Annotated in this window: 46 protein-coding genes, 1 tRNA gene and 1 pseudogene (1 of these 48 cut by a window edge); 27 read left to right on the forward strand and 21 right to left on the reverse strand. The window is 71.7% G+C overall.

The genetic code is table 11. The features are described 5' to 3' along the window. The first annotated feature begins 343 nt into the window (after nt 1-343). The 3 genes from AC6EUL_RS18260 to AC6EUL_RS18270 all read left to right on the forward strand — a co-directional run bounded on the left by AC6EUL_RS18260 (nt 344) and on the right by AC6EUL_RS18270 (nt 1377). Nucleotides 344-658, forward strand: a complete 315-nt coding sequence (locus AC6EUL_RS18260) for a hypothetical protein (RefSeq protein WP_499871796.1) — start codon at nt 344-346, stop codon at nt 656-658. A 174-nt stretch (nt 659-832) separates the two neighbouring features. Beyond that, nucleotides 833-1009: a hypothetical protein gene (locus AC6EUL_RS18265; RefSeq protein WP_200917502.1), complete on the forward strand. Its 177-nt coding sequence runs from the start codon at nt 833-835 to the stop codon at nt 1007-1009. 164 nt (nt 1010-1173) lie between these two features. After that, on the forward strand, nt 1174-1377 hold the full coding sequence (locus AC6EUL_RS18270; protein WP_055953942.1) for a hypothetical protein: 204 nt from the start codon (nt 1174-1176) through the stop codon (nt 1375-1377). Between the two features lie 132 nt (nt 1378-1509). Here the strand turns inward: AC6EUL_RS18270 and AC6EUL_RS18275 are convergent, their stop codons facing one another. Both AC6EUL_RS18275 and AC6EUL_RS18280 read right to left on the reverse strand, forming a co-directional pair. Next, entirely contained in the window at nt 1510-1653 is a 144-nt protein-coding gene (locus AC6EUL_RS18275; protein ID WP_200917504.1) for a hypothetical protein, read from the reverse strand. A 117-nt stretch (nt 1654-1770) separates the two neighbouring features. Then, nucleotides 1771-2727 carry an alpha/beta hydrolase gene (locus AC6EUL_RS18280; RefSeq protein ID WP_499871799.1) on the reverse strand — a complete coding sequence of 319 codons (957 nt, stop codon included), beginning with the start codon at nt 2725-2727 and terminating at the stop codon, nt 1771-1773. Nucleotides 2728-2824: 97 nt separating this feature from the next. Here AC6EUL_RS18280 and AC6EUL_RS18285 point away from each other — a divergent pair, with 97 nt between their 5' ends. Together AC6EUL_RS18285 and AC6EUL_RS18290 are read left to right on the forward strand one after the other, a co-directional pair. Continuing rightward, complete coding sequence (locus tag AC6EUL_RS18285) at nt 2825-3712, forward strand: LysR family transcriptional regulator (protein ID WP_056349697.1); 888 nt, start codon at nt 2825-2827, stop codon at nt 3710-3712. A gap of 83 nt (nt 3713-3795) precedes the next feature. Next, nucleotides 3796-4710 (forward strand): annotated as a pseudogene (locus AC6EUL_RS18290) (transposase). A gap of 43 nt (nt 4711-4753) precedes the next feature. Here the strand turns inward: AC6EUL_RS18290 and AC6EUL_RS18295 are convergent. From AC6EUL_RS18295 to AC6EUL_RS18305, 3 genes are all read right to left on the reverse strand, one after another. After that, nucleotides 4754-4843 (reverse strand) — tRNA-Ser (locus AC6EUL_RS18295). Nucleotides 4844-5324: 481 nt separating this feature from the next. Further along, nucleotides 5325-7466: a glucans biosynthesis glucosyltransferase MdoH gene (mdoH, locus tag AC6EUL_RS18300; protein ID WP_280136503.1), complete on the reverse strand. Its 2142-nt coding sequence runs from the start codon at nt 7464-7466 to the stop codon at nt 5325-5327. Nucleotides 7467-7519: 53 nt separating this feature from the next. Next, nucleotides 7520-9115, reverse strand: a complete 1596-nt coding sequence (locus tag AC6EUL_RS18305) for an OpgD/OpgG family glucan biosynthesis protein (protein WP_499871801.1) — start codon at nt 9113-9115, stop codon at nt 7520-7522. A gap of 398 nt (nt 9116-9513) precedes the next feature. Here AC6EUL_RS18305 and glmU point away from each other — a divergent pair, with 398 nt between their 5' ends. From glmU to AC6EUL_RS18325, 4 genes are all read left to right on the forward strand, one after another. After that, entirely contained in the window at nt 9514-10893 is a 1380-nt protein-coding gene (gene glmU / locus AC6EUL_RS18310) for a bifunctional UDP-N-acetylglucosamine diphosphorylase/glucosamine-1-phosphate N-acetyltransferase GlmU (protein WP_499871803.1), read from the forward strand. A gap of 303 nt (nt 10894-11196) precedes the next feature. Continuing rightward, the gene (glmS, locus tag AC6EUL_RS18315) at nt 11197-13023 is read left to right on the forward strand and encodes a glutamine--fructose-6-phosphate transaminase (isomerizing) (RefSeq protein ID WP_056221892.1); all 1827 of its coding nucleotides are present in this window, start codon (nt 11197-11199) and stop codon (nt 13021-13023) included. Between the two features lie 170 nt (nt 13024-13193). After that, entirely contained in the window at nt 13194-13433 is a 240-nt protein-coding gene (locus AC6EUL_RS18320) for an antitoxin (protein ID WP_056221894.1), read from the forward strand. Beyond that, nucleotides 13430-13867: a type II toxin-antitoxin system VapC family toxin gene (locus tag AC6EUL_RS18325; protein WP_056221897.1), complete on the forward strand. Its 438-nt coding sequence runs from the start codon at nt 13430-13432 to the stop codon at nt 13865-13867. Before AC6EUL_RS18320 ends, AC6EUL_RS18325 begins: the two co-directional genes overlap by 4 nt. A 106-nt stretch (nt 13868-13973) precedes the next feature. Here the strand turns inward: AC6EUL_RS18325 and AC6EUL_RS18330 are convergent, their stop codons facing one another. Next, a complete protein-coding gene (locus tag AC6EUL_RS18330; RefSeq protein ID WP_056221902.1) occupies nt 13974-15317 on the reverse strand; it encodes a dicarboxylate/amino acid:cation symporter in 1344 nt (447 codons plus the stop codon). Between the two features lie 359 nt (nt 15318-15676). Here AC6EUL_RS18330 and AC6EUL_RS18335 point away from each other — a divergent pair, with 359 nt between their 5' ends. Together AC6EUL_RS18335 and AC6EUL_RS18340 are read left to right on the forward strand one after the other, a co-directional pair. Continuing rightward, nucleotides 15677-17590 carry a sensor histidine kinase gene (locus AC6EUL_RS18335; RefSeq protein ID WP_499871806.1) on the forward strand — a complete coding sequence of 638 codons (1914 nt, stop codon included), beginning with the start codon at nt 15677-15679 and terminating at the stop codon, nt 17588-17590. 8 nt (nt 17591-17598) lie between these two features. Next, a complete protein-coding gene (locus AC6EUL_RS18340; RefSeq protein ID WP_056275093.1) occupies nt 17599-18945 on the forward strand; it encodes a sigma-54-dependent transcriptional regulator in 1347 nt (448 codons plus the stop codon). A 48-nt stretch (nt 18946-18993) separates the two neighbouring features. On the opposite strand, the gene AC6EUL_RS18345 is transcribed toward AC6EUL_RS18340, so the two are convergent. The 3 genes from AC6EUL_RS18345 to AC6EUL_RS18355 all read right to left on the reverse strand — a co-directional run bounded on the left by AC6EUL_RS18345 (nt 18994) and on the right by AC6EUL_RS18355 (nt 23581). Further along, on the reverse strand, nt 18994-19548 hold the full coding sequence (locus AC6EUL_RS18345) for a PepSY domain-containing protein (protein WP_056221905.1): 555 nt from the start codon (nt 19546-19548) through the stop codon (nt 18994-18996). 96 nt (nt 19549-19644) lie between these two features. Further along, nucleotides 19645-21279, reverse strand: coding sequence for a PepSY-associated TM helix domain-containing protein (locus AC6EUL_RS18350; protein WP_056493522.1), 1635 nt, complete (start codon nt 21277-21279; stop codon nt 19645-19647). A gap of 37 nt (nt 21280-21316) precedes the next feature. Then, a complete protein-coding gene (locus AC6EUL_RS18355; RefSeq protein WP_244472581.1) occupies nt 21317-23581 on the reverse strand; it encodes a TonB-dependent siderophore receptor in 2265 nt (754 codons plus the stop codon). 561 nt (nt 23582-24142) lie between these two features. Here AC6EUL_RS18355 and AC6EUL_RS18360 point away from each other — a divergent pair. Further along, complete coding sequence (locus tag AC6EUL_RS18360) at nt 24143-24889, forward strand: Crp/Fnr family transcriptional regulator (protein ID WP_056221913.1); 747 nt, start codon at nt 24143-24145, stop codon at nt 24887-24889. A gap of 194 nt (nt 24890-25083) precedes the next feature. Here AC6EUL_RS18360 and AC6EUL_RS18365 read toward each other — a convergent pair whose 3' ends face one another. Next, nucleotides 25084-25347 (reverse strand): hypothetical protein, encoded by a 264-nt coding sequence (locus AC6EUL_RS18365; protein ID WP_056221917.1) that lies wholly within the window; start codon nt 25345-25347, stop codon nt 25084-25086. A 35-nt stretch (nt 25348-25382) separates the two neighbouring features. On the opposite strand from AC6EUL_RS18365, the gene AC6EUL_RS18370 reads away from it, so the two are divergent. After that, nucleotides 25383-26054 carry a DUF502 domain-containing protein gene (locus tag AC6EUL_RS18370; RefSeq protein ID WP_499871866.1) on the forward strand — a complete coding sequence of 224 codons (672 nt, stop codon included), beginning with the start codon at nt 25383-25385 and terminating at the stop codon, nt 26052-26054. 139 nt (nt 26055-26193) lie between these two features. Here the strand turns inward: AC6EUL_RS18370 and AC6EUL_RS18375 are convergent, their stop codons facing one another. Then, nucleotides 26194-27192, reverse strand: a complete 999-nt coding sequence (locus tag AC6EUL_RS18375; RefSeq protein WP_499871810.1) for an AraC family transcriptional regulator — start codon at nt 27190-27192, stop codon at nt 26194-26196. A gap of 127 nt (nt 27193-27319) precedes the next feature. Here AC6EUL_RS18375 and AC6EUL_RS18380 point away from each other — a divergent pair, with 127 nt between their 5' ends. Then, on the forward strand, nt 27320-27859 hold the full coding sequence (locus tag AC6EUL_RS18380) for a DUF2380 domain-containing protein (protein WP_244480224.1): 540 nt from the start codon (nt 27320-27322) through the stop codon (nt 27857-27859). A 217-nt stretch (nt 27860-28076) separates the two neighbouring features. Here AC6EUL_RS18380 and recG read toward each other — a convergent pair whose 3' ends face one another. Continuing rightward, nucleotides 28077-30224: an ATP-dependent DNA helicase RecG gene (gene recG, locus AC6EUL_RS18385; RefSeq protein WP_499871815.1), complete on the reverse strand. Its 2148-nt coding sequence runs from the start codon at nt 30222-30224 to the stop codon at nt 28077-28079. 236 nt (nt 30225-30460) lie between these two features. Between recG and AC6EUL_RS18390 the strand changes: the two genes are divergently transcribed. Then, nucleotides 30461-30754: an FAD assembly factor SdhE gene (locus tag AC6EUL_RS18390; protein ID WP_056221932.1), complete on the forward strand. Its 294-nt coding sequence runs from the start codon at nt 30461-30463 to the stop codon at nt 30752-30754. Nucleotides 30755-31149: 395 nt separating this feature from the next. Further along, nucleotides 31150-31488, forward strand: a complete 339-nt coding sequence (locus tag AC6EUL_RS18395; protein WP_499871818.1) for a cupredoxin domain-containing protein — start codon at nt 31150-31152, stop codon at nt 31486-31488. 76 nt (nt 31489-31564) lie between these two features. Here AC6EUL_RS18395 and AC6EUL_RS18400 read toward each other — a convergent pair whose 3' ends face one another. Then, on the reverse strand, nt 31565-33514 hold the full coding sequence (locus tag AC6EUL_RS18400; RefSeq protein ID WP_056222210.1) for a methyl-accepting chemotaxis protein: 1950 nt from the start codon (nt 33512-33514) through the stop codon (nt 31565-31567). A gap of 1182 nt (nt 33515-34696) precedes the next feature. On the opposite strand from AC6EUL_RS18400, the gene mfd reads away from it, so the two are divergent. Then, the gene (gene mfd / locus AC6EUL_RS18405) at nt 34697-38290 is read left to right on the forward strand and encodes a transcription-repair coupling factor (protein WP_056221939.1); all 3594 of its coding nucleotides are present in this window, start codon (nt 34697-34699) and stop codon (nt 38288-38290) included. An 84-nt stretch (nt 38291-38374) separates the two neighbouring features. Here the strand turns inward: mfd and AC6EUL_RS18410 are convergent, their stop codons facing one another. Together AC6EUL_RS18410 and AC6EUL_RS18415 are read right to left on the reverse strand one after the other, a co-directional pair. Further along, the gene (locus AC6EUL_RS18410; RefSeq protein ID WP_056222214.1) at nt 38375-38719 is read right to left on the reverse strand and encodes a hypothetical protein; all 345 of its coding nucleotides are present in this window, start codon (nt 38717-38719) and stop codon (nt 38375-38377) included. Nucleotides 38720-39025: 306 nt separating this feature from the next. Then, a complete protein-coding gene (locus tag AC6EUL_RS18415; RefSeq protein ID WP_244476435.1) occupies nt 39026-40426 on the reverse strand; it encodes an AMP-binding protein in 1401 nt (466 codons plus the stop codon). A gap of 459 nt (nt 40427-40885) precedes the next feature. Between AC6EUL_RS18415 and AC6EUL_RS18420 the strand changes: the two genes are divergently transcribed. Further along, nucleotides 40886-41680, forward strand: a complete 795-nt coding sequence (locus AC6EUL_RS18420; RefSeq protein WP_499871821.1) for an invasion associated locus B family protein — start codon at nt 40886-40888, stop codon at nt 41678-41680. Between the two features lie 124 nt (nt 41681-41804). On the opposite strand, the gene hspQ is transcribed toward AC6EUL_RS18420, so the two are convergent. Beyond that, nucleotides 41805-42131, reverse strand: a complete 327-nt coding sequence (gene hspQ / locus AC6EUL_RS18425; RefSeq protein ID WP_244480222.1) for a heat shock protein HspQ — start codon at nt 42129-42131, stop codon at nt 41805-41807. Nucleotides 42132-42238: 107 nt separating this feature from the next. Continuing rightward, nucleotides 42239-43291: an HpcH/HpaI aldolase/citrate lyase family protein gene (locus AC6EUL_RS18430; RefSeq protein WP_056221945.1), complete on the reverse strand. Its 1053-nt coding sequence runs from the start codon at nt 43289-43291 to the stop codon at nt 42239-42241. Between the two features lie 207 nt (nt 43292-43498). Here AC6EUL_RS18430 and AC6EUL_RS18435 point away from each other — a divergent pair, with 207 nt between their 5' ends. After that, entirely contained in the window at nt 43499-44788 is a 1290-nt protein-coding gene (locus AC6EUL_RS18435; RefSeq protein ID WP_499871823.1) for a patatin-like phospholipase family protein, read from the forward strand. Here the strand turns inward: AC6EUL_RS18435 and AC6EUL_RS18440 are convergent, their stop codons facing one another. Beyond that, on the reverse strand, nt 44789-46015 hold the full coding sequence (locus AC6EUL_RS18440; protein ID WP_056274983.1) for an FAD-dependent monooxygenase: 1227 nt from the start codon (nt 46013-46015) through the stop codon (nt 44789-44791). It lies immediately after the preceding gene. Nucleotides 46016-46204: 189 nt separating this feature from the next. On the opposite strand from AC6EUL_RS18440, the gene AC6EUL_RS18445 reads away from it, so the two are divergent. After that, the gene (locus tag AC6EUL_RS18445) at nt 46205-47596 is read left to right on the forward strand and encodes a GntP family permease (protein WP_499871825.1); all 1392 of its coding nucleotides are present in this window, start codon (nt 46205-46207) and stop codon (nt 47594-47596) included. A 48-nt stretch (nt 47597-47644) separates the two neighbouring features. Here the strand turns inward: AC6EUL_RS18445 and AC6EUL_RS18450 are convergent, their stop codons facing one another. Beyond that, the gene (locus tag AC6EUL_RS18450) at nt 47645-47869 is read right to left on the reverse strand and encodes a hypothetical protein (protein ID WP_056221957.1); all 225 of its coding nucleotides are present in this window, start codon (nt 47867-47869) and stop codon (nt 47645-47647) included. 320 nt (nt 47870-48189) lie between these two features. On the opposite strand from AC6EUL_RS18450, the gene AC6EUL_RS18455 reads away from it, so the two are divergent. Both AC6EUL_RS18455 and pncA read left to right on the forward strand, forming a co-directional pair. Next, entirely contained in the window at nt 48190-49164 is a 975-nt protein-coding gene (locus tag AC6EUL_RS18455) for a quinone oxidoreductase family protein (RefSeq protein WP_499871828.1), read from the forward strand. Between the two features lie 28 nt (nt 49165-49192). Then, nucleotides 49193-49825, forward strand: a complete 633-nt coding sequence (gene pncA / locus AC6EUL_RS18460) for a bifunctional nicotinamidase/pyrazinamidase (RefSeq protein ID WP_056274976.1) — start codon at nt 49193-49195, stop codon at nt 49823-49825. 381 nt (nt 49826-50206) lie between these two features. Here the strand turns inward: pncA and rimO are convergent, their stop codons facing one another. After that, nucleotides 50207-51550, reverse strand: a complete 1344-nt coding sequence (gene rimO / locus AC6EUL_RS18465; protein WP_499871830.1) for a 30S ribosomal protein S12 methylthiotransferase RimO — start codon at nt 51548-51550, stop codon at nt 50207-50209. Between the two features lie 271 nt (nt 51551-51821). Here rimO and pabB point away from each other — a divergent pair, with 271 nt between their 5' ends. Genes pabB through AC6EUL_RS18485 form a run of 4 tightly spaced genes read left to right on the forward strand, consistent with a single transcriptional unit; the run spans nt 51822 to nt 55068 of the window. Next, on the forward strand, nt 51822-53216 hold the full coding sequence (gene pabB / locus AC6EUL_RS18470) for an aminodeoxychorismate synthase component I (protein ID WP_056221968.1): 1395 nt from the start codon (nt 51822-51824) through the stop codon (nt 53214-53216). Further along, nucleotides 53213-53833, forward strand: a complete 621-nt coding sequence (locus tag AC6EUL_RS18475) for an anthranilate synthase component II (RefSeq protein WP_499871833.1) — start codon at nt 53213-53215, stop codon at nt 53831-53833. Before pabB ends, AC6EUL_RS18475 begins: the two co-directional genes overlap by 4 nt. Next, entirely contained in the window at nt 53820-54653 is an 834-nt protein-coding gene (locus AC6EUL_RS18480; RefSeq protein WP_499871835.1) for an aminotransferase class IV, read from the forward strand. Before AC6EUL_RS18475 ends, AC6EUL_RS18480 begins: the two co-directional genes overlap by 14 nt. Before the next feature lie 13 nt (nt 54654-54666). Next, a complete protein-coding gene (locus AC6EUL_RS18485) occupies nt 54667-55068 on the forward strand; it encodes a DoxX family protein (protein ID WP_499871837.1) in 402 nt (133 codons plus the stop codon). Between the two features lie 35 nt (nt 55069-55103). Here the strand turns inward: AC6EUL_RS18485 and mazG are convergent, their stop codons facing one another. Further along, nucleotides 55104-55913, reverse strand: coding sequence for a nucleoside triphosphate pyrophosphohydrolase (mazG, locus tag AC6EUL_RS18490; protein ID WP_499871839.1), 810 nt, complete (start codon nt 55911-55913; stop codon nt 55104-55106). A gap of 653 nt (nt 55914-56566) precedes the next feature. Between mazG and AC6EUL_RS18495 the strand changes: the two genes are divergently transcribed. Further along, on the forward strand, nt 56567-57001 hold the start of the coding sequence (locus AC6EUL_RS18495; RefSeq protein WP_056274967.1) for a replication protein RepA. The gene runs 672 nt beyond the window's last position; only the first 435 of its 1107 coding nucleotides appear in the window; the start codon lies at nt 56567-56569; its stop codon lies beyond the right edge, outside the window.

Consider the following 57001-nt stretch of genomic DNA (forward strand, 5'->3'; position numbering starts at 1 on the left):
CATCGATTGTTCCGGGGCGGGGGCTTGGGTCCGAGGAGCCTTGCGGCCTTCGCCTCTACCACGTCCCGTCCCACCCGGACATGGGCGCCGACGCGCGGCGCACCTCGGCCCGGAGGGGCGTCCAGCGCCCCCGGCGTCGCGACGGGCCTCGCGATCGGTCTCGATGCCACTATCCGCCGACATCTCTTCCTGATCCGCACCGATCTCGACCCGACAACACTTTTGCCATCCTGCTTTTTTGCAATGCACGGGTAATACCGCGGAGCACAAACTAGCCTATTGGTGGAACTTGTACCTTCGCGAACCGTAGGTAGTCTGAACGGGCCCAACCCTCGGGGACGCCATGTTGTACCTGTCCTTCCTTCTCTTGGGCGCCGTGGCCAGCCGCGCGGTCCGGATCTCGGGCCTGCTGGCGATCGTCGCGCTCCTGGCGGTCGCCATCGGACTCGAAGGCGCCCTCAACCAAAGGGACCCGGCCTCCGTGCTGGGCCATGCCGTGCTGATGCTGGCGGCGATGGAAATCTCCTATCTCGCCACATTCTGGCTGTGGGACGCGGCGGCCCGTCCGCGGCCGCACGGGGAGATCGGAAGCGGGGAAGAGCCCGCGACCCCGAGGCCTTTCGGGCCAAGCCTCCCCGGCAAGCCCCGGGAGTTGTGAAGGTCCGCCCCGGACGCGACGGGGACAGGATCCCGCATTCGAACACCGCCGGCGCCGTCGAACGCCGACCGGCCCCGCCGTGATTCGGAAATTTCCTGCGCAACCTCCGCCCATCTTGCAGCATTATGCAGACTCGCCCCAAACGTCCGAACGGGGTCAAACGGAGTGTGACGGATGAGCGCCGGCTATCCACTTCTGATCCTCGCCCTGGGAACCCTCGGCGGCATCGGCTTCCTCGCCCTCGGGGCCCGCAAGCAGGTCGCCGACCTGAAGAACGACCCGAAGCGATCGAGCTTCGTGCGCGATCACGGCGGCACGCCGCGGGAGAACATGCCGGGCACCGAGCACTGACGGGGCGACCGGGACGTCCGCACGCGGCGTCCCGGTCGCCGAGACGGTCCCCGCCTGCCGAGTCGGAACCGGCGCCCGGCCCAGCCGTTGACAGCCAGATTGGAATTGATCTAATTCGTAACTGAGCGCGGCCTTCGCCGCCGCGCAGATCCCAAGGAGCTCCCATGGCCGGCCACGCGCATTGCGACAGCTGCAAGTTCTTCGACGAGCACAAGGTGAACGGCGCCCAGGCGGCCGGCGAAGAGGGCCTGTGCCGCTACAACCCGCCCGTGACCCAGCCCGCCCCCGAGTCGAAGGGCCTCTGGCCGGTGGTCGCCACCAGCGACTGGTGCGGCCACTTCACGCCCGAGATGTCGGCGGCCGAGTAAGCGGCCCGCACCGCATCCCACCAGGGGCCAGCCTTCGGGCTGGCCCTTCTCGTTTCGGCCGCGATCGACGAACGGGTCGGGTCGACCGCCATCCGGACCACGGCGCGCACGGCGCGTCCCGCACCGACGGCCCTACAGGGTATTCCGCTTCAGGTGAGCGGCGACCCGCCCGCCGCTCACCTCGGCATCCGGGTTGCGAACCTCGCGCATCCGCGGAGCGGACCCGGTCGTCAGGTAGACCACCACCGTCAGTGCCAGGAGCACCTTCGCGCCCATCGCCCTTGCCCTCATCGTTAAGAGGGGGTGGATAGGATCGATCCCTTTCGACTTTGTTGCAGTGCGGTGGCTCCTCGCGCCGCCGCGGCGGCTTCGTCGGGTGTGGTGAACAGACCGTCACGGCGTGCCGCGATCCCCCGAACCGGCGCAGGCCGCCGTCACGGCCCGATCCAGGAACGCCGCCGCGGTGGCGATCGCCTCGCGCCCTTCGGCCAGTTCGGCATGGAACATGTGCCAGACGTGGAACATCCCCGGCCAGACCTCCAGCGAGGCGCGGACCCGGTTCTCGCCGAGATGCGCCGCGAGCCGGATGGCGTCGCTCAGCATCAGTTCGCCTTCGCCGATCTGCACCAGGATCGGCGGCAGCCCGCGGACATCGGCGAAGACCGGCGATGCCTCGGGGCTGTTCGGCAGCGCGCCGCCCAGGAAGGTCCTGGCCATCAGGTCGAGGCCGGCCTTGGTGTTCAGCCTGTCGAGGCCCTCGCGATTGGTCATCGACGCGCCGGTGTGCTCGAGGTTCGCCCAGGGCGAGAGCGCCGCACCGCCGGCCGGCAGCGCCACGCCGGCATTGCGCGCCAGGACCATCACCGAGACGACCATCGCCCCGCCGGCCGAATCCCCCGCGAACGTCACCGAGGCCGGGTCCTGCCCCTGGGCGATCAGCCAGCGGTAGGCCGCGAACGTATCCGCGATCGGAACGGGGAACGGATGCTCCGGCGCCAGCCGGTAATCGGGCAGGTAGACGCGCGCCTTCAACGCCCTGGCGAACGCCGCGGCCAGCCCGTGATAGCCGCCCGGCCCGCCGACGATGTACGCCCCGCCGTGGATGTAGAAGAGCACGCGGTCGCCCGCGACCTCCGGCGGGGTGACGAGGGTCGCCGGCACGCCGCCCATGTCGACCTGTTCGATCCGCATGTCGGCCGGCGTCGGATGCTCGGCCATCGTGCGGACGTACGACCGCCGGATGTCGTCGATCGTCACGGACGCGGTCTCGCCGCGGAGGACGGGGGCGAGGTCCCGCAGGCTCGCGGCCCATCGGTCGAGGCGATGAATCACGGTGGGGTTGAAGGTCATGGCGCTGGCTCCCGATGGCGTTGATCCGTTCACGTCCCCGATATAGTCCGGTGATTGGCGACGGGACGTCGACACTGCGAAGGAGCGACGGCGCCGCATGGCACCGGGCAACATCAACGACATCGTCGCCTTCGTCGCGGCCGCCGAGGCGGGCAGCTTCGTCGGCGCGGCGCGGGCGCGCGCGATGACGCGGTCGGGCATCGCCAAGAGCGTCGCCCGCCTCGAGGATCGCCTCGGCGTCCGCCTGTTCCACCGGACGACGCGCAGCCTGGGGCTGACCGACGACGGCCGCGTGTTCCTCGATCGCTGCACGCCGATCCTGGCCGACCTCGAAGCGGCGGAGTCGTCGATGTCCGATGGCGGCGGGGAGCCGCAGGGTCTGTTCCGCATGACCGCGCCGATGACGTTCGGACGCGTCGTGATCCTGCCGCTGCTCAACGATTTCCTGGCCCGCTGGCCCCGGCTGAAGGCCGAGGCGAGCTTCACCGACCGGATCGGCGACCTCATCGAGGACGGGATCGACCTGGCGATTCGGATCGGCGAGCCCCGCGAGACCAGCCGCCTCATCACCCGAACCCTGACCCAGCAGCACGATCGGGTCGTCGCGAGTCCTGCCTATCTGTCCACGCATCCGGCGCCGCGGCATCCCGACGATCTGGCGGGGCACGACTGCCTGAATTACGTCGGCGCCGGGCAGAGGCGCCCGTGGCGCTTCACCGTCGAGGGCAGGACCGTCGCCGTCACCCCCCGCGCCCGCCTGTCGCTCGACAGCGGCGAAGCGCTCCGCGACGCGGCGGTCTCCGGGGCGGGGCTGGCGTTCCTGCCCGGCTATGTCGTCGAACGGGATCTCGCCGAAGGACGGCTCGTCGCGCTGTTGACGGACCATGGCGCCCCGCCGGTGCCGATCAGCCTCATCTATCCCAGCCGCCGCCATCTCGCGCCGAAGGTCCGGCGCTTCATCGATCTGCTGGTCCGGGCCGTCTGATGCCCATCGGTACGGCTGAGGACGCACGGGTTCTACGCGCGCGCGTCGGGCGTGATCCGATGCGGCGAGCCAGGAGGTTTGCCCTGTCGAAGGCCGTGGACCTGCGCGCGGACTGGTGCCGATGCCCGACGACGCCGGGCGCGGACGAGCCGCGATGCCGGTCAGAGCCGGCGCCTTCGAGCGCGGGCCGCGATCGACGAGGGCGAAAGCCGCACCCGGGCTTGCGCGGATCGGCGCGGTCGGCCTGCAGAGGGTGCGCGACTGGGGGCTGGCCTTCGACACGGCTGGGCCGGACGGTTTGCTCGAGCGCAGGAGCCCCGGCCTACGGTTCACGCGCGACGATGCGCGGCGACACGCCCTGGCGGCTGTCATCGAGGAAGGGCCGAACCTGCAGCCGCACGGCGTGGTGCGCTGGCGGCGGAAAGACTCGGCCGCCTGGCTGTTCGAGCGCTTTGGGATCAGCCTCGACGAGAAGAGCGTCGGTCGAACTCCGGTGGCAGGACGAGGCCCGCCTCGGCCAGAAGAACCCGGCACCGCGGCGCTGGGCACGCCAGGGCAGCCGGCCCGCAGCTCCGAAGGATCGGCGCACGGCTTCCGCCGGCATCTTCGGGGCGGTCTGCCCAGCGAAAGGCGAGGGCGCCAGCCTCGTCCTGTTCCGCTGCGCCAGGCCGGCCATGACCGCGCATCGGGCCGAGATCCGTCGCGCCGTCGATCCCGGCGCTCACGCTGTCCCGATCCTTGAGGGAACCGGCCGGCACGTCGCCGCCGACCTCGTGGCGCCCGACACCATCGCCTTGCCGACGTTGCCGTCTCATGCCCCCGAACTCGACCCGGTCGAGAAGGTCTGGCAGGTCCTGCGCGAGAACCGGCTCGGCGACAGGGTCTTCGCCTCCTGCGAGGACATCCCCGATCACAGCTGCGAGGCTTGGAACAAGCTGATCGCACAGCCCTGGACGATCCGGTCTCCCGGACTGCGCCAATGGGCCTATCGGTCATGAACCACGCCGATTGGTCTCGGTCGAGTGCATCGAATGGATACTTTGGCGGAAGGGGTGGGATTCGAACCCACGGTAGACTTGCGCCTACGGCGGTTTTCAAGACCGCTGCCTTAAACCACTCGGCCACCCTTCCAAGCCCATGCGGGAGCGAGAGACTTCGCCGCCGCGGAAGCACCGGGCCCGGACCCGCCGCTCCTGTTCGCCCTCGTTCGAACCGGCGATCCTGTCTATGGCTGCCCGCGGGGCGGCGTCAACCGTCGCCGCGGGGCCCGCCCTTGCGCCGCCCGGTGGAGCGGGATGGCGCAAGCCCGGTCGCCCGGTCGCCCGGTCGCCCGGTCGCCCGAGGGCTTCGGCGCGATCGGCGCGTCGCCCGTCCGCCCCGCCGCCATCGTCCACGCCCGAAAAACCCGCCGCGGCTGGGCCGGGCGGGTGAAGGTGTTCCTCGGTGTTCCTGGGTGGAACGCCGTATCCTGCCACTTGGTATTCCAGCAGCAAAGGCGTGGGGGCCGGCCCCGGTGACGAGAGGCCGGGATTGAAACGGGAAACCCCGTCCGGGCCCGGCGGCGGCGCGTCACCGCCGGCGCTGCGGTGCGGTCAGGCCGGACGGCGCGGGCTCAGGGTGCCAGGCGGGTGAGGCGGTCGAGGAGGGCGCGGTCGTGCAGGAGGGCCATGCGCTCCTTCGGCGTCAGCCAGGCCCGGGCCTCGGCGATGCCCTCCGCCTCCACCACCTTGGCCTGGGCCAGCGCCCGGTCGGGGTCGATGACCCCGCGCGGGCGGGGGGCGGTCTCGGGCAGCATCGCCGCGTGGGCCGCGGCGAGGTCCGCATCGGCGTGGAGGGCACTGAGCGCATCCGCGTCGTCGAGGCCCGCCTCGGCGTTGCGCCGGCTCAGGGCCCCGGCCTGCACGGCGATGGCGGGGGGGTCACGCTCCTCCGGGGTCATCAGCAGGCCGAGGCGCCGCAGGGCCAGCCCGAGGCCGAGCTGGCCGCTCGCCCAGGAGATGGGAATCGCCAGGACGAGGCCCAGGATGGTGGGCGACATCCACAGGAACAGCGAGGTGGCGATGGCGAAGGCCGCCACCCCCGTGACCAGGCCGAGCGCCATGTGCCAGCGGTGGCGGCGCACGATGTCGGACCAGGGGATCGAGCCGTCGTCGCGCCGCTGCGGGTTCCAGCCGGTGTCGCGCCCGAGCAGGATCTGGAACACCGAGCCCGACTGGATCAGCATCGCGATCGGGGCGATCAGGGCCGAGAGCAGGATCTCGATCAGGCTCGACAGCACGAGGCGGACCGCGCCGCCGCAGGCCCGGCGCACGGGTCCGTCGATCAGCGCGAGGCCCAGTCCCAGAAACTTCGGCGCCAGCAGGATGCCCATGGTCAGGCCGAAGAGCTGGAGCGCGCGCACGGGATCGAAGCGCGGCCAGACCGGGTAGAGGCCGAACTCGGAGGTGAAGTATTCCGGCCGCACATAGGCGGTCTGGAGCACCAGGGCGATACCGACCACGAGCTGGGCCAGCCACAGGGGCGAGGCGACGTAGCCGGCGATGCCGGTGGCGAAGTGCTGGCGGGAGGCGAGGGCCAGCCCCGCCGTGCCGATGATGCGGCTGTGCTGGAGGTTCCCTTGCGCCCAGCGCCGGTCGCGCACCGCCACGTCGATGAGCGAGGGCGGGCTCTCCTCGTAGGAGCCGGGCAGCGCCGGCAGCATGGTCACGCTCCAGCCGGCCCGCCGGATCAGGGCCGCCTCCACGAAGTCGTGGCTGAGCACGTGCCCGCCGAAGGGCGGCTTGCCCTTCAGGTCGGGCAGGCCGCAGGCCGCCGCGAAGGCGCGGGTGCGGATGATGGCGTTGTGGCCCCAGTAGTTGCCGTCGCGGCCCGACCAGACGGAGAGGCCCGTGGCGATCACCGGCCCGTAGATCCGCGCGGCGAATTGCTGGACCCGGGCGAACAGGGTGTTGCGGTTGATGATGAGCGGCAGCGACTGGATGATGCCGGCATCCGGGTCCGCCTCCATGGCGGCGGCCAGATGCACCACGCAGGAGCCGGTCATCAGGCTGTCGGCGTCGAGGACCAGCATGTGGTCGTAGGCGCCCCCCCAGCGGGAGACGAAGTCACCGATGTTGCCGGCCTTGCGGTGGTGGTTCTTGGCGCGATGGCGGTAGTACAGCCGCGCCCGTGCGCCGCCCCAGCGGGCCCGGAGCTCGAGGAAGGCGCGCTCCTCGGCGATCCAGGCGTCGCCCTGGGTCGAATCCGACAGGACGAAGTAGTCGAAGGCCTCGCCCAGGCCCGTGGCGTCGATCTCGGCGCGCATCGCCTCGATGGCCGCGAAGGTGCGCGCGGTGGCCTCGTTGTAGACCGGCATCACCACCGCGGTGCGGGTGGCCAGACGCGCCGGCAGGGCCGGGGTCGTTCCGCGGCGCAGAAGGACGAGGAAGCCCAGGATCGCGCCGGTGAAGGCCAGCGCGATCCAGGAGAAGTTCAGGGTGAAGAGGGCGAGCAGCACGTATTGCAGCGCCGTGGTGCCGCCCGAGACCGCCACCACCTCGTACATCTGCATCGCGCCGTAGGCGGTGAGCAGCGCCGCCCCGCCGAAGACGAAGGCGCGGGCGAGCCAGGGCTGGGCGTGGCGCGCGGCCGGGCGGTGGCCGTCGGCCGGGTCCCAATGCTCCAGGTCCTGCACGGGCATCGGCAGCGGCGCCTCGGGGGGCATCGCGGCGGCGAAGGGCCGGGGGGCCGGACGGGCCGCGGCGGCCGGATCCACGGGACGGGCCGCGGCGGCCGGAGCCGCCGCGTCGGGGGAGAGGGGGGATGCGGTCACGGGGTCCAACGGTAGAGCCAGGTTTCGGTGAGGGGGATGCCGCCGCGCTGCAGGTTGAGCCGCAGCTCGCAGGACTTCTCGCCCTTCGGGTCGAGCTCGAAGGCCACCCGCAGGGTGTCGCGCTCGGGGTAGCGGTAGAGGGTGCTCGACGGGATCGCCCCGGAGGCCGCGCCGAGCTGGGTCTGGAGGTCCCCGGGGGCGGCGATGCCCGCGCCGGTGAAGTCCACCAGGAACAGGCGGCGGTTGTCGCCGCCGCGCCCGCTGCGCGTGCCCGAGACCAGGGCGACCTTCGGCGGCTCGGGGGGCTGCCAGCACCAGTGCTGGCGGTAGCTGAAGGGCATCTCGGCCCCGGCCGCCAGGGTCGCCTTGGGGCGCCAATAGGCGAGCACGTTCTCGTTGAACTCGGAATCGCTCGGGATCTCCAGCAGGGTCACCGCCCCCGGGCCCCAGGCGCCGAGGGGCTCGAGCCAGAGGGAGGGGCGCCATTCCCAGTGCTGCACGTCGTCCTGGAAGGCGGCGTAGTCCCGCGCCCGCTGCATCAGGCCGAAGCCCTTCGGGTTCTCGTCGAGGAAGGAGGAGATCTGCAGGGTCTGGGGATTGCGCACCGGGCGCCAGATCGCCTCGCCGGCGCCGGTGCGGATCTGCAGGCCGCCGCTGGCGGAGGCGCCCGCGCGGGCGTCGTCCGCCCCGCGCCGGTCGTGGGGGCCGAACAGGTAGCTCGTGGTCATGCCGCCGAGGCCCAGATGGTCGATGGCCGCGCGGGCGAAGACCGTGCCCTCGACGTCGCAGAGGGAGGCGTCGCCGGGGCGCAGGCTCATGCGCAGGGCCGCCGCGGCGGAGGGCGAATCCACCAGGGCGTGCAGGACGAGGGGGCCGCCGGGGCCGGGCCGCTCGATCCAGATCGCACGGAATTCGGGGAATTCCTCGCCCTTCGCGTCGGCCGGGCGCAGGGTCAGGGCCCGGGCCGTGACGCCGAAGCCCTGGCCGGTGGCCAGGAGGCGGAAGAACGACGCCCCCTGGACCATCGCGAAGTCGCTGAGCTCCCCGCCGCGGAAGCGGGCGCGGATGCGGAAGCCCGAATAGCCGGGGTCGTCCTTGAAGGCCGGGAGGGCGACGCCCTCCGTCTCGAACCGGGCCGGATCGTAGGGCAGGGCGCGCACGGTGCCCTCCTCCACCAGGGCCAGCGCCACGCGGGAGCGGAAGACCGAGCCGCGATGCAGGGGCTCCAGGGTGAAGCCCAAGCCCGCCTCGGCCCAGACCGCGCTGCCGGGCCGGGTGCGGATGGCGGCGTACTGCTCGCGGTTGAGGCCCGTCAGGGCGTCCGGCAGGTCGTCGATGCGGGGGGCCGCGTAGGGGCGCCTGGCCAGGGCCCGGGCGAGATCGGTGACGAGGCCCGGCTGGAACGGCGTGCCGTCGGCGGGCAGGGCGGGGGCCTCGTCGGCGGCGGCGGCGGCCCCCGGCAGGGCCGCGAGACCGCCGGCAAGCGTCGCGAGGCCGGCCTGCCGGAGTACGGTGCGGCGGCTCGGGCCGGTGCAGCGGGTCGGGCCGCTGGCGGACGGGGCGTCGAGGAAATCCGGGTTCGGCGGCGTCATCAGGTCCGTGGGGTCGGCGGGGGCGCGCGGAGAAAGGCGAGGGCGTCGATGTGGGAGGCTCGCGGAGGTCGAGCGTCGGTCGTGTCTACCATGCCGGGCCCTGAACCGGGGGTTAAGCCCTCCCGAACCGCGCCGGTCAACGCCGAAGGGCGCGTTTCCGTTCGGTCCGGGCCGGGCCAAACCTTGCCCGACAGGTCCTGTGACCCGACCGATACTGCCGGAGACCCTGCACGAGGTCCGGACCGATGAAGCCCATGCCGTTCGAGCCCGGACTTGAAACAGCCCCATCGGCGCTTTAGCCCGCGCAAGAGCACCCGCAAGAGCACCAGCTTGACCCGGGCACCAGCTTGACCCGAGCGACAGCGCGACCCGCGGCGGAACCCTCGATGACGGATCAGATGACCAGGAACGCAGACCGCAGCCTCACCGCCATCGTGCTCGCCGCCGGCAAGGGCACGCGGATGCGCTCGGACCTGCCGAAGGTGCTGCACCGGGTCGCCGGCCGGACCCTGCTCGGGCACGTGCTGGCCGCCGCGCAGGGGGCCGGGGCGACCCGCATCGCCGTGGTGGCGGAGCCGGGCCAGGACGCGGTCGCCCGCGAGATCGCCGCCCTGGCGCCCGGCGCGGCGGTCTACCCCCAGGCCGAGCGCCTCGGCACCGCGCACGCGGTGCTGGCCGCCCGTGCCGCCCTGGAGGCGGGCGACGACGACGTGGTGATCGCCTTCGGCGACACGCCGCTGATCACCGCCGACACCCTCGCGCGCCTGCGCGCGCCCCTGGCGCAGGGCGCGGCCGTGGCGGTGCTGGCCTTCGAGAGCCCGAATCCCACCGGCTACGGCCGGGTGCTGACGGAGGGGGACCGCGTCCTGGCGATCCGCGAGGAGAAGGACGCGAGCGCGGCCGAGCGCGCCGTCACCCTGTGCAATGCCGGCCTGATGGCCCTGTCGGCCCCCCATGCGCTGCCCCTCCTCACCCGCATCGGCAACGCCAACGCGGCGGGCGAATACTACCTGCCCGACGCCGTCGCCCTGGCGGTGGCGGACGGCCTGCCCGTCGCGGTGGTGCCGGTGTCGGAGGCCGAGGCGCAGGGGGTCAACGACCGGATCCAGCTCTCCGTGGCCGAGGCCGAGATCCAGGGGCGCCTGCGCCGGGCGGCCATGGCGGCGGGGGCGACCCTGATCGCGCCGGAGACGGTTTTCTTCAGCATCGACACGGTGTTGGGACGGGACGTTGTGGTGGAACCTCACGTGGTGTTCGGGCCTCATGTGACGGTGGGCGAGGCCTGCGTGGTGCACAGCTTCTCGCATCTGGAGGGCGCCACGCTTGAGTCCGGCGTCCAGATCGGCCCCTATGCCCGCCTGCGCCCGGGGGCGGTGCTGGAGACCGGCGCCCGCATCGGCAACTTCGTCGAGGTGAAGAACGCCCGGATGGGCGCCGGCGCCAAGGCGAACCACCTGACCTACGTGGGCGACGCCGAGGTCGGGGCGGGGGCCAATCTCGGGGCCGGCACCATCACCTGCAACTACGACGGGGTGAACAAGCACCGGACGCAGATCGGGGCGGGGGCCTTCATCGGCTCGAACACCGCCCTGGTGGCGCCCGTCCGCGTCGGCGCGGGCGCCATCGTGGGCGCCGGCTCGGTGATCGCCGGGGACGTGCCGGACGACGCCCTGGCGGTGTCGCGCGGTCGCCAGCGCAACCTGGCCGGCTGGGCGCCGGGCAAGCGCGCGGCCCTGCAGGCGGAGAAGGCGGCGCGGGCCACGAAACCGAAGCCGTGAGGCCGACGCGGGCGTGTGCTGAAAGCCCGCGTTCAGGATTGTCGGCGCAGGCTCCGAAGCGGGCTTGGCTGGCCGAAGCGGGCTTGGCTGACCGAAGCGGGCTTGGCTGACCGAAGCGGGCTTGGCTGACCGAAGCGGGCTTGGCTGACCGAAGCGGGCTTGGCCGGCTCCGAAGCAGGCTTGGCGGCCGCCGAGTCACGCGGCTGGCGCGCCCCTGTCCCGATCCGGTACAAGCCCGGACGCATGCGACCGCGTCCGGGCCTCGCGCCGGGCATCTGAGAAACACCTGAGAGACCCAGACCCATGTGCGGAATCGTTGGCATCGTCGGACGGGACGCCGTGGCCGGGCAGCTGGTGGAAGCCCTGCGCCGGCTCGAATATCGCGGCTACGACTCGGCCGGCATCGCCACCCTGACGGAGGGGCACCTGGAGCGCCGGCGCGCCGAGGGCAAGCTCGCCAACCTGGAGATGCGCCTGCGCGACGCGCCGCTCGGCGGCAGCCTCGGCATCGGCCACACCCGCTGGGCCACCCACGGGCGGCCCAACGAGACCAACGCCCATCCGCACGCCACGACGCGCGTCGCCGTCGTGCACAACGGCATCATCGAGAATTTTCGCGCGCTGAAGGCCGAGCTGCAGGGCCAGGGCGTGCGCTTCGAGAGCGAGACCGACACCGAGGTGGTGGCCCAGCTCGTCAGCCACGCGATGGAGGGGGGCCTGGGGCCGGTCGAGGCGGTGGCGGCCTGCCTGCCGCGCCTGCACGGGGCCTTCGCCCTGGGCTTCATCTTCACCGGCCACGACGACCTCCTCATCGGCGCCCGCCACGGGGCGCCGCTGGCCATCGGGTTCGGCGAGGGCGAGACCTATCTCGGCTCGGACGCCCTGGCGCTGGCGCCCTTCACCCAGGAGATCACCTATCTCGACGAGGGCGACTGGGCGATCCTGTCGCGCGCGGGCGCCGAGATCCGCGACCCGGACGGACGGCCCGTCACCCGCGAGCGCCAGCGCATCGTCGCCCAGGCCTATCGGGTGGAGAAGGGCAACCACCGCCACTTCATGGCCAAGGAGATCCACGAGCAGCCCGAGGTGGTGGGCCGGACGCTGGCCCATTACGTCGACCTCGCCAACGGCCGCGTGGCCCTGCCCGAACCCCTGCCCTTCGACTTCGCCGCGCTCTCGCGGATCTCGATCACCGCCTGCGGCACCGCCTACTATGCCGGCCTCGTGGCCAAGTACTGGTTCGAGAGCCTGGCGCGCCTGCCCGTCGAGATCGACGTCGCCTCGGAGGCGCGCTACCGCGAGCCGCCGCTGGACCGGGACGGGCTCACCCTCGTGATCTCGCAATCGGGCGAGACCGCCGACACCCTGGCCTCCCTGCGCTACGCCAAGGGGCAGGGCCAGCACACCCTGGCGGTGGTCAACGTGCCGACCTCCACCATCGCCCGGGAGGCCTCCGCAACCGTGCCGACCCTGGCCGGGCCGGAGATCGGCGTCGCCTCCACCAAGGCGTTCTCGTGCCAGCTCACCGTGCTGCTGTGCCTCGCCATTGCGGCGGGGCGGGCCCGCGGCGCCCTGAGCGCCGAGGCGGAGCGCCGCCTCGTCGACGCGCTGATCACCGTGCCGGGCCTGATGGCCGACGCGACCAAGCTGGAGGGCGAAATCGAGCTGCTGGCCCGCGAGGTCGCCAAGGCCCGAGACGTGCTCTACCTGGGGCGCGGCACCAGCTACCCGATGGCGCTGGAAGGCGCCCTGAAGCTCAAGGAAATCAGCTACATCCACGCGGAAGGTTATGCGGCGGGTGAACTCAAGCACGGCCCCATCGCCCTCATCGACGAGAGCGTGCCGGTGATCGTGATCGCGCCCCACGACGCGATCTTCGAGAAGACGGTGTCGAACATGCAGGAGGTGGCCGCCCGCGGCGGGCGCATCATCCTGATCGGCGACGCCAAGGGCGCGGCCGCGGCCGGCCTCGACACCATGGCCACCGTGACGATGCCCGACCTCGACCCGGTGGTGGCCCCCATCGTCTACGCGGTGCCGATCCAGCTGATCGCCTACCACACCGCCGTCTTCATGGGCAAAGACGTCGACCAGCCGCGCAACCTCGCCAAATCCGTCACGGTGGAATAGGTCCGTGATGGGGGAGGCGGGTGCGGGCCGGCCCTTCGGAACCGCGACGGGCACGGCGGACCGAAGACCGCCAGTGGCCAGCCCCCTGCCACGGGCCTATGCTCGCCGGCACAGGCCCCTGCGACGGTCCACCGGGATGTTCCTGCAAGGGATCGTCATGGGAGGGTTTCATGGACGGAAAGACGGCGAGCCTGTTCCGGAGCGGCCGCAATCAGGCGCTGCGCATTCCGCGCGGGTTCGAGCTTCCCGGCACGAGCGCGCGCATCCGCCGGCTGCCGAACGGCAATCTCGAGATCGAGCCTCTGGGTGAGATCGGGCTGCTGGCCGCCTTCAAGGATGAGCCACCTCTGCCGCCGGACGATGCGATGGACCCGATCCCGGATCGTCCCGCAGAGCCCGTGGAGCGATGAGCGAGCGCTACCTGCTTGACACCAACATCCTCTCCGAGATCATCCGGGCGGGCAGAGACAGCGCCGTCCTGGGCATGATCGCCCGGGTCGGCCAGGACACCATCTGCACGAGCGCGATCGTGGCGAGCGAGATGCGCTACGGCGTCGAGCGCAAGGGCTCGACGCTCCTGCGTGACAAGGTGGAGCGTGCCCTGCGCAACATCGAGATCGTCCCCTACGCCTCCGACTGCGCGCACGCCTACGGCACCATCCGAGCGACGCTGGAGCGCGAGGGCAGGACGATCGGCGCCATGGACATGCTGATCGCCGCCCATGCCCTCGCGCTGAATCGAACCCTGGTGACGGACAATCTGCGCGAATTCGAACGCGTCGCCGACCTGCGCGTGGTCAACTGGCTCGACCCGGCCTCGCGGGAAGGCGGTCCCGCCGTGTAGGGACGCCAGCCGTCGCGGATCCTGTCCACGGTGCCAGGCCCTGATCGGTCCGACGCTCGACCTGACGAAGGAGGACCGGGCGCCGCGCGCCCGGTCCCGTGTCGCCTCACTCGGCCGGCTGCAGGGCCGGGAGCTCCGAGTCGAGGGGCATCGGGTTGCCGCCGAGCGCCGCCGCGAGCTTGACGTCGTCGACCTCGCCCTCCCAGCGGGCGACCACGATGCAGGCCACCGCGTTGCCGATGAAGTTGGTGAGCGCGCGGCACTCGGACATGAAGCGGTCGACGCCGAGGATCAGCGCCATGCCGACGACCGGCACCGAGGGCACCACCGCGAGGGTCGCCGCCAGGGTGATGAACCCCGAGCCGGTGACGCCGGCCGCGCCCTTGGAGGACAGCATCGCCACGAGGAGCAGGAGGCCCTGCTCGCCGTAGGTGAGGGGCGTGTCCGTGGCCTGCGCGATGAACAGCGCCGCCATCGTCATGTAGATGTTGGTGCCGTCGAGGTTGAACGAGTAGCCGGTGGGGACCACGAGGCCGACCACGGGCTTCGAGCAGCCGGCGCGCTCCATCTTCTCGAGGAGCGAGGGCAGGGCGGACTCGGAGGACGAGGTGCCGAGCACCAGCATCAGCTCTTCCTTGATGTAGCGGATGAGCTTGAGGATCGAGAAGCCGTTGTAGCGAGCGACGAGGCCCAGCACGCCGAGGACGAAGATCGCCGAGGTCAGGTAGAAGGCGCCGACCAGGTAGGCGAGGTTGGCGAGCGAGGCGATGCCGTACTTGCCGATGGTGAAGGCCATGGCGCCGAAGGCGCCGATGGGGGCGACCTTCATGATGATGTTGACGACGCCGAAGATGGCTTCCGACAGCACCTTGATGATGTCGAGGACCGGCTTGCCGCGGTCGCCCAGGAAGGCGAGCCCGAAGCCGAACAGCACCGAGAAGAACAGCACCTGGAGGATCTCGCCGCCCGAGAACGCCCCCACCGCCGTGGTCGGGATGATGTTCATCAGGAAGTCGGTGATCGTCTGCGTCTTGGCCTTGTCGGCGTACATCGCGATCGACTTCGGATCGAGCGACTTCGGATCGATGTGCATGCCCGCGCCCGGCTGGACGAGGTTCGCCACGATCAGGCCGACGATCAGCGCCAGGGTCGAGAAGGTGATGAAGTAGATCAGCGCCTTGCCGCCGACGCGGCCGACCTTCTCCAGGTTGGTCATGCCGGCGATGCCGGACACCACGGTGAGGAAGATCACCGGCGCGATGATCATCTTGACGAGCTTGATGAAGGCGTCGCCGAGCGGCTTCATGTCCGCGCCGACCTGCGGGTAGAAGTGACCGAGGGCGATGCCGATCGCCACGGCGACCAGCACCTGGAAATACAGGGTCCGGTAGATCGGCTTGGGCTGGGGCGGCGCGTGGGGCGCGGTGAGGGGCGATGGTACAGCGGCCATGATGGCGTTCTCCCGGTGGGTCTCTCGAACGATGCCGGCGCGGCTCGGGGACGGCGTCCCGCGTCCGCGCTCTCTTGCTCTTGCGCCGAGGGGTCCGGCCTCCCCCGGCCGCGCCCCGGAGGGGTGCGGCGGCGGGGGCGGCAGCCCTGCGGCGGACAGTCCTGCGGTCGACGCAGGGCTGCATTACCCCTCCGGAATGGCAACCGGCATGCCAGAGCGAGTGCCGGCGAAACGTTTCGTTAAGCCCCTGAAATCGGGATCGTTTTCACGATGAGTCCGCGGCGCGCGCAGGATCGCTTTGCGAAAACCCGGACGCGGCGGCGAAATCCTTTCCGGGAAATCGCAGGGGTCCGACCGGCATGAGGCCCCGCGCCCAGCCGGCCCGATCCCGGCCGGAGGAGGGGCGCGGCGCGCCCCGGGCCCCCGCGTCGCAGGGGCCGAGCCGGCGCAGCCTCGTCCTGCTGGCGAGCGTCGCCGCGATCCTGCTCGCGGCCTGGCTCGCCGGGGGGATCGCCGAGCGCTGGGCCCTGGCCGATTTGCGCCGCACGGCCGCGGCGACGCTGGGGCTGCAGGTCGGCGTCCTGGCGGCCGAGATGCAGAAGCAGACCTCCCTGCCCCTGGCCCTGGCGGCGGATCCGGAGATCGCCGCCGCCGCGCAGGCCGCGCCCCCGGCGGACCTGATCGAGCGCGTGAACCGGCGCCTCGCAGAGGTCGCCGCCGCGACGGACTCGGCGGTGATCTACGTCATCCGGCCGGACGGCGTCACGGCCGCGGCCAGCAATGCGGGGAGCCGGGGCAGCTTCCTCGGCCGGGACTACGCCTTCCGGCCCTATTTCCGGCAGGCGATGCAGGAGGGGTCCGGCTCGCAGTTCGCCCTCGGCACCGTGAGCGGCCGCGCCGGCCTCTACCTGTCCCGGCGGATCGGCGCCGCCGGCGGCGTCGTGGTGGTCAAGATCGAGTTCAACGGCGTCGAGGCGGCCTGGCGCGCGGCGGGGGACGGGGTGTTCGTCGCGGATGCGCGCGGCATCGTCCTCGTGGCGAGCGAGCCGGCCTGGCGCTTCACCACCCTGCGCCGGATCGACGAGGCCGAGCGGCGGCGCATCCGCGAGGCCCTGGAATTCGGCGACGCGCCCCTCGACGACATGCCGCTCTATCCCGTCGCCGGCACGGAGGATCTCGTGCGCGTCGGCCAGGGCGCGCGCCCGGCCTGGGCCGCCCTGCGGCTGGACGCCCCGATCCCCGGGACCGCCTGGCGGCTCACCGCCCTGACGCCCCTGGGCCGCACCGTGGAGCGCGAGCGGGTCCAGGCCTGGATCATCGCCGCCCTGGTCACGGGCCTCGCCTGCCTCGGCCTCACCGCGCTGGCGGGCCGGGGCCGGCGCAACCGCGCGCGCCTCGCCCGCGCCTCGGCCCAGCGGGACGCCCTCGAGACCCGCGTCCGGGAGCGGACCCTGGAGCTCACCGACGCCAACCGGATGCTGCGCCTCGAGATCGAGGAGCGGCAGCGGGCGGAGGCCGAGCGCGAGCGCCTGGGGCGCGAGCTCGCCCAGGCGGGGCGCCTGGCCGCCCTCGGGCAGTTCGCCGCCAGCATGGCCCACGAGATCAACCAGCCGCTGGCCGCCATCCGCTCCTACGCCGACAACGCCGCCATCCTGGTCCGGCGCGGCCGGACGGAGGAGGCGGCCGAGAATGCCTTCGCCATCGGGCGCCTCACCGACCGCATCGGCGGCCTCACCCGCCAGCTCAAGGGCTTCGCCCGGCGCTCCTCCGCCAGGCGGGAGCCCGTGGCCCTGTCCGAGATCCTGCACAACAGCCTGGAGCTGGTGGAGGCCCGCGCCTCGGCCGCCCGCATCCCCCTGGTGGTGGAGGGCGCGCGCCCCGGCCTGCAGGTGCTCGGCGACGGGCCGCGCCTCGAACAGGTCGTGGTGAACCTGCTCCAGAACGCCCTCGATGCCGTCCAGGGCCGGACCGACCCGCGCGTCGGCGTGCAGGTCGCCGAGGAGGCGCCGGACCGCGTGGTGGTCGCGGTCCGCGACAACGGGCCCGGCATCCCCGAGGCGGTGCGGGCGCAGATCTTCGACGCCTTCTTCACCACCAAGTCGGACGGGCTCGGGCTCGGGCTCGCCATCGCCCGCGGAATCGTCGAGGATTGCGGCGGCAGCCTCGCCGTCCAGGGCGATCCGGCGGGCGGCACGATCTTCCGCATGGCCCTGGTGAAGGCCGCGGCACAGGGGGGGACCGGGGTGGCCGGACCGGCGGAGGCGACGACGTGAGCGAGACCATGGCGGGGGCGGCCTCGGCGGAGCGGGTCGTCTTCATCGACGACGAGGCGGAGGTCTGCCGGGCCAACCGCCAGAGCCTGGAGCTCGACGGGTTCACGGTGGAGACCTTCGGGGCCGCCGGGCCGGCCCTGACCGCGATCCTGGCCGATCCCCCCGGCCTCGTCATCACCGACGTGCGCCTGCCCGACCTCGACGGGGTGGCGCTGTTCGCCCGCCTGCGCGCCCTCGACCCGGAGCTGCCCGTCATCCTGATCACCGGCCACGGCGACATCCGCATGGCGGTGGGGGCGATGCGCGACGGCGCCTACGACTTCCTGGCCAAGCCCTACCCGGCCGAGGCGCTGCTGGCCTCGGCCCGGCGCGCCCTGGAGCGCCGCCGCCTGGTCCTGGAGAACCGCCAGCTGCGGGCGCGCCTCGACGCCGCCCTGGAGGAGGATCCGGCCTTCCTCGGGGTCTCGCCCGGCATCGTGCGCCTGCGCCAGCTCGTGCGCGAGGTGGCCCAGGCCGACGTCGACGTCCTCGTGTTCGGCGAGACCGGCGCCGGCAAGGAGGTGGTGGCGAGCGCCCTGCACCGCTGGGGCCGGCGGGCCAAGCGCAACTTCGTGGCGATGAATTGCGGGGCGCTGCCCGACAGCGTCGCCGAGAGCGAATTGTTCGGCCACGAGGCCGGGGCCTTCACGGGCGCCCTGAAGCGCCGGGTCGGCCGGATCGAGCACGCCCAGGGGGGCACGCTCTTCCTCGACGAGATCGAGAGCATGCCGCTCAACCTGCAGGTGAAGATGCTGCGCGTGCTGCAGGAGCGCCGGGTCGAGCCGCTCGGCGGCAACGAGTCCCTGGCCGTCGACATGCGGGTGGTGGCCGCCACCAAGGTCGATCTCGGCCAGGCCGCGGCCCAGGGCACCTTCCGGGACGACCTCTACCACCGGCTCAACGTGATCACGATCGCGATCCCGCCCCTGCGGGACCGGCGCGAGGACGTGATCCTGCTCTTCCAAGAGTTTCTGCGGCGGGCGGCCGCCCGCTTCGGCCGCGCGGTCCCGGCGATCACCGGACCGGTGCTCGACCACCTGCGCCGGCACGACTGGCCCGGCAACGTGCGCGAACTCGGGCACTTCGCCGAGCGCTACGCCCTGGGGCTCGCCGACCTGGAGCGCTCGGCCCCGGAGGCCGTCACCGCCGGCACCCTCGCGGATCAGGTCGACCGCTTCGAGCGCGGCCTGATCCGCGAGGAGCTGATCATGGCCGGGGGCGACGTCCGGCTGGCGGCGGAATCCCTGGGAACGCCGCGCAAGACCCTCTACGACAAGATCGCCCGCCACGGGCTCACGCCGACCGACTACCGCTGACGGCCCCGGTCGGGGAGGCCGGCCCTGGGGCCGGCCGCCCGCTTCAGATCAGTCGACGACCTTGCCGTCGGGGCCGACCTTGACCTTCTGCTCGCGGTCGGGGAGCGCCACCTTGATGTCGTACTGCACCGAGGCGCCCTCGCGCTCGACCTCGGCCTCGTAGGCCTTGCCGCCGCCGGCCTTCTGCTCGGCGATCTTCAGGGCGTCCTTGAGCGAGGTGGTGGCCTTCTGGAAGTCGGCCGGCTTCAGGCGGGTGAAGTAGCGCTCGATCGGCTGGTTCTCGGTCTTGTACAGGGCGCCGTCATCGGCGTTGATGCCGTACTCCACCAGCTTGCCGTCGGGGTAGACGACCTTGATGCTGTAGTGGTTCGGGTTCTTGCCGTCGGCCTTCTCGAAGTCGGCGTCGATGGCGCGGCCCTTCTCGCCCTGCTGCTCGGCGGTGGTCAGCGCCTGGGCGAGGGTGACCTTGCTGACGGCGGCGCGCTGGTACTCCTTCAGGTCCTTGTCCGTGTTGGCGTCCATCTTGGCGGCGGGGGTCTGGGCCAGCACGAGGCCGGAGCTCAGGGCGAGGAATCCGGCGGCGGCGGCGAGGCGGTACATCATGGCGGGTCGTCCCGTTTCGGGTTCGTTGAAGGACCCTGGAAACGGGCACCGGCCCGTTTGGTTGCCCCGCGTCGATCCGGTTGCCGCCGCCGGACCTCAGCGGGCCGACGGGCCCGTCGGGGCGAGGCCGCCGAGATGCGCGCGGTGCGGCGGGGAGGCGGACGCGGCGGGGGTCGATCCTGCCGCGCCGGACGCGGCGGCCGCCCGGGCCGCCTGCCGCGGCCCGGCGTAGCGGGCGAGCTTGCGCGCCGCGCCGGCGAACAGGCCCGCCAGGGCCAGCAGCGTCGCGTCGAACCAAACGAAGCGCGCCTGCCCGGCGAGGAGCCCGGCCCAGCCGTGATCGACCAGGGCGAGGTCGGCGGCCACCACCGCGAGATAGAGGCCGGCGGTCGCGGTCAGCGCCGCGCCCCAGGCCCGGCGCCCCGGCCCGGCGAGGGCCGCCAGGGTGACGAGGCCCCAGGTGGCGAAGAAGGCGGCGATCTCCCCGTCGCTCCGCCCCGGCAGGCCGAGAGGCAGCAGGCGGTTGGCGAGGAAGTAGGCCGCGATTCCCGCCGGCAGCCCGGCGACGGCGCCGATGTTGAGGGCCTGGACCAGGCGCAGGCCAGGCAAGCCCCGTTCGCCGGCCTTGGGCAGGCGCGCCACCGCCCACAGCACGAGGCCGGTGGCCACCATGGCGGAGCCCATCAGGCCGCAGACGAAGAACAGGATGCGCAGGGCCGGCCCGGCGAAATGCGCCTCGTGCAGGCCGACCAGGGTGGTGAAGGTCCGGGTCGCCGGCTTGAGGCCGCCCTGCCGGACCTCGCGCACCGCGCCGGTCACCCCGTCGAAGGCGACCTGCGGGTGCTCGTGCGAGAGCCCGTGCGGCTCCTCGAACACCGCCGTCACCACGGCGTTCGCGTCCCGCGGATTGGTGATCGCCAGCCGCTCCAGGGGCTCGGGCACCGTCGCCATGGCCGCGCGCACCATCGGGCCGATGGGCGCCAGGGTGCCGGGCTGCCCGGCGGGGGGGCGCGGCGCCGGGATCTGGCCGCTCTCGGCGAAGAAAGTCTGGGCCTCGCCCCTGTAGGCCGTGGTGATGCCCCAGGGCATGTACATCACGCTCAAGGTGACGATGCCCGTGTAGGTGATCATCAGGTGGAAGGGCAGGGCGAGGACGCCGGTGACGTTGTGGGCGTCGAGCCAGCCGCGCTGGGCCGACTTGTCCCGCCGCAGCGTGAAGAAGTCCGCGAAGATGCGCCGGTGCGTGATCACGCCGGAGATCAGCGCGACGAGCATGATCATGGCGCAGAGGCCGACGATCCAGCGGCCCCAGAGGGGCGGCATGTGCAGCTCGAAGTGGAAGCGGTAGAGGAAGTCGCCGCCCTTCGTGTCGCGGATCACCGCCGGCGCCCCCGTCGCCGGGTCGAGGCGGGCCTGCCCCGGCGGGGTGCCCGGCCTCGTCCGCCAGAACAGGTCGACGACCGGGCTGTCGGGGGTCGGCAGGCCGATGAACCAGCTCCGCGCCCCGCCCGCATGGGCGGTGAGGTGGGCGACGCCGAACTCGGCCGCCCGCACCTGGGCGTCGGGGCTGAGCGATTCGACCTGGCGGAGCTCGGGCCGCATCCAGCGCGAGATGTCCGTCCGGTAGTAGCTCGCCGTGCCGGTGACGAAGACCGCCAGCAGGACCCAGCCCACGACGAGGCCGGACCAGGTGTGGAGCCAGGCCATCGCCTGGCGGAAGCTCGTTCCCATGCATCCTCCGGGGGGGCGGGCCTGGCGAGGGTACGCGTTACCAGCGGTAGCGCAGGGTGGCGTAGACGGTGCGGGGCAGGCCGTAGAAGCAGCTCGAGTAGCTGAAGCAGCCCGTGACATAGCGCTCGTCGAGGAGGTTCTGGGCGTTGACCTGCATCGTGAAGCCGTTGAGCGTCGCGTCGAGGTTCTTCAGGTCGTAGGTGAGCACGGCATCCACGAGGACGCTTTCCGGCACCTTGAAGGAATTGGCCGGGTCGCCCCAGGAGGAGCCGAGATAGCGCACGCCGCCGCCGAGGCCGAGCCCGAGCAGGGGGCCGCTGGTGAAGCGGTAGTCGACGAACAGCGAGGCGGTGGTGTCCGGGATCTGGACCGGGACCCGGCCCCGGAGCGGCACCTGCTGGTTGGTGACCTGGTTGAGGGTCGTGGTGATGTCGGAGACGGTGCGGGCGTCGATGACCGAGACGCCGCCGATGACGTTCAGCCCCTCGGCCAGGTTGGCCCGCGCCTCGAACTCCAGGCCCTGCACCCCCACGGCCCCGGTCTGCACCACGAAGTTCCGGTTGACCGGATCGGCGTTGGTCGCGTTCGAGCGGCGGATGTCGAAGGCGGCGGCGGTGAGCAGGATGTCGGTGCCGGGCGGCTGGTATTTGATGCCGGCCTCGAACTGGTCGCTGGTGATCGGATCGGGGATGCGGCCGACCGAGCCGAAATTCGCGTCGAAGATCCGCCCGGCGGTGATGGGCTCGAAGGCCTCGCTGTAGGAGACGTAGGGCGCGACGCCGTTGTCGAAGCGGTAGAGCAGGCTCGCCCGGCCGGTGAAGGCCTCGGAGGGCACGTCCTGGTTGGTCACGACGTTGGTCGTGAGGCTCCGGGTCGGGCCGAAATTGCTGGCCCAGTCGTAGCGGCCGCCCAGGGTGAGGACGAGGCGGTCGAACTTGATCTGGTCCTGGACGTAGAGGCCGGTCTGCTCCGACGTGATCCGCGCATCCGTGGTGAAGGGCGGCGTCGGGATGGTCATGGCGTAGTCGGGCGCCAGCACGTTCAGGCTGGGGGCCGCCGGGAAGGCCGTCGACAGGGTGCGGGTCTCGAACCTCCGGTAGTCCACGCCGACGAGGGCGGTGTGCGCGAAGAGGCCGGTGTCGAACTTGCCCACGAGGTTGTTGTCGATGGTGTAGGCATCGATTCCGACCCGGGTGGCGATGCGCGAGCGGTCGATGAGCGGCCCGCTGCTGAAGGGGCCGGTATTCTCGCTGAAGGCACTGTAGACGCTGCGGTAATCGCCCTCGGTGCGCAGGTAGCGCGCCGCCGAGTGGACGTGCAGCGCCTCGTTGATGTCGTGGTCGAAGATGTAGCTGATCGAGGCCTGGGTCCGGTCCGAGCGCTCGAAGTTGCGGTCGCCGTCGTAGAAGTCCACCGGCAGGCGGCCGGTGACGCCGCCGCCGAAGTTGCGCGGGAACACCGTGCCCACGGCGGGGAAGCCGCCGTAGAAGCCCGAGAACGGATCGCGCTGGTAGTTGCCGATGAGGGTGAGCGAGGTGTCGGCGGAGGGCCGCCAGGTGACGCTCGGGTTGATGAGCACGCGCTCGACCTCCGTCGTCACCGCCGGGCCGTCGCCCTTCCAGCCGAGGCCGATCACCCGGTAGGCGAACTGGTCGGCCAGCGGCCCCGCCGCGGACGGGATCGGGCCGCCGATGTCGAAGCCGCCGCGGACCTCGCTGAAGCCGCCGCCCTGGACGAAGATCTCGCCGTGCTGGACGAAGCGCGGCATCTTGGACACGAAGTTGACGATGCCGCCGGGGCCCGACTGCCCGTAGAGCACCGAGGCCGGGCCCTTGATGACGTCGATGCGCTCCACCCGGAACGGGTCGATGCTCGCCGAGGCGTCGCGGCTGCCCGGCAGGGCGAGGCCGTCGAGGAAGAGCGGCGCGGTGAAGCCGCGGATGTAGAACTGCTCCAGGCGGGTGGCGCCGGCGCCGCCCCGCTGCTCGGTGGTCACGCTCGGCGAATAGCGCAGGGCCTGGTTGATGGTGAGCGCGTTCTGGTCCTCGATCTGCTGGCGGCCGATCACCGAGATCGACTGCGCCGTCTCCAGGATCGGGGTGTCGGTCTTGGTGGCCACCCGACTCTGGGTGGCGACGTAGCCGGGCACCGGGCCGACCGCGCCGCCGGGCTGGCTGCCCGAGGCGTTCCGGCCCGCGCCGGCGCCCTCCACCGAGAGGGTGTCGAGGGTCACCGCGTCGGTGGCGTTCTGCGCCTGCGCATCCCGGAGCGCGAACCCGACCGCAGCAACGCCGGACAGCAGCGTGACCAAGAGACAGCGATGGGCTGCTCTGGCGACGGGACGGGCACGCTCATGCGACGCAAAGCAGTTCACAGCCAAAGACCATTCCAGGGTGAGTACGAAGGCGCTACCGCAGACGTGAATTGACTTACTTTCGGAAGCACCAAAACGTCTTGGCAGGATTCCCAATTCATCTGCAAGAGATATGTTTTTTACTTATTCCAGATTGGAACTGAGATGAGCAGACCGCGCGGACACCACCCTTAATCCCGCCCTCTGCGAAAAAACCCGCGCCGCGACCCAAAGCGCACAGCCGGCGGAGGGGGCGTCGATCCGGGGACCCCGGACGGGCCGCGCTCCGGCGGCGCGGGCCGGGAGCGGTTTGTCCCCGAGGATCTCCGGGGAAGATCCCGAACGTCGGTCCACGCACCGAAACAGGATGTCCGACGTCTGCCGAGAGACCATGCAGACCCGCACGGATACTTGAAACGCGCGCCCACAACTCCATCTCAGAACCGTCGGTCGCATCCCGCCGCGGGCGGTCGGGAGACCGCGCGCTCTTGCCGTCCTGGGAGGAGCGCCATGCCGGATCCGTCACAGCCGAGGTCTTCGCCACCCGATCCGGTCCGGCAGGCCACGGTGCGGAACCGGCTCCTGCGGGCGATGGGGCCGGAGGATTTCGCGCGGCTCGCGCCGCACCTGGAGCCGATGGCGGGCGCGCTCCGCCAGCTGCTGATCCGACCCAACCAGCCGGTCGAGCGGCTGTACTTTCCCGAGAGCGGATTCGTCTCGATCGTCACCGAGGCCTCGGCCGGCCGGGTCGAGATCGGCCTCGTGGGCCGGGAGGGCCTCGTGGGCGCCACGCCGATCCTGCTCGACAGCGATCGGACGCCCCACCACGCCTTCGTGCAGAGCGCCGGCCGCCTGCTCGCCATCGACGCCCCGGCGCTCCTGGCGGCCGTCGGGCAGAGCCCGTCCCTGCGCCATCTGCTGCTGCGCTTCGTCCAGGTGCAGATCGTCCACCTGGGCAAGACCGCCTTCGCCAACGCCACCTTCACCCTGGAGGTGCGCCTGGCCGCCTGCCTGCTGATGTGCCACGACCGGATCGACGGCGACGACATCGCCATCACGCACGCGTTCCTGGCCCTGATGCTGGGGGTGCGACGCTCCGGGACGACCCTCGCGGTGCAGAACCTCGAGGGCCAGAACCTGATCCGGGCGCGGCGCGGGCGCATCACCATCCTCGACCGCCCGGCGCTGCGGGCCCTGGCCGACGGAAGCTACGGCACCGCCGAGGCCGAGTACGCCCGGCTGATCGGCGGGGCCTGATCCCCGCCGGGGGCCAATCCCCGCCAGGGGCCAATCCCCGCCAGGGGCCAATCCCCGCCAGGGGCCAATCCCCGCCAGGGGCGGCGGAGCGGAGGCCGCCCCGGCCCGCGCCGACCGGGCGCGCGCCCGGCAGGTCCTCGCCACCATCCTGGGCGGCTGAGAACGTTCGCGGCCGAGAACGCGTGCGGCTCGGCTCAGCCCCGGTCGGGCCGGGCCTCCCAGATCGCGGCCTCGACGAAGGGGCGCTTCAGCTGCGGGCCGGCGCCGCTGCGCAGGACGAAGTCGTTGGCGCCGGGATGGCGGCGGATGGCCTTGCCGAGGTTCAGCCGGTAGCCCGCCCCGAAGACGAAGGGCGGCGCCATCGGGTCGGCCATGTAGGCGTTCACGGCCGCCGTCACCTCGGTCGCGGGAATGAGGCCCAGGTCGCACAGGGCGCGAATCGTCAGCTTCTCGGTCATGCGCTCTTCCATAGGCGCCCGGGGGGCGGGGCCGCCTGCGGACCTATTTCCTCACGGGCATCATCGTGTCGGGGCCGCTCGCCATCACGATCTACCTGACCTGGTGGTTCATCAGCCTCATCGACGGCTGGGTGAAGCCCCTGGTGCCGGCGAGCTACCTGCCCGACCATTACCTGCCGTTCTCGATCCCGGGCCTCGGCCTCCTCATCGCCTTCGTGGCGGTGACCCTGCTGGGCTTCCTCACCGCCAACCTGGTGGGGCGCAGCGTGGTCGAGTTCGGCGAGGTGCTGCTCGCCCGCACGCCGGTGATCTCCGGGCTCTACAAGGGCCTGCGCCAGATCTTCGAGACGCTGTTCTCCGCCAACGGCACCTCGTTCCGCACCGTCGGCCTCGTGGAATTCCCCGTGAAGGGCACCTGGTCGGTGGTGTTCCTGTCCGCGCCGGCCGCCCCGGACGTGCAGAACGCCCTGGCGCCGGGGGGCGACCATGTCGGCGTGTTCCTGCCCTGCGCCCCCAACCCCACCACCGGGTTCTTCTTCTACCTGCCGCGGACCGACATCGTGGAGATCGCCATGAGCGTGGACGACGCGGCCAAGCTGGTGATGTCGGCCGGCGTGATCCAGCCCGACGACCACCCTGCGAAATTCCAGGCCCTGGCGGCGAGCCTGCGGGCCGCCCACGGCGAGCCCCCGAAGGTCGACGCCTGATCCGGGCGCCCCCGGCGTCTCGTCGTCGAACCCGGAGGCTTGGTGCCGTCTGCAACCGACCGAGGCCCTGGAAGCGGATTTGAAAGGGTTTCAACGGCGGATATTCGCCGTATGCGCGTTCCCGCAGCTTCGTGCTCAATCAGGAGCGCAGACCGTGGTGCCGCCGCCATTGGCTGGGCGTTGAGCCCGTCCAGCCCAGGAACGCACGCGTGAAGTGAGCTGCATCGTCGTAGCCGAGCTCTGCGGCGATGCGCCCGATGCTCAGCGTCGTCTCAACCAGCCGCTCGCCCGCGCGGAGAAGCATGATGCGGCGATGAATGTCGGCGTAGCACGTACCAACCTCCTCCAGGCGGCGCTGGAGGGTCCGGCGCGAGAGGCCGAGGCGTCGGGCCACGCGATCGATGGAAGAGCCCCCCTCGTCGAGTTCGAGGGCGATCACGTGTGCGACGCAATCTGCGAGCCGATCGGTGATCGGCGCGTCCTGCATGGCCCCGTCGCGAACAGGACGGAAGCGGCAGGGATTGACGGTCTCCAGAAGATTGGCTGGGAAGGCGAGCCCAGCGCGTGGGCCTAGCGCGACCTCGCATCCGAACAGGACCTCGATCTCGCCGCGGGCCGGGAGCCACGCCCCTGTCACCACGGCGCGCGTAGGCCGCCAGGCCTTGCCGAGAAAATGGCGCACCGTACCCAGCAGATAGCCGAGCGCCAGGATCTCGTTGGCCTGACGCCCGCACGCGATCCGCTCGGCGACTTCGTAGCCGTAGAAGGCCTCCGCACCCCGGCAGCAGACGCCGGTCCGGGTCGCGGTCTGCAAGAGCAGCGGTGTGACGACCTCCACCCGCCCAAGGGCGTCGCCGAGGGTGTCAGCGGACTGCACCTGGATGCCGATGGGACCCAGGCCTGCGATACCGATGCGGGTCGAGAGCCGAGCCGGCAAGGCGGGATCGCCGATCTCGCGGATGGCTGCCTCGACGAGCGTGAGCTGATCCCGGAGGAGGATCAGCCGATCCGGAGTATCCAAGAGCGTCAGGGGCATTCCGGCGCGACCGAAGGCGCGGCCGACGGAACCGCCGGCTGCGGCGACCGCCTCGGCGATCGGCCCCATCGTGCGCGCCCTGGTCAGTCCGTATGCCGACATGGATGGCCTCCCGGCCGCAAGGTCCGCGCTTTGGCGCAGGATGGCAAGATTGGGGGTTGGGTGTCGCCTAGACCGGAGGGAATTGGCCGGCGTGGATCAGGCCAGAGGTATCCGGGAGGGAACGGCCATGTCGGCTTTCATCGATCGCAGCGTCATACGGCACGCGTATCGGATCGGTATGATCGGCGGCGTCATGACATCGCTGGCGGGAACACCGATCCGCGCGGCGGAAACCACCCCGGTTTCGGTCGCGGTGCTGCCTCTCAAATTGCTCGACACCTCAGGCGAGCCCGCTGATCAGTCCGTTCAGCACACGGAGCGTCTGGCACGCCTGACGGACGGCCTCGCCGTCGATCTTACCGGCACGGGCATGTACCGCGCGGCCGTGCTTCCCGCCGAGCACCTGCGCCAGGATTGCCCCACGGGCCAAGCGACTTGCCTGCTCCAAGCCGCACGGGATCGCGGTGCGCAGCTGATCTTCGTCGGCGTCGTGCATAAAAGCAGCACCCTGATCCTTCAGCTTTGGGCGCGTCTGGTTGATGCACGGACGGGCCGAGATATCATGACCCGCGACCTGAATTTCCGGGGCGATACGGATGAGTCGTGGCAGCGCGCCGAGGCGTTCCTCGTCGCCCAGATCCGCGATGCGGCGGCGAAGCCGCTTTAGCCGATCACCTATCGAAGGGGAGGCACACTCTCTACAGGCGCAAGATGGCGTTTCGCTCGGTTGGCCAGACTCTCGTACCGGAGCAAATCCTCTGCTTGGAAAAAGCCTCCGGCAGATGACGGATGTTCGCTTCCGCAACACGTTGCTGGGAAGCGAACGGGCAGACATCCCCCGTCCCGGCCGCTCGCCGCGGCGAACCGAGCGCCCGATCGTCCGGTCAGCCCGCCCCGAGCAGGCGGATCGCCGCGTCGCGCTCGAACAGGTAGAGCAGCACCCGGAGCGCCTGGCCCCGCGCGCTCGTCAGGCCGGGGTCGCGCTGGACCACGAGCTGCGCGTCGTCGCGGGCCACCTGGAGCAGTTCGGCGTCGGTCTCCAGGCTGGCCAGGCGGAAGGCGGCCATCCCCGATTGGCGGGTGCCCAGCACCTCGCCCTCGCCGCGCAGGCGCAGGTCTTCTTCCGCGATGCGAAAGCCGTCCTCGGTCTCGCGCATCATCTCGAGGCGCGCCCGCGAGACCTGGCCCAGCGGCCCGCGATAGAGCAGCAGGCAGGTGGAGGCGCGCGCGCCCCGCCCGACCCGGCCGCGGAGCTGGTGGAGCTGGGCCAGCCCGAAGCGCTCGGCATGCTCGATGACCATGATGCTGGCTTCCGGCACGTCGACGCCGACCTCCACCACCGTGGTGGAGACGAGGATCTTCGTCTCGCCCCGCTGGAAGCGCTCCATGGCGGCGTCCTTGTCGGGCCCCGGCATCTTGCCGTGGATCAGCCCGACCGCGTCGCCGAAGCTGTGGCGCAGGTCCCCGAAGCGCTCCTCCGCCGCGGCGAGGTCGACGAACTCGGATTCCGCCACCAGGGGGCAGATCCAGTAGACCCGGTCGCCGGCGGCGAGCGCCCGCCCCAAGCCCGCCACCACCTCGTCGAGGCGGTCGGTGGAGACGAGGCGGGTGGCGATGGGCTGGCGCCCGGCGGGCTTCTCGTCGAGCACCGAGACGTCCATGTCGCCGAAGCAGGTCAGCGCCAGGGTCCGGGGGATGGGGGTCGCCGTCATCACCAGGATGTCGACCGCCGCGCCCTTGGCGCCCAGAGCCAGGCGCTGGTGCACGCCGAAGCGGTGCTGCTCGTCCACCACGGCCACGCCGAGATCGGCGAAGACCACGCTGTCCTGGAACAGCGCGTGGGTGCCGACGACGATGTCGACCGCGCCGGCCGCCAGGGCCGCCAGGGTGGCCCGGCGCTCGGAGGCCTTGTCGCGCCCGGTGAGGAGGCGCAGGCGCAGGGGCGCGGCCAGGGGGGCGAGGCGCTCGAAGTGCTGGCGCGCCAGGATCTCGGTGGGGGCCATCAGGGCGGCCTGGCGCCCGGCCTCCACGGCCGAGGCCATGGCAAGGAGCGCCACCGCGGTCTTGCCGGAGCCGACATCGCCCTGGAGCAGGCGCAGCATGCGCCGGTCGGAGGCGAGATCGGCGCGGATCTCGGCCACGGCGCGGCTCTGCGCCCCCGTCAGCCCGAAGGGCAGGGCGGCCTCGATCCGGCCGCTCAAACGCCCGTCCCCCGCATTGGCCCGGCCGGGCGCCCGGCGGTTGCGGGCCCGCATCAGGGCGAGGGCCAGCTGCGAGGCCAGGAGCTCGTCGTAGGCCAGGCGCCGCCGGGCCGGGGAGCGGGGAGCCGCGCCGCCGCCCTCGGGCACGGGGGGCGGGGCCACCTCCGGCCGGTGCTCGGCCCGCAGGGCGTCGGCGAAGGCCGGCAGCCCCTCGCGGGCGATCCAGGCCGGGTCCTGCCACTCGGGCAGCACCGGCAGGCGCTCCAGGGCGGCATGGGCCAGCTTCGAGATCGCCCGGGAGGTCAGCCCCTCGGTGGCGCCGTAGATCGGCTCGACGGTGGGCAGGGCGGCGAGCCCCGCCTCGTCGACGATGCGGGCGGGATGGACCATCTGGCGGTGCCCGTCCCAGAGGTCGATGCGCCCCGTGATGTAGCGGTGGCTCCCCAGGGGCAGCATCTTCTCGACCCGGGCCTGGGGCATGCCGAAGAACACCAGGGTGATGTCCCCGGTGGCATCCTCCACCAGCACCCGGAACGGCCGCCGGCCCGCCCCGGGCTGGGGCGCCCGGTAGCCCGTCACGGTGACGCCGAGGGTCACGGGCTCGCCGGGGGGCGCCTCGGCGATGGAGCCCATCAGGCGCCGGGCGACGCCGCCCTGCGGCAGGTGGAACAGGAGGTCGACGATCCGGGCCGGCTGCTCGGGAGTGCCGAGCAGCCGCTCGATCATCGGCGCCATCTTGGGCCCGATGCCGGGAAGGCCGCGCGCGGGCGCGAAGAGGGCATCGAGGACGCTCGGGCGGAGCAGGGGCTGGCGGGACGCAGGCTCGGTCATGCGGCTCGGGGGCGGGAAACGGGCGGATGGGAATCCGGAGGAGGGGGCAGGACCCGGGCGGAACCGGACGGCCCGGGCGGGATGGCGGCGCGGGCCGCTGACTCTATATACCGCCTGGAAGGCTTGGTCCCGCGACGGATGACGCACCGGGGCCGGGCCGGGGCTGCCACGATCCGAAGGATCCCCCGATCCAAGGATCACGGCATCCCGGGATCCCCGCATCACAGGCTGACCGCATGTCCGGCACCACCCGCACCAGCGCCGACCTCGATCCGCGCCGCCGCCGCACCCTCTTCCGCGCCTGGCACCGGGGCATCCGCGAGATGGACCTGATCATGGGCCGCTTCGCCGATGCCGAGATCGGCACCCTCACGGAGGAGGAGCTCACCACCTTCGAGGCCCTGATCGAGGTGCCCGACCGCGACCTGTTCCGCTGGCTCACCGGCGAGGACGCGACGCCCGCGAACTACGACACCCCGGTCTATCGCCGCCTCAAGGCCTTCCACAGGCACGACGCGCCGATCCACTAGGGATCGGCGCGCGCGACCCGTCCGCGCCCCCGACTTCCCGCCCCCCGGATTCCCGAGCGTCGGGTTCGCCGGCCCCGGCATCGGCGCCGGGGTCGTGGGAAGACCGTCGATCGGTCGAGGCCGACCCGGACGGTCAGCGTCGGAGCTGAAAACACAAGAAGAGCGCCGGCCGAGAGGTGCTTTTCCTGCCGTCGATCATCGGGGCAGACCGTAGATCCGCAGACGTGCGCGCCGATACCCAAAAAACGACCGCGATAGTCCACTCCGAATCAACCAAACCCGTTCAAATTTTCGGCGAGATCAAGGGTGCAATGCTTTTGAAACTTTCACGATCTACTGTTCGGCGCAGAACATAAAAGCAGACTATCGCGCGAGCCTGGATGATGGGATCTTTGATGAAGCGGCGCGTTTTCGCGTATGCAACAGGTCTGGTCTGTTGTCTCGGGGGCCTCCAAGCCTACGCCCATGCCTCGAACGTCGCCGGCATCGTCATCCAGAAAGCCCGACAATTCGGCTTCCAGGCCGTCACCCTGCAGGCCGGCGGGTCCATCGTGCTGTCCAACGACGAGGCGACGGCCGTCCACCACGCCTATATCGAGGCGGACGGCGTCCGCCGCGACTTCGGCGACCAGGCCCCCGGCAGCCGCACCACGATGGTGTTCCCGCACCGGGGCGACTTCCTCGTCCTGTGCGGCGTCCACCCGAAGATGAAGCTGGCCGTCCACGTGGACTGAGGCGCCGGCGGGCGCGGATCGAGCGGACTTCGTCGCCCGATCCGCGCCGGCAGGGTCCCGTCCCGGGGAGATTCGGTCACCGACCGTGGGCGTGCGCCGCCGATCGTCCGTCGGCCGAGGACAGGAACTGCACGTTCAGGCTGGCGCCGGACCGATGCCGCACGGCGCAGTCGAACTCGCGTCCATCCGCCTCGACGACGACCGCGAACCGATCCGGCACCTGGGCGGGCTGGCCCAGATGCAGCCGCGCCCCGCCCTGCGTCAGGTCGCGGATGGTGCAGGCGAGGCGCGCGCCGCCGGGCAGGCGGATCGCGGCGCGCAGGAGGACGCGCGTCCGTCGCTCGGTGCGCCGCTCCTCCATCCCGATGGTCCAGTCGTCCAGGCCCGTGCTGATGCGCGACACCCCGTCGGCCGCCTGCTGCATGCTGGCCAGGATCGCGCCCGTGGCCTGCGCCTGCTCATCCATCGCGGCGGTGACGCCGTCGACATGCCGGCTGATCGTGCCGACCGCCGCCGTGATCGTCGCCAGGGTGGTGGCGACCTCGCTGGAGACCGCCTGCATGCCGGCGATCTCGCTGCTGATCCGGTTCGTGGCGGCGGCGGCCTGGCCGGCCAGGGTCTTCACCTCGGTCGCCACCACCGCGAAGCCGCGCCCGGCCTCGCCGGCCCGGGCCGCCTCGATCGTCGCGTTGAGGGCCAGGAGATTGATCTGCTGGGCGATGTCCGTGATCATCGTGGCGACGCCGCTCATCGCCTGGGCCGCGCCGCGGAGCCGCTCGGTGGCGGCATCCGCCTCCCCGGCCCGGCCGTGGATGTCGTCCACGACGGTCTTGGACTGGGCCATGCTGCGGGAGATCTCCCGCGCGGAGGCGTTCATGACGTCGGCCGCATCGGTGACCGCCTGGACGTTGTCGAGGGTGCGCTCGGCGGTCTCGACCGCGACGGAGCGCGCCTCCATGTTGGCGGTGACGTCGGTGGCGTACTTGACGATCTTGGTCAGGCGGCCGGCGGGATCGAAGATCGGGTTGTAGCTGGCCTGGATCCAGACGGGCCGGCCGCCCTTGCCGAAGCGCTGGAACATGCCCGACGCGAAGCGGCCGGCGCGCAGGCGGTCCCAGAAGGCGGCATACTCGGCCGTCTGCGCGTAGCCGGGCTCGACGAACAGGGCGTGCGGCCGGCCCCGGATCTCCTCGATCCCGTAGCCGAGCGCCGTCAGGAAGTTGGCATTGGCGTCGAGGACCGTCGCGTCGGGGGCGAACTCGATCACCGCCTGCGAGCGGTTGACCGCCGCCAGCTGCGCCATCGCGTCGGCGACCTGCAGCTTCTGCGCGGTGATGTCGGTGGCGAACTTGACCACCTTGACCGGCACCCCGTCCCGGTCCCGGATCGGGTTGTAGGTAGCCTGGATCCAGATCTCGCGGCCGCCCTTGGCGATGCGCTTGAACTCGCCCGAGCGGAACTCGCCGCGGCCGAGATCCGCCCAGAACGCGCGGTACGCGGCCCCCGCGCGCTCGTCCGGATCCACGAACAGGCCGTGATGGCGCCCCTGGACCTCGTCGCGGGTGTAGCCCACCGCGGCCAGGAAATTGGCGTTGGCCTCCAGGATCGTGCCGTCGAGGGCGAAGGCGATGACGGCCTGGGAGCGCTGCAGGGCCTCGAGCTGCCCGTCGTGGTCGATGCTGCGCAGGACCTCCGCGGTGACGTCGGTGGCGAGCTTGACCACCCGGGTCACGCGCCCGGCGCGATCGCGGACCGGGTTGTAGGTGGCCTGGATCCAGACCGCCCGGCCATCCTTCGCGAAGCGCTTGAACGCGCGCGTCTGCGGCTCGCCGCGGCGCAGGGCGTCCCAGAACGCGCGATAGGCTTCGCTGGCCCGCTCTTCGGGGGAGACGAAGCGTCCGTGGGGCTCTCCCGTCACCTCGGCGAGGGTGTAGCCCATCAGGTCGAGGAAGAGGTCGTTGGCGGTGAGCACCGTGCCGTCGGGGGTGAACTCGATGCGGGCCCGGGACCTGTCGATGGCGGCCATCAGCGCGCGCAGATCGGTGTCGAAGAACGGCACGGAGGGCCCCCCACGATGCGCAGCCCGCATCCGCACCCGTCCTACGAGAGTCTGATTAAGCAAACCCGAAACATCTTAAAGTCGAGGACTCGAACACCTTCAATCTTTGACGCGATGCGCTTCACGGAGTCGCGATCTCGACATTCATCGATGAGGTTAAACAATGTTGTTGCTGGGCAGCACAGGGCGCCTTGCCTGACCGGGTGAGGAACCGGCCCGGGCCGCCGCGCAGCCCCGCCCGACGGGCTTCCCAAATGCCGATCCGCCAAACGTCGATCTGCCAAGCATCGATCTGCCAAGCATCGATTCACCGGGCGGGCGGGCCCGACGCGGGGCCGGACCGCGAAAGGTCTTGACAATATTCCTAATTCGTGCCCCTATCTCCCGACCTGCCGCCCGTACGAATCGGGAGCCCGACCGGAGACCGACCGGACGGGCTGGGGGCGGCGGGGCGGTGCCCGCGTCGGTGGCTTCGGTCGCTGCCGCCCCGGGCGACGGCTCGCTATGACCGCCGGCTCGGCACAGGGCGGCGCGCCGGGGGAGGAAATGCCCCCGCCGTCCGACCCGTCGCTGGGCCAGCGGGAAGACGCTGCGGCGCCGCCCATGACGAGGCGGCGTGCGACGAAGGCTCGCTCCGAAGCGTGCGGGGTCTCCCCAGAACCCGCCGAACTTAGCGCCAGCGCGAGCCCCGTCGGAGACACCGCGACGCCAACGGCCCCGGCGGCGACGCCGGAGCCGAGGGACGCCGGGGAACCGGCAACATTCCAAGCGCAACACAGGGTTCCGCGGCGTCCCGCGTCCCCGTCCGCGCGTCGACATCTGGGCCATGCCTCCGGCGCGGAACCGCGCGCGGGGGTGAAGCCGCATGGGGAGGGGGAACCCGCCGCCGGTCGAGGTCCGCCGGCCGCTGCGCTGGATCAACGCGGCGGGGTAGGTTAACGCCGGTTACGGCGGGGGGCGGGTCTGGTAAGGACCGGGCTCAGGGATACATACGGTCCCGTCCCCTTGCGCGTCCGTCCCGCCGGTCCGCCCCCGGGGGGGAACGAAACGTCCTTTCGAGGCCGCCGAGGCGGTCCTTCCGAGACAGGATGGCGGACGGAAGAACAGGCGCTTCCGCCCGGCCCAGCACGAGTTCAGAACCCCGACCCGATGGCAAAACCTCAACCCAAAGCCCCCGCGCCCGCGGCAAGACCCCAGACGGCGCGCTTCGCCCTGCCGAAATCCGGGGCGCTGGCCCGCGCCCTGGAGGCGCTGAAGCGCGGCGACAGCCCGACGCTCGCCAACGTGCCGGAGGGGTTCGACGCGGTGGTCGTGGCGGATCTCGCCCGGGCCCTCAGCCGGGACGTCGAGGGGCCGGCGGTGCTGGTGCATGTCGCCCGCGATTCGGGGCGCTCGGCCGCCTTCGTCAGCGCCCTGAAGTTCGTCGCCCCCGAGATCGAGGCGATGAGCGTGCCGGCCTGGGACTGCCAGCCCTACGACCGGGTCTCGCCCAACGGCGCCATCGCGGCCCAGCGCATGACGGCCCTGTCGCGCCTCGCCCGCTCGCGCTCCTCGGAGGAACAGCCCCGCATCCTCTGCACCACCGTCAACGCTTTGATTCAGCGGGTGCCGCCCCGAGAGAAGATCGCGGTCGAGACGTTCTCGGCCGCCATCGGCAACGTGGTGCCGATGGACACGGTGACGGCCTGGGTCGAGGCCAACGGGTTCCTGCGCACGGGCACCGTGCGGGACACCGGCGAGTACGCGGTGCGCGGCGGCATCCTCGACCTGTCGCCGCCGGGTCTGCCCAACCCGATCCGCCTCGACTTCTTCGGCGACACCCTGGAATCGATCCGCGCCTTCGACCCCGAGACCCAGCGCACCGTCGGGCAGCTGCGCTCCCTCGACCTCGTGCCGATGAGCGAGGTGCAGCTCACCACCGAGACGATCCGGCGCTTCCGCCAGGGCTACCTCTCGAATTTCGGGGCCGCCACCCGCGACGACCGGCTCTACGAGACCATCAGCGAGGGCCGGCGCTATGCCGGCCTCGAGCACTGGATGCCGCTGTTCTACGACCACCTCGACACGCTGTTCGACTACGTGGCCGGCGTGCCGATGGTGTTCGACGCCCAGGTGGACGAGGCGGCGCACGAGCGCCTCACCCTGATCCGCGACTATTACGACGCCCGCGCCGAGGCGATGAAGGCGCCGTCCCCCGGGGTCGCGCCCTACAAGCCCCTGAAGCCCTCCGCCCTCTACCTCACCCCCAACGAGTGGCGCGACCGGGTCGCGGCGGCGGCGATCGCCCGGCTCTCGCCCTTCTCGATGCCGGAGAGCCCGGACCGGGCGACCATCGACTGCGAGGGCCGCCAGGGCCGCACCTTCGCGGCCGAGCGCGCCGAGGAGGCCGCCAGCGTGTTCGACGCGGCCGTCGCCCACGTGAAGGACCTGCAAGGGTCCGGGCATCACGTCATCCTGGGCTCCTGGTCCGACGGCTCGCGCGACCGGCTCTGCTCGGTGCTGGCCGACCACGGCCTGAAGAAGCCCGTGGCCATCAACACCCTCGCGGCGGTGAACGCCCTGAAGCGCGGCACCGACGTCGCCGTCGCGGTCTGGGGCCTGGACTCCGGCTTCGTCGTCGACCGCCTCGCGGTGATCTCGGAGGGCGACATCCTCGGCGACCGGCTGGTGCGCCAGAAGCGCAAGGCCAAGCGCCCGCAGGACATCATCCTGGAGGTGCAGGCCCTCCAGCCCGGCGACCTCGTGGTCCATGCCGACCACGGCATCGGCCGCTTCGTCGGCCTCAAGACCGTGACGGCCGCGGGGGCGCCGCACGATTGCCTGGAGATCCAGTATGCCGGCGGCCTGCTGCTGCTGCCGGTGGAGAACATCGAGCTCCTGACGCGCTACGGCTCGGAGGATGCCGAGATCGCCCTCGACCGTCTCGGCGGCGGCGCCTGGCAGGCCCGCAAGGCCAAGATGAAGAAGCGCATCCTGGAGATGGCCGGCCAGCTCATCCGGGTCGCGGCCGAGCGCTTCGTGCGGCAGGCCCCGCGCCTGCACGCGCCGGAGGGGCTCACCGACGAGTTCGCCGCCCGCTTCGCCTTCGACGAGACCGAGGACCAGGCCAACGCCATCGACGCGGTGCTCACCGACCTCAATGCGGGCCGGCCGATGGACCGCCTCGTCTGCGGCGACGTCGGCTTCGGCAAGACCGAGGTGGCGCTCCGCGCCGCCTTCGCGGGGGCCATGGGGGGCAAGCAGGTGGCGGTGGTGGTGCCCACCACGCTGCTGGCGCGCCAGCACTACCGGACGTTCAGCGAGCGCTTCAAGGGCCTGCCCGTGGAGGTCGCCCAGATGTCGCGCTTCGTCTCCAACACGGAGATGAAGCGGGTGCGCGACGGGCTCGCCGCCGGCACCGTCGACATTGTCGTCGGCACCCACGCGCTGCTGGCCAAGGCCGTGGCCTTCAAGGATCTCGGCCTCATCATCGTCGACGAGGAGCAGCATTTCGGCGTGGCCCACAAGGAGCGCCTCAAGGCGCTCCAGGCCGACGTGCACGTGCTCACCCTGTCGGCGACGCCCATCCCCCGCACCCTGCAGCTCGCCATGACGGGGGTGCGCGAGCTCTCGATCATCGCGACGCCGCCGGTGGACCGCCTGGCGGTGCGCACCTTCGTGACCCCGTTCGATCCGCTCCTGATCCGCGAGGCCCTGCTGCGCGAGCGCTACCGCGGCGGCCAGTCGTTCTACGTGGTGCCGCGCATCGAGGATCTGGCCGAGGTCAAGCGCTTCCTCGACCAGGAGATGCCCGAGACCACGGTGGCGGTGGCCCACGGCCAGATGGCGGCGGGCCAGCTCGAGGACGTGATGACGGCCTTCTACGAGGGCAAGTTCGACGTGCTGCTGTCGACCACCATCGTCGAATCCGGCCTCGACATCCCCACCGCCAACACCCTGATCGTGCACCGGGCCGACATGTTCGGCCTCGCCCAGCTCTACCAGCTGCGCGGCCGCGTCGGACGCGCCAAGGCCCGGGCCTACGCGCTGTTCACCACCCCGGCCAACCGCACCCTCACGGTCCAGGCGGAGAAGCGCCTGAAGGTGCTCCAGACCCTCGACACCCTGGGCGCGGGCTTCCAGCTCGCGAGCCACGACCTCGACATCCGCGGCGCCGGCAACCTCCTCGGCGACGCCCAGTCGGGCCACATCAAGGAGGTGGGCTACGAGCTCTACCAGCAGATGCTGGAGGACGCCGTCACCGCGCTCAAGGCCGGCATCGACGAGCCGGTGGAGGAGGCCTGGTCGCCCACCATCGCGCTCGGCGCGCCGGTCACGATCCCGGAGGACTACGTGGAGGACCTCACCGTCCGCCTCGGGCTCTACCGCCGGCTCTCGACCCTGGAGAACGACGCCGAGATGGAGAGCTTCGGCGCCGAGCTGATCGACCGCTTCGGACCCCTGCCGCCGGAGGTGGAGCAGCTCCTCAAGATCGTCACCATCAAGATCCTGTGCCGCGACACCAACGTGGAGAAGGTCGAGGCCGGCCCGAAGGGCGTCGTCGTCCACTTCCGCGACAAGGCCTTCGCCAACCCGCAGGGGCTCGTGGCCTACGTCGCCGAGCAGGCCTCCTTCGCCAAGGTGCGGCCGGACATGAGCATCGTCTTCATCCGCGAGCTCGACACGATCCCGGAGCGCCTCAAGGTGACGACCACGATCCTGCGCAGCCTGTCGACCATCGCCCGCCGCAAGAAGGCGGCCTGAGCCGGAATGCGAAAAGGGCGCGCCGCCGGCACGCCCTTTTCGCATGGAACAGAAGAGGTTGGGACGGTCTCTTCGACCAGTCTCTCAGAGGTCCGGCTGGTTCAGCACGTAGGGGCCGATCTGGCTCTGCAGGTCGATGCAGGTGCCGGACCGGCGGCCCATCGTCTCGTCGACCACGATCACCGGGATGCCGGCCTGGCGCATCTGCTCGCGCAGGCGCTCGGAGAGCTGGGCATAGGCCGGATCGCGCCGGGACGAGGCCTGGAGCAGGATGGCGGCCGGGCGCGCGATGACCGCGAGCACGTCATGCGCCGCCTCGAGGGAGGCGGTGACGCTGGCGTAGCCGAGCTCCGCGAGCTCGGCGGCGAGCGAGTGATCGATCGCACGGTGGCCGTCGTCGACCACGAGAACTTGTTGCAGCGCACCCATGAGCATCAGTGCTAGCCCATCCTTCGTCCCTTGGAAAGAGACCCGTGTGACAACACACATGGGGGCGGTTGGTTCGCCGGCCACGTTTCGGACGTGACCGTGCCGCCCGATCCCTGAGCGGCGGATGAACCGATTCGATGCGGCGCATCATTCGGTGGCGACGGAGCGCGCGGCCTTCGCCCAACCCGTTCCGGCGAATCGGCAAACCGGCTTTCGGCACCGCAATCGCGGATCGGCGGCGGGCGCCGCGGCCGATCGCCGGAAGGCGCCGCGGTCCCCCGGTCGGCAGCCCGGACGGCGGGCGGTTCAGGCCCGCCGGATGGCGAGGGTGCGGTCGTCCTCGATGCCCGCGGCGAAGGGCGAGGGCGCCCAGGCATCGACCGTCTCGGGGATCGCGATATCGCGCTGCAGCGGCTCGGCGTGGCAGGCCCGGCCCCGGAAGGCGAGGCGCCCGTCCGGGTCCCGCCGCAGGGCCATGAGGGTCGAGAACAGGTGGGCGCGCTCGGGATGGGTCAGCGCCAGGGCGACGTCGTTGGCCTCCCGGGCACCGGCCAGGAGGGCGGTCTCGTCGAAGGCGACCACGTCGATGATCGGGCGATGGGCCTCGGAGGCGAGGGTGCGCGGACCGAGGCGCCCCGGGGCGCGATGCGCGAGGACGATGGCCTCCAGCGTCCGCGGCAGGCGGCTGGCGGCGAGGTTTCGCTCCAGCGCCGCCGGCACGACGAGGCGGGTCGGCAGCGGCCGGTCGAGGGCGTCGGCGAAGCTTCGGGCCTCGAACACCGGCAGCGTCTCGAGGCCGGCGCCCGCCACGAGGGCCGCCCCGAGGCCGGTCACGAGGCCGCGCAGGTCGCTCTGCGGCACCAGGCTGAGGATGCGGTCCCCGGGCTGGACCCGGGCGGTGACGAGGTACACGGCGATGGCCGCCAGCAGGGCGTCGCCGCTGCGGTGGACCGGATGCGCGGGATCGCCCGCGGTGAAGCTGATGAGGCCGCCGGGCCCGGGGGCGAAGGGGCCGCCCGCCTGGTCGAGGGCCATGGCGTCGAGGCTGATCACGCCGTCCGGAACGTCCGGGCCGAAGGCGGCGAGGTAGCGCAGCCCGAAATACCGGACCGCGACCCGGCACAGGCGCTCGGCCAGGGCGAGGGGGCCGAACCGGGTCTGGGTGATGACCGCCGGGAGCGCGGCCTGCTGCACGGCGGCGAGGAGGCCCTCCTCGTCGAGGCTCAGCGGCAGCAGGCAGGGGATGTGGCCGGCGGCCTCCACGGCCAGGTAGGCGAGGAAGCTCTCGGAGCTGCCCGGGAGGGCGAGGCCGATGCGGCTGCCGGGGGCCAGGCGCCAGCTACGCAGGCCGTTGGCGAGGCGGGCCACGATCTCGGCCGCCGCCCCGTAGGTCCAGGTGATGGCGGGCCGCCCGCTCCAGAGGGGCTTATGCGGCGGATCGACGAAGGCGACGCGATGGGGATGGGCATGGGCCGTCCCCGCCAGAAGAGTACAGAGACGCTGCGCCCGGGGTGGAACCCGCGCGCTGTCGGGCCCCGCGCCCGCAGGGCTCCCCGGCGTGGCCCCGGACCCCACCAGGGCCGGACGGCCGGGCCCGGGTGCGGACCCGCCGGCCATGCGGCGGCTGGCCTGGGACAGGGGGATTCCCGCCCGGACCGAGTCCAGGAGATGGGAGGCTTGGAACTGGGCTGCTTGCTGCGCCGGCACGTACGCTGACTCCCGCGACCCTTCGTTCATGAAGGCTTAGGGTTAAGTTCGCCTTAACCCCGGAGCCGCGGCAGCCCCCCGGCCACGGCCGTGGTGTCATGTCTTCGCCGCATTCGGGGGGAAAGCAGGCCGCCCTGTCGTCGGGACGGGACTGCGCCGTCGAGGGCGCGGTCCGCGGGTTGCCGCGCGGTGGCGGAGGCTCTCATCCGCTGCACCGCTGCGATCCCGGTCCAGTCATGATCTCGGCCCAGGGGGATGTCGGCTTCGAAGCGATCTCGGTCGAAGGGTGCCCGTCCGGCGGGCCTGGTGCGATGTATGCGCCGGGCAGGGGCCGAACGGACGTCCGAACGCCCGAAGCGCCCTTGAAGTCCGAACCGTTCGATGCGAATCCGCGCCCCAGCTTCGAGGCGCATCCCGCGAGCCGAATCCGTTACGCCGTATCTTAAGGGGTCAGAGCTGATGTTCTTCGCCAACCGTCCCGCGCGCCCGCTGCGCGTCGCCGCGTTCCTCGCCCTGGCGGGCCTTACCGGAATGGCGGGGGTTGCCGGACCGGCTCTCGCGCAGGGAGCCAAGGGCAAGGCCGCGCCGGCCCCGACCGCCCCCGCGCCGACGGCGCCCCCGGCCGCCGCTCCCACCGGGGCGGCCCAGACGGGCCCGCAGATCGTCAACGTGAAGTCCGATCCGGCCCAGACGGAATGGACCAAGGTCTGCGGCAAGGACCAGGCCAGCGGCACCGACGTCTGCTACACCACCCGCGACTTCGTCTCCGACCAGGGCCAGCCCGTGCTCGCGGTCGCCGTCTACGAGATGAAGAACGCCGCCCAGAAGCAGGAAGTGCGGGTGATCCGCTACCTGCTGCCCCTCGGCCTGCTGCTGCAGCCGGGCATCCGCTTCACCATCGACGGCCAGCAGGGCACCGCCGGCAAGTTCGCCGTGTGCTTCCCCAACGGCTGCTTCGCCGAGGCCGGCAATGTCGGCCCCGAGCTCGTCGCCGCGATGAAGAAGGGCACCACCCTCAACGTCAGCGTCCAGAACCAGACCCAGCGCGAGGTCACCTTCGCGGTGCCGATCAGCGGCTTCGGCAAGGCCTTCGACGGCCCGGCCATCGATCCGAAGGTGCTGGAGGAGCAGCAGAAGAAGCTGCAGGCGGAACTCGAGAAGCGCAGCGAGGACATGCGCAAGAAGCTCGAGCAGCAGAACGCCGCCGGCGCTGCACCGGCTGCCGGTGCGCCGGCCGCCGCGCCGAAGCCCTGAGGATCGCGACTCCGCCGGCCGCTCGCGCGGCCGGCCTTCCTGAACGCAACGAGGCCGGGCGCGATGCCCGGCCTCGTTGCGTTTCACGGGCCTGTCTCCCGGCGCCGACCGCGCCGGCGGGGTCTCAGTTGGCGTGGGCTGCCCCGCGCATCCGGTAGCTGCCGTCGGCGTCGCGCTCGAACACCTCGGCGATGCCGGTATGCCGGAGGGCCTCCCCGGAGGTGTCGGTCACGAGGTTCTGCTCGGACACGTAGGCGACGTATTCGCTCTCCGCATTCTCGGCGAGCAGGTGGTAGAACGGCTGGTCCTTGCGTGGCCGGACCTCCTCGGGAATCGCCAGCCACCATTCCTCGGTGTTGTCAAACACCGGGTCGATGTCGAAGACGATGCCGCGGAAGGGATAGATGCGGTGGCGCACGACGGCACCGAGGCCGAACTTGGCGGTTCTCATCACGGAATCGGCAGTGATCGTATCGGTCATGCGATAGAAAATAAGCGGCTCCGGGCCACTTGTCATCGGCGGTGCTCCGCCGATGACGAAGGGGAGGGGAAAAACCCTCAGGCGAGACCGTAGGTCTTGGCGAGTTCCGGATCCTTCTCGGCCACGAGCTTGGCGAGATCGACGATGACCTTGGCCTGCTTCCAGGTGGCGTCGTCCTGCATCTTGCCGTCGAGCATCACCGCGCCGGTGCCGTCGGGCATCGCCTCGACGATCCGTACCGCGAAGGCGACCTCCGCCGGATCGGGGGCGAAGACCCGCTTGGCGATGGCGACCTGATTCGGGTGCAGGGTCCAGGCCCCGGCGCACCCCATCAGGAAGGCGTTGCGGAACTGGGCCTCGCAGGCCTCGCCGTCGGAGAAGTCGCCGAAGGGGCCGTAGAAGGCCTTGAGACCGTTGGCCATGCAGGCATCGACCATCTTGGCGATGGTGTAGTGCCAGAGGTCCTGCTGGGCGGAGGCCCGGGCGGCGCCGTCGCTCGTCGGGTCGGCGATGACCCGGTAATCCGGATGGCCGCCGCCGACGCGGGTGGTCTTCATGCCGCGGGAGGCCGCGAGGTCGGCGGGTCCGAGGCTCATGCCGTGCATGCGGGGCGAGGCGGCGGCGATGGCATCGACGTTGGCGACCCCCTCGGCGGTCTCGAGGATGGCGTGGACGAGGATCGGCTTGGTCACGCCGTGCCGGGCCTCGAGCTGGGCCAGCAGCTGGTCGATGTAGTGGATGTCCCACGGCCCCTCGACCTTGGGCACCATCACGACGTCGAGCTTGTCGCCGACTTCGGCGACGATCTCGAACAGGTCGTCGAGGATCCAGGGCGAGTTCAGGGCATTGATGCGGGTCCAGAGGCCGGTGCCGGAGGCGGCGAAGTCGGTGGCCCGGGCCATGGCCACGAAGCCCTTGCGGGCCGCCTCCTTCTGGTCGATCGGCACAGCGTCCTCGAGGTTGCCCAGCACCACGTCGACGGTGGCGGCGAGCTCCGGCACGCGGGCCCGGACCTTCTCGTTGTGGGGCGGCACGAAGTGGATCATCCGCTCCAGCTTGACGGGAAGCTCGCGGAAGGGGGCCGGTGCGCCGGTGGCGAGCGGCTGGAAGAAGCGGCGTGGCAGTTTCATGGGTGGTTCTGGCTCCCGGGAGTTTCTTTGTGTGAGATCGGCGTCCCGAACCAGCGGTTAGGGCAAGGCCGGCCCCGCCGTAAAGGTGCGCGGGCGCACGCAAGCCGTTTGCCATGCCGCCGTCGCGGTGCGCGCGGCGGAACGCCCGTCTCCGGCTCACGTTCTCATGATCGAGGGGGCACCTCACGGACGACGAAGGACGGACCCATGTCCGGATCATCGACCCGGCGGACTGGCTTCCGCCATCCGGTGCTGCTTGGAGCAGCCCTGATCGGTCTCGGCCTTCCGCAGACCACGTTCGCCGCCGAGCGCGCCAAGCCGGCCGTCGAGAAGCAGGTCCAGTCCGCGACGCAATCCGGGCGCGTGGCCTTCACGGCCGCCGAGGCCGCGACGGCGTGGCCCGACGGACTGGCGGCGGGGCTGCGCATTCCCGGCGACGATGCCGCCGCCTTCCGCACCCTTCTCGATGGAGCCTCGGCCGCCAACAGGCCCTGGCTCGTACTCTCGGGCGGGGGTGAGAACGGCGCCTACGCGGCCGGCCTGCTCAACGGCTGGAGCGAGGCCGGCACGCGGCCGGATTTCGGCATCATCACGGGCGTCAGCACCGGCGCGATGATCGCGCCCTTCGCCTTCATCGGCACCGCCGGCGACGCGGCCCTGCGCCAGAACTACACCGAGATCTCCGCCGCGGACGTGTTCGAGTTCGGCGGCACGAACGAGGCCCTCACCGATACCTGGCCCCTCAAGCGCCGGATCGACCGGGCGGTGACCCCGGCCCTTCTCAAGGCGGTGGCCGCGGAGCACGCCAAGGGCCGCCGGCTCCTGGTGGCGACCACGGCAGTGGATGGCGAGCGGCCGGTCCTGTGGGACATGGGGGCCATCGCGCAGACCGGGGGCCCGAAGGCGCTGGCGCTGTTCCGCTCGGTGATCCTGGCCTCCTCGGCCGTGCCCGGAGTGTTTCCCCCGGTGATGATCGACGCTGTGGCGGGCGACGGCAAGCATTTCCAGGAGATGCACGACGACGGCGGTACCACCGCGCCATACTATCTCGCCCCGGAAGCGATGCTCCTGGCGAAGGATCCGGCGCCCTTGCCGACGCCTCAGGTCTACCTCGTCGTCAACAACAGTCTGGCGCCCGACTTCCAGATGGCGTCGCGCACGACCCTGAGCGTGCTCGGCCGCTCGATGTCGGCGGCGATCAAGGCACAGACCCGCGCCGCGCTCGCCCTAAGCCAGGGCTTCGCCCGGCGCACCGGCCTCGACCTTCAGGTCGCCCTGATCGACGGGCGCTTCGGGAAGACCTCCGCTGCGCCGTTCGACCAGGGGTATATGAAGGCCCTGTTCGCCCACGGCGTCGCCCTGGGCAAGTCCGGCACCGCCTTCCAGGACGGTACGGCGGACCCGGCGGCGGAGATCGCCACCGGCTCGGTCGACCGGCGGGTGGCCCGGGAGAGTCCCGCTCAGGACGGCCCGGTCCGGAGCGTGGCCGGGCGCTGATCAGCGCATCAGGCTCGGGGCGCCGAGGCGGGGCAGCACGCCCTCGCGCATGACGATGCGGCGCAACGGGCCGATCGTCGTCATGGCGAGGAGGCCGAGGCCGCGCAGGGCGTCCACCGGCAGGAGGTCGGCGAGCAGGCTGCGGTTGAGCGCGTCGACCGCGGTCGACCGCAAGCGCGCGTCGAGGTCGCGCCCGCGGGCGAAGCCGGCCAGCGCCGCGCGCGAACCCGGGTCGCGTCCGTCCGCCACCGCCCGCATCACCGCGTCGCGCAAGGACGCGGCGTCGCGCAGGCCGAGGTTCAACCCCTGCGCGCCGATGGGCGGGAAGACGTGGGCGGCCTCGCCGATCAGGGCGAGGCGGGCCGCGACCGGGCTCGGCACGGACAGGCCCCGCATCGGCACGAGGCCGCGCGGCCCGTCGACGCGCATCGCCCCCAGCATCGCCTGGGCCTGGCGCTCCACCGCCCGGGCGAGGGCCGCATCGTCGCAGGCCGCCAGGCGCTTGGCGGGGCTCTCGCCCATCACCCAGACGAGGCTGGAGCGGAGCCCACCGGGCAGGGGCACCAGGGTGAACGGCCCCTGCCGGGTGTGGAACTCGGTGGAGACGTCGCGGTGGGGCCGCGTGTGGGCGAGGATCGTCGTGATGGCGCTCTGCGGGTAGGACCAGGTGCGGGGCACGATGCCGGCGGCCTCGCGCAGCTTCGAGCGGGCGCCGTCCGCCCCGGCCACGAGACGGGCCGACAGGGTGGCGCCCCCGGCCAGCGTGATCGTGGCGGCGTCCGCGCCGGCCGTGAAGCCCGCGGCGTCCTCCTCGAACAGGGTCAGGTTGGCGGCCGAGCGGGCCTCGGCGCGCAGGCCCTCGACGAGGCGGGCGCTCTCGACGTTCCAGCCGAAGGCGTCGAGGCCGATCTCGGTGGCGACGAAGCGGGCCGGGGGCGGGCGGAACAGGCTGCCGGTGTCGTCGACGATGTGGAGCTCGGCCAGGGGACTCGCCTGGGGCGCGATCGCCGCCCAGACCCCGAGGGCGTCGAGGAAGCGCACCGAGCCGTCGAGGAGCGCCACCGTGCGCCCGTCGGCCACGGGGGCGTGCCGGCCGACCAGGGCGGTGGCGACGCCGTCACGGGCGAGCGCCAGGGCGAGGCTCAGGCCCGCCGCGCCGGCCCCGACCACGGCGACCGCGAAGGTCTCGGACGGGGGAGCCTCGGATTTCGCAGGAAGTGTCGCCACGGCGTCGCGGTCTCCAGAACGGCATCGGGCAGTGCATCGGCCGGCAAGAGCCCGGCCGACCGAAAGAACCTGACGCTTACAGAGGCGTGTCACCGCGCCGGTCAAGGCCGCGATGGTGCCGCAGGGGCGGGGCTTGTACCATCCGGCGCAAGGCCGCGACCCTCGGCGACCCGGAGGCCCACCCCGATCATGAGCCTGTTCATCGCGCTGCTGGCGCTCGGCTTCCTGATGCTCGTCGCCTATCGGGGCTTTTCCGTCATCCTGTTCGCACCGGTGGCGGCCCTGCTGGCGGTGCTCCTCACCGATCCGTCGGCGGTGCTGCCGGTCTTCTCCGGCCTGTTCATGGAGAAGATGGTCGGCTTCGTGAAGCTGTACTTCCCGGTGTTCCTGCTCGGCGCGGTGTTCGGCAAGGTCATCGAGATGTCGGGCTTCTCCCGCTCCATCGTGACCGCCGTGATCGCGCTCGTGGGCACCCGGCGGGCCGTGCTCTCCATCGTGCTGGTGTGCAACCTGCTCACCTACGGGGGCGTCTCGCTCTTCGTGGTGGTGTTCGCGGTCTATCCCTTCGCGGCGGAGGCCTTCCGCCTCAGCCACATCCCCAAGCGCCTGATCCCCGGCACCATCGCGCTCGGGGCCTTCTCCTACACGATGGACGCGCTGCCCGGCACTCCGCAGATCCAGAACATCATCCCCACCACCTTCTTCGGCACCAACACCTGGGCCGCCCCCTGGCTCGGGCTGATCGGCGCGGCCTTCATCCTGGGGGTCGGCGTCGCCTATCTCGACCGGCGCATCGCCGCGGCCAGGCGCCGGGGCGAGGGCTACGGCACCGGCCACAGCAACGAACCGCAGGTGATGGACGCGGCGTCCCGCGCGCATCCGGCCATCGCCCTCCTGCCGCTGATCGTGGTGGGGGTGGCGAACCTCGCCTTCACGGCCCTGATCCCACGCCTCTACGGCGCGAAGGCCGAGACGGCCCTCGCCGGCCTCGACAAGCCCATCGTCACCGCGGTCTCGTCCGTGACCGCGATCTGGGCGGTGGAGCTGGCGCTGCTCGCCGGCATCCTCACGGTGCTGGTCTTCGCCTGGCGCCCGGTCTCGCAGGGCTTCGCGGAGGGCAGCCGCGCGGCGGTGGCGGGCTCGCTGCTGGCGGCGATGAACACCGCCTCCGAATACGGCTTCGGCGCGGTCATCGCGGCCCTTCCGGGCTTCCTCGTCATCCGCGACGCCCTCTCGGCGATCCCGAACCCCCTGGTCAACGAGGCCGTGACGGTGACGGCGCTGGCCGGCATCACCGGCTCGGCGTCGGGCGGCATGAGCATCGCGCTGGCGGCCATGTCCTCCACCTTCATCGCGGCCGCGCAGGCCGCCCACATCCCCATGGAGGTGCTGCACCGGGTCGCCGCCATGGCGAGCGGCGGCATGGACACCCTGCCCCACAACGGCGCGGTCATCACCCTGCTGTCGGTGACGGGCCTGACTCACCGGCAGGCCTATGCCGACGTCTTCGCCATCACGCTCCTGAAGACCGGGGCGGTGTTCCTGGTGATCGGGGTCTACTACCTCACCGGCATCGTGTGAGCTGGCGCCGTGCCTGGGCGAAGCCCGGATTCGTCCGTGCCGAAGGGATCAACCGGATCCGGCGCGGAGCGGCGGTTCCTCCGGTTCGACGAGCCGTAGGGTGAGCTGCGTGAAGGGCCGGATGTCCCAGGCCGGACCGGCATGGAACATCATCACCACGGGCCGGCGGGCCAGCACCTGGAATTCCGGCAGTCCCGCCTCCGGGCGCAGGATCGTGCCCGGCTGGACGGCGGGGTCGTACCCGGCAGGACGTATCCACACGATCTCATCCATTCAGCCGATCCATCGTCATGGTCGTGCCGCGCCCTCCCGGCGGGACCGGGACGGCCGCATCCCGGCGCCGGAGCCGGGAACGACTCGCGGGACGGGGGCCGGTTAACCTGCGTTAATCACGCGGCCGCCGTGGACGCAATCGGAGAGCCGCGGGAGTCCGATCCGGTGCGCCAGCGCACATGGGCTGGCGGGAGCGGGATGAGAACCTGCACCATTGCCGGCATACCGGGACCGTCTATGGCGCAGATCATCGCGGCCGGTGGCCCCGCACCCGTCCCGCCCCAGACCTACACCGAAGACTCACACTGAGGAACGACACGATGCCGAAGGCGATCCAGGTTCACGCGTACGGCGGCCCCGAGGTGATGCGCTACGAGGACGTGACGCTGCCGGCCCCGGGCCCCGGCCAGATCCACGTCCGGCAGACCGCCATCGGCGTCAACTTCATCGACATCTACTTCCGCTCGGGCGCCTACAAGGCGCCGCAGCTGCCCTTCACCCCCGGCAAGGAGGGCGCCGGCGTGATCGTGGCGCTCGGCGAAGGCGTCACCGGCTTCCGGGTCGGCGAGCGGGTCGCCTACGGCTCGGCCGCGAGCACCTATGCGGAGGAGGCGGTGATCGAGGCGAGCGCCGCCGTGCACCTCGCCGACGACATCGACGACAAGACCGCCGCCGCGATGATGCTGAAGGGCCTCACCGCCGAGTACCTGCTGCACCGGACCTACGCGGTGAAGCCGGGCGACACCATCCTGTTCCACGCCGCCGCCGGGGGCGTCGGCCTCATCGCCTGCCAATGGGCCAAGCACCTCGGCGCCACGGTGATCGGCACCGTCGGCTCGGCGGAGAAGGCGGAGCTCGCCCGCGCCAACGGCTGCGACCACGTCATCCTCTATCGCGACGAGGATTTTTCGGCCCGCGTCCGGGAGATCACGGGCGGCAAGGGCGTGCCGGTGGTCTATGACGGCGTCGGCAAGGACACCTTCCCGGCCTCCCTCGACTGCATCAGCCCGCTGGGCCTGTTCGTCAGCTTCGGCTCGGCCTCCGGCCCGGTGGACGATTTCAGCCTGGCGCTGCTGGGCCAGAAGGGCTCGCTCTACGCCACCCGCCCCTCGCTCTTCGCCCATGCGAGCAAGCGGGAGACCCTCAACGCCATGGCCAAGAACCTGTTCTCGGTGGTGGCGAGCGGCGCGGTGAAGATCCCGGTCCACAGCACGGCCCGGCTCGCCGACGCGCAGCAGGTCCACCGGGATCTCGCCGCCCGCAAGACCACCGGCGCCACGGTGATGATCCCGTGATCCGGTCGTCCCGGGATCGGAGGATCGCGTGATCCCGGGAGCCCGGGACGTCCTCCTCGTCATCGACGTGCAGGTGGACTTCCTGCCCGGGGGGGCCCTTGCCGTGCCGGACGGCGACGCCGTGGTCGCGCCGGCGAACCGCCTCCTCGGCCTGTTCCCGCACGCGGTGCTGACGCAGGACTGGCACCCGCCGGGGCACGTCTCCTTCGCGACGAGTCATCCCGGCCGGGCGCCCTTCGACACCGTGCCGCTCGCCTATGGCCCGCAGGTGCTGTGGCCGGAGCATTGCGTGCAGGGCAGCGCCGGGGCCGCCCTCGCCCCCGGCCTCGCGGCGGACCGCGCCGAACTGGTGATCCGCAAGGGCCACCACCCGGGGGTCGACAGCTATTCGGCCTTCCTGGAGGCGGACCGCCGCACGCCCACGGGGCTGGCCGGCTACCTGCGTGAGCGCGGCTTCACCCGGGTGGTCCTGTGCGGCCTCGCCACGGATTACTGCGTGGCCTGGAGCGCCCGCGACGCGCGGGCGGCCGGCTTCGAGGCCCTGGTGGTCGCGGACGCCGTGCGGGGCATCGACCGGGACGGCTCGCTGGCGCAGGCCTGGACCGAGATGGCGGCGGCCGGGGTCGGGCGGATCACGAGCGGGGCGATCGGAGGCGGGTAGGCCTCCGAGGCCTTCTCCCGGCAGCACTGCCCTGTCCGGACAAGGCGCGTTCCGCTCCCCCTTAGGACAGGGCGATCGCAGATGCCGATCGGCTCTTCGGAAACGCTCTCGCAGCCCCCCGTCATCCCGGGGCCGCGTAGCGGAGCCCGGGATCCTGAAACACAGGTGATGCAAGGCCCCGCACCGTCAGCCGCTCCGGACTTGCGTGCGCGCCTCTGGCGCGCCCCTTCGGGTCCGGGCTCGTGCGGCGCCCCGGAATGACGGCGCGCCACCCTCTGCGATGGACCTGCCCTCGGGGGGGGCTCGGCCAGCCTCAGTCGACAGAGGGGCACTCAACCACCCCACCGCCTCCCCACAAGGTGGGGGGAGGGGTGCATAATCCTACACCGCGCTCCCGTAGAGATCGTAGGCGTCCGCGCGCTCGATCTTCACGGTGACGATGTCGCCCACCCGCAGGGGCCGGCGCGCCGTGACGTGGACGTTCCCGTCGATCTCGGGGGCGTCGTATTTCGAGCGGCCCTTGGCGACGGTGCCGTCGGCCGCGTCGATGATGACGGGCAGGCGCTTGCCGATGCGGGCCTTCTGCAGGCGGACGGAAACGGCCTGCTGCGCCTCCATGAAACGGCGCTTGCGCTCGGCCTTGACCTCCGGCGGGACGAGGTCGCCGAGGCCGTTGGCCACGGCGCCGGCCACCGGCTCGAACTCGAAGCAGCCGACACGCTCGAGCTTGGCTTCGCGAATCCAGGTCAGCAGCTCCTCGAACTCGGCCTCGGTCTCGCCGGGGAAGCCGACGATGAAGGTCGAGCGGATGGCGAGATCGGGGCAGATCTCGCGCCAGCGCCGGATGCGCTCGAGCTGACGCTCCTGGTTGCCGGGCCGGCGCATGCGCTTGAGCACGGACGGGCTCGCGTGCTGGAGCGGCATGTCGAGGTAGGGCAGGATCTTGCCCTCGGCCATCAGCGGAATGACCTCGTCCACGTGCGGGTAGGGGTAGACGTAGTGCATCCGCACCCAGGCACCCAGTTCGCCGAGTTCGGCGGCGAGGTCGTAGAACTTCGCCCGTACCGCGCGGTCGCGCCAGGGGCTCTCCGCGTAGCGGATGTCGACCCCGTAGGCGGAGGTGTCCTGCGAGACCACCAGCAGTTCCTTGACGCCGGCCTTCACCAACTTCTCGGCCTCGCGCAGCACGTCGCCGGCCGGCCGGCTGACGAGATCGCCGCGCAGGGAGGGGATGATGCAGAAGGTGCAGCGGTTGTTGCAGCCCTCGGAAATCTTCAGGTAGGCGTAGTGGCGCGGGGTGAGCTTCACCCCCTGCGGCGGCACGAGGTCGAGGAACGGGTCGTGGGCCGGAGGCACCGCCGCGTGCACCGCCGCCACCACCGATTCGTAGGCCTGCGGCCCGGTGACCGCGAGCAGGTTCGGATACTTCTCGCGGATCTCGTCGGGCTGGGCGCCCATGCAGCCGGTCACGATGACGCGGCCGTTCTCCGCCATGGCCTCGCCGATGGCCGAGAGCGACTCGGCCTTGGCCGAATCGAGGAAGCCGCAGGTGTTGACGATGACGACGTCCGCGCCGTCATGCCGCCGGGCGAGCTCGTAGCCCTCCGCCCGCAGGTGCGTGAGGATGCGCTCGGAATCCACCAGCGCCTTCGGGCAGCCGAGGGAGACGAAGGAGATTTTCGGCGCCGCCTTGGCGGGGGCCGGCGGCAGGGGGGATGCGGTCATGGATGCTCGTCGGGCCGGACCGGCTGCGGAAGAACCGGATCGGCCGGGGACTCGGGGGAGGGCGGGACAAAGAGGTTGACAGCCCTATAACGGGATTCGCGCGCCCAAGCGAGCCGGGCGGGTCCGAGCCATGCGCGGATCGCGCTTTTGCCACGGCATCGCGCATGCCACCTGTGCATGATACCGCAGGCCACGACGGATGCGTCGGCCCCCAATGCTTCGGCACACCGGGATCGTCGGTCCGTCGCCGCCCCAAAACCTTCGAGTCGTCATGTGGATTGCTGACATCCCGTTCGTCGAGCCCGTCGCGGCGGCCGAGGCCCTGGCCGCCCTGCCGGGGCTCGCCTTCCTCGACAGCGCCATGCACCACGACACCCTGGGGCGGACCTCGACCCTGGCGGCGGACCCGTTCGGGCGCTTCCGGTTTCGCGATGGCCAGGCCACCCTGGATGGGCGTCCCGTCCCGGGCTCCGGCCTGGAGGCGCTGCGCGCCTGCCTCGCCCCCTACCGCACGGCGCGGGACCCCGATGGCCCGGCCTTCGCGGGCGGCGCGATCGGCTACGTCGCCTACGATTTCGGCGCCGCCCTGGAGCGGGTGGCGCCCCCGGCCCGGCGGGCGGGCCTCTGCGACGACATCGCCTTCAACCTCTACGACACGGTGCTGAGCCTCGACCACGCGACCGGGCGCTGCCGCCTTCTCGCCACGGGCTTTCCCGAGACCGACCCCGCCGCGCGCGAGGCCCGCGCCCGGGCCCGGCTGACGCAGTTCACCCGCCTGCTGGAAGGCGCGCATCCGAGCCCAGAGCCGGCGGCGCAGGGGCCGCTGGCCTGGCGCTCGAACTTCACCCGCGCCGGCTACGAGGCGGCCGTGGAGCGGGTGCGCGACTACATCCGCGCCGGCGACATCTACCAGGCCAACATCGCCCAGCGCTTCGAAGCCGACCTGCCGGAAGGCTTCGATCCGTTCGCCCTCTATCGGCGCCTGCGCGCCACCAACCCGGCGACCTTCGGCGCCTATCTCGACTTCGAGGACCTGCGGGTCGCCTCCAGCAGCCCCGAGCGCTTCCTCAAGCTCAGCGGGCGGGCGATCGAGACCCGGCCGATCAAGGGCACGGTGCGGCGCGTGGCCGATGCGGCCGCCGACGCGCGCCTGGGCGAGGCGCTGCAGGCCAACGCCAAGGAGCGGGCCGAGAACATCATGATCGTCGACCTCCTGCGCAACGACCTCTCGCGCATCTGCGAGCCCCACAGCGTGCGGGTGCCGGTGCTGTGCGGCCTCGAATCCTACGCCTCGGTCCACCATCTCGTGTCGGTGGTCACCGGAACCCTGAAAGCCGACATGGACGCCCTCGACCTGATCGCCGCCACCTTCCCGGGCGGCTCGATCACCGGCGCACCGAAGCTGCGCGCCATGGACATCATCACGGAGATCGAGAGCGACGCGCGCGAACTCTATTGCGGCGCCATCGGCGCCCTCGGCTTCACCGGCGACCTCGACACCGCCATCGCCATCCGGACGGTGTTCATGAACGACCGCACGGCCGTGCTCCAGGCCGGCGGCGGCATCACCCTGCTGTCCGAGCCGGGCCCGGAATACGAGGAGACCCTGACCAAGGCCGCGCGGGTGTTCCAGGCCTTCGAACCTGAGGCGGGGAGGGCGCCGTGATCCTCGTCATCGACAACTACGACAGCTTCGTCTTCAACGTGGTGCGCTACTTCGAGGAACTGGGCGAGACCGTCCGAGTGGAGCGCAACGACGCCCTCGACGTCGCCGGCATCCGCGCCCTGGCGCCCGAAGCGATCGTGATCTCGCCCGGCCCCTGCACCCCGGCGGAGGCCGGCATCTCGCTGCCCGCCATCCGGGCGCTCTCCGGGGCGGTGCCGCTGCTCGGCGTCTGCCTCGGCCACCAGGCCATCGGGGCGGCCTTCGGCGGCCGGGTGGCGCGCGCCGGGCGCCCCCTGCACGGGCAGGCGACGCCGATCCGGCACGACGGGGCCGGGCTCTTCGCCGGCCTGCCCGACCCGATGCAGGTCGGGCGCTACCACTCGCTGATCGTGGCGCCGGAGGCCGGCATGGCCGACCGGCTCAGCATCGATGCGGTCTCGACGGAAGGGGAGGTGATGGCCCTGTCGCACCGGACCCACCCGACCTGGGGCGTGCAGTTCCACCCGGAATCGGTGCTCACCGAGAACGGGCACGCCATCTTCGCCAATTTCCTGCGACTGGCCCGCGACTGGCGCGCCGACCACGCCCTGCCGGCCCAGACCGATGCTGTGGTTTGACGGCGGCCTCACCGAGGGGCCGGTGCCCTTCGACCTCGGCGACCGGGGCCTGACCCTCGGGGACGGGGTGTTCGACACGGCCCTCGCCCGCCATGGCCGCATCCTGTTCGAGGCCGCGCACGTGGACCGCCTGGCGGCCGCCACCGCGACGCTGGGCTTTCCCGTGGCGCCGGAGCGCATCGCCGAAGCGATGCGGGAGCTCGCCGAAGCGGCGGGCCGGGTGCATCCCCTGGCGGCGATCCGCACCACCGTGACCCGGGGCTCCGGCCCGCGTGGGCTCGGCCCCCCGGCCGCGCCCCGGCCGGTGCTGTGGGCGAGCGCCGCCCCGGTGGGCGACGCCCTGGCCTTCGCGCCCCTGACCCTCCACCCCACGGAGATCCGCCGCAACGAGACCTCGCCGGCCGCGAGCCTGAAGACGCTGGGTTACCTCGACGCGGTGCTGGCCGCCGGCGCGGCCCGGGCAGCCGGCTTCGACGACGCCTTGTTCCGCAACACGCGCGGGCACGTCGCCTGCGCAGGCACGGCCAACCTGTTCGCGGTGGTCGACGCCACCCTCGTCACCCCGCCCCTGTCGGACGGCGTCCTGCCGGGCATCCTGCGCGGCGAGGTTCTGTCGGGATGCGCTTCGCGCCTCGGCCTGCCCGCCGCCGAACGCAGCGTCGGCCTCGACGAACTCCTGCGCGCCGACGCGGTGTTCGTGACCAATTCCCTGCGGGGCCTCGCCCCCGTGACGGCGATCGGCGAGACCGCCTTCGCGAGCGCCGACCACCCCGTGGTGGCGGCGCTCATCGCCGACCTGCGCGACGCCTTCGCGCCATGAGGGCGCCCGATCCATGAGGACGCCGCGCTTCTGGTGGCGCCTGCCCCTGATGGCGGCCTACGGCTTCATCGGGATCGTGCACCTCGCCGCCCCCGACGCCTTCCTGCCGATCATGCCGGGCTGGGTGCCGGAGCCCCGCCTCACCGTGATCGTCACCGGCCTGTGCGAGCTCGCCGGGGTGCTCGGCCTCGCCTGGGGCCCGACCCGGCGCTGGGCCGGGATCGGGCTCGCCCTCTACGCGGTCTGCGTCTTCCCGGCCAACCTCAAGCACGCCCTGGATGGCATCGTCGTGCCGGGCCTGCCCGACAGCTGGTGGTACCACGGCCCCCGGCTGGCGTTTCAGCCGGTCTTCGTCTGGTGGGCCCTCTATGCCGGCGGGATCGTCGACTGGCCGTTCGGCCGGCGCCCGGCCTGAGCCCCAGGGCCCGCCCTTCGGCGGAGTCCACGGCGTCAGCCCTTCTCCGCGACCTTGACCGCCGCCCAGGCCGCCTCCATCGCGTCGAGATCGCTGTCGGCTAGGTCGCGCCCCTCCGCGACGAGGGTCGCCGCCATGGCGGTGAAGCGGCGCTCGAACTTCATATTCCCTTCTTGTAAGGAATATTCCGGATCGATCCCAAGGTGGCGGGCGAGGTTGGCCACCGAGAACAGGAGGTCGCCGAGTTCCTCCGCCACCGCCGCCCGGGTGCCGTGGGCCATGGCGTCCGCGACCTCGTCGATCTCCTCGCGCACCTTCATCACCACCTGGGCTGGATCGGTCCAGTCGAAGCCGTAGGTCGCGGCCTTGGCGGAGAGCTTGTGGGCGCGGGTCAGGGCGGGGAGGGGCAGCGGAATGCCGGCGAGCGGGCCGGTCTCCCGCGGCGGCTTGGCCCGGCGTTCCTCCGCCTTGATCGCCTCCCATTGCCGCGCCACCGCCGCGGGATCGCGCCGGGGCGAGCCCGTCGGCAGCAGGGTTCCGTCCGGCGCGAAGACGTGCGGGTGGCGCCGGACCATCTTCTCCATCACCGCCCGGACCACGTCCGGGAACGCGAACAGCCCGGCCTCCTCGGCGATGCGCGCGTGGAACACCACCTGGAGCAGCAGGTCGCCGAGCTCGTCGCGCAGGTCGTCGGTGTCGCCGCGCGCGATGGCGTCGGCGACCTCGTAGGCCTCCTCCACCGTGTAGGGGGCGATGCTGGAGAAATCCTGCGCCACGTCCCAGGCGCAGCCGGTCTCCGGGTCGCGCAGCTGCGCCATCAGCGCCAGCAGATCCTCGATCCTCACTCCATCGCCTCCGCGTCATGCCTCGATCCGCTTCCCTTAGCGGATCGCGGGCCAACCCGTGAGGCTGGGGATGGAGGCGGGAGAAGCGGTGGCTTCCTCTGGAAAATTCCCATGAAAAAGCCTTGGCCGGGGGGGTGTTCGTTCTTCCGAACGGTTCCCGCGCCCTTAGGAAAGGTATCAGTAAGGGATTCTCAGAGAGTCATTTCTGAGAGTTATATGGGGGCGTCGAAAGCCGTTCCGCTGCAGGGGTTTGGCGGGTGTTCGCGCATCGAACTCTGCGCAAGTCCGTATCGAACTCTGCGCGGGTCAGCATCGAACTCTGCGTGTCCGAACCCGGCCGGCGCATGGGATTCTGCGTGCCTGCGTATTGGGTTCGGCGTGGATCGGCGGTCGCAGCGGTGAACTCTGGGGATTGTGCCGAATCCGGCCCCGTATCGAACTCTGCGTCGGCGCGCGCCGGCCGGATCCGGCCCGTCCACCGGCGTCGGTTTTCCCCGTCCCGGCCGGTGGATAGCCGGGATGACGCCGGTCTTCGGCCTGGGCCGGCGAGACTCCGCGGCGGGGAATCGGGCATGGTCGCCCCGCGGCGGGGTCCGGGGATGTCGATCCCCGGGCGGGTCTTCTCGGGCTGCCCGAGGGGCGCCGCCGGGAGCATGGGGCGGGGGCGCGTGGGGATCGAGGACACATTGGCGGGCATCCGCGACGCCGACCTCCTCGCCGAGGTGGAGGCGGCCCGGGGCAGCTTCCTGTTCGCCACCATCGCGGAGACCATCCTGCATCGGCAGCGGGCCCGGGACGCGGAGGCCGCCGCCCGCGGCGCCGTGGCCGGCCGGCGCCAGGCCATGGGCCGCGACCAGCGACGCCGGGACGCCATCCGCGAAGTCATCGAGACCGAGCCCACGGGCCCGGAGAACCTGCAGCACATCCACTCGGTGCTGGCCCTCTGCGGCCTGCCCTATCGCGACCCCGGCGACGCGCGCGAATTCTTCCGCGAATACGGGCGGAATTCCCTCAGCCTGCTGGCCGGACGGCTGAAGAACCCCGCCACCGGCGAGATGGAGTTCCAGGGCCTGCCCTACGGTCCCAAG

Source organism: Methylobacterium sp. 001424705, from assembly GCF_059816145.1.

Coding starts and splice junctions, on each gene's coding strand:
- AC6EUL_RS18275 (WP_200917504.1), bottom strand. CDS start 1,653: ATGGGCGCGAAGGTGCTCCTGGCACTGACGGTGGTGGTCTACCTGACG.
- hspQ (WP_244480222.1), bottom strand. CDS start 42,131: ATGAGAACCGCCAAGTTCGGCCTCGGTGCCGTCGTGCGCCACCGCATC.
- mfd (WP_056221939.1), top strand. CDS start 34,697: ATGGCAAAACCTCAACCCAAAGCCCCCGCGCCCGCGGCAAGACCCCAG.
- AC6EUL_RS18330 (WP_056221902.1), bottom strand. CDS start 15,317: ATGGCCGCTGTACCATCGCCCCTCACCGCGCCCCACGCGCCGCCCCAG.
- AC6EUL_RS18335 (WP_499871806.1), top strand. CDS start 15,677: ATGAGGCCCCGCGCCCAGCCGGCCCGATCCCGGCCGGAGGAGGGGCGC.
- glmS (WP_056221892.1), top strand. CDS start 11,197: ATGTGCGGAATCGTTGGCATCGTCGGACGGGACGCCGTGGCCGGGCAG.
- AC6EUL_RS18485 (WP_499871837.1), top strand. CDS start 54,667: ATGAGGACGCCGCGCTTCTGGTGGCGCCTGCCCCTGATGGCGGCCTAC.
- glmU (WP_499871803.1), top strand. CDS start 9,514: ATGACCAGGAACGCAGACCGCAGCCTCACCGCCATCGTGCTCGCCGCC.
- AC6EUL_RS18350 (WP_056493522.1), bottom strand. CDS start 21,279: ATGGGAACGAGCTTCCGCCAGGCGATGGCCTGGCTCCACACCTGGTCC.
- AC6EUL_RS18270 (WP_055953942.1), top strand. CDS start 1,174: ATGGCCGGCCACGCGCATTGCGACAGCTGCAAGTTCTTCGACGAGCAC.
- AC6EUL_RS18390 (WP_056221932.1), top strand. CDS start 30,461: ATGTCCGGCACCACCCGCACCAGCGCCGACCTCGATCCGCGCCGCCGC.
- AC6EUL_RS18260 (WP_499871796.1), top strand. CDS start 344: ATGTTGTACCTGTCCTTCCTTCTCTTGGGCGCCGTGGCCAGCCGCGCG.
- AC6EUL_RS18265 (WP_200917502.1), top strand. CDS start 833: ATGAGCGCCGGCTATCCACTTCTGATCCTCGCCCTGGGAACCCTCGGC.
- AC6EUL_RS18360 (WP_056221913.1), top strand. CDS start 24,143: ATGCCGGATCCGTCACAGCCGAGGTCTTCGCCACCCGATCCGGTCCGG.
- AC6EUL_RS18280 (WP_499871799.1), bottom strand. CDS start 2,727: ATGACCTTCAACCCCACCGTGATTCATCGCCTCGACCGATGGGCCGCG.
- AC6EUL_RS18365 (WP_056221917.1), bottom strand. CDS start 25,347: ATGACCGAGAAGCTGACGATTCGCGCCCTGTGCGACCTGGGCCTCATT.
- recG (WP_499871815.1), bottom strand. CDS start 30,224: ATGACCGAGCCTGCGTCCCGCCAGCCCCTGCTCCGCCCGAGCGTCCTC.
- AC6EUL_RS18375 (WP_499871810.1), bottom strand. CDS start 27,192: ATGTCGGCATACGGACTGACCAGGGCGCGCACGATGGGGCCGATCGCC.
- AC6EUL_RS18410 (WP_056222214.1), bottom strand. CDS start 38,719: ATGGGTGCGCTGCAACAAGTTCTCGTGGTCGACGACGGCCACCGTGCG.
- AC6EUL_RS18455 (WP_499871828.1), top strand. CDS start 48,190: ATGCCGAAGGCGATCCAGGTTCACGCGTACGGCGGCCCCGAGGTGATG.
- AC6EUL_RS18480 (WP_499871835.1), top strand. CDS start 53,820: ATGCTGTGGTTTGACGGCGGCCTCACCGAGGGGCCGGTGCCCTTCGAC.
- AC6EUL_RS18450 (WP_056221957.1), bottom strand. CDS start 47,869: ATGGATGAGATCGTGTGGATACGTCCTGCCGGGTACGACCCCGCCGTC.
- AC6EUL_RS18285 (WP_056349697.1), top strand. CDS start 2,825: ATGGCACCGGGCAACATCAACGACATCGTCGCCTTCGTCGCGGCCGCC.
- pabB (WP_056221968.1), top strand. CDS start 51,822: ATGTGGATTGCTGACATCCCGTTCGTCGAGCCCGTCGCGGCGGCCGAG.
- AC6EUL_RS18325 (WP_056221897.1), top strand. CDS start 13,430: ATGAGCGAGCGCTACCTGCTTGACACCAACATCCTCTCCGAGATCATC.
- AC6EUL_RS18345 (WP_056221905.1), bottom strand. CDS start 19,548: ATGATGTACCGCCTCGCCGCCGCCGCCGGATTCCTCGCCCTGAGCTCC.
- AC6EUL_RS18380 (WP_244480224.1), top strand. CDS start 27,320: ATGTCGGCTTTCATCGATCGCAGCGTCATACGGCACGCGTATCGGATC.
- AC6EUL_RS18320 (WP_056221894.1), top strand. CDS start 13,194: ATGGACGGAAAGACGGCGAGCCTGTTCCGGAGCGGCCGCAATCAGGCG.
- rimO (WP_499871830.1), bottom strand. CDS start 51,550: ATGACCGCATCCCCCCTGCCGCCGGCCCCCGCCAAGGCGGCGCCGAAA.
- AC6EUL_RS18420 (WP_499871821.1), top strand. CDS start 40,886: ATGTTCTTCGCCAACCGTCCCGCGCGCCCGCTGCGCGTCGCCGCGTTC.
- AC6EUL_RS18305 (WP_499871801.1), bottom strand. CDS start 9,115: ATGACGCCGCCGAACCCGGATTTCCTCGACGCCCCGTCCGCCAGCGGC.
- AC6EUL_RS18400 (WP_056222210.1), bottom strand. CDS start 33,514: ATGGCCGCCATCGACAGGTCCCGGGCCCGCATCGAGTTCACCCCCGAC.
- AC6EUL_RS18395 (WP_499871818.1), top strand. CDS start 31,150: ATGAAGCGGCGCGTTTTCGCGTATGCAACAGGTCTGGTCTGTTGTCTC.
- AC6EUL_RS18435 (WP_499871823.1), top strand. CDS start 43,499: ATGTCCGGATCATCGACCCGGCGGACTGGCTTCCGCCATCCGGTGCTG.
- AC6EUL_RS18340 (WP_056275093.1), top strand. CDS start 17,599: ATGGCGGGGGCGGCCTCGGCGGAGCGGGTCGTCTTCATCGACGACGAG.
- AC6EUL_RS18430 (WP_056221945.1), bottom strand. CDS start 43,291: ATGAAACTGCCACGCCGCTTCTTCCAGCCGCTCGCCACCGGCGCACCG.
- AC6EUL_RS18445 (WP_499871825.1), top strand. CDS start 46,205: ATGAGCCTGTTCATCGCGCTGCTGGCGCTCGGCTTCCTGATGCTCGTC.